We start from the raw sequence: 57,671 nt of genomic DNA, 5'->3' as shown, positions 1-57,671 counted from the left end.
GAGAACCTCGGCGCGGTCGCCGCCGACCTGCTCGGTGAACTCGTCAGCGACGGCGACGTGCTGGGCCTGGCCTGGGGCCGCTCCATCATCACCATGGCCAACGCGCTGGACCGCCTCGCGCCGTGCACCGTCGTGCAGTTGACGGGCGTGTACGACGTCGGCACCGCCGAGCGCGGCTCGGTGGAGGCGGTGCGCACCGCGGCCGCCGTCTCCGGCGGCGAGGCCCACCCGCTGTACGCGCCGATGGTGCTCGCCGACCCGGCCACCGCGTCGGCGCTGCGCGCGCAGAGCCAGATCGCCGCCGCCATGAGCTACTTCGACAAGGTCACCGTCGCCGTGGTGTCCATCGGGTCGTGGGCGGCGGGCATCTCCACCGTTCACGACGCGCTCAGCGACGACGAGCGGGAGCACTACGCGGGGCTGGGCGTGGCCGCCGAGATGTCCTCGCACCTGTTCGACGCGCAGGGCCGGCGGGTCGGGCGCGACCTCGGCGAGCGGTGCATCACCATCGAGGCGGACCGGCTGCGCCGGATTCCCGAGGTGCTGGCCATCGCCGGCGGTATGAAGAAGGCCGGCGCGATCGACGCCGTGCTGCGCTCGGGCCTGGTGACCAGCCTGGTCACCGACACCGCCGCCGCCGACCATCTGCTGCACTCCACCGGGCCCGCACCGCGCCCGGCGCTGGACCGCGCCGACCCCGACGGCTCCTGACACCCGGCCGCCCCGGCCGGCGCGTGCGTGACCCGGCGGCGCGAGGCGTGACCCGACGGGTGGTCAGCGCCAGCGCGGCGGGGGAGCGGCGGGACGGTCGGCCGCACGGGCCCGTGTCGTCCGCCGCTGGACGACGCGGGTGAGGTCGTCCGGGGTCACGATGCCCACCAGGCGGTGCCCGTCGACGACGAGGATGCGCAGCCCGATCTGCGTGCGGATGCCCTCGACCACGTCGTTGAGCAGGTCGTCGGGGCGGGCCACCGTGCACTGCGCGAGCGGTGTCGCCACCTGGCGCAGCCGGACGTCCTCCCGCTGCTCGACCGGCACCATCGCCACGCTCCGCGCCTGCACGATGCCCGTCGGGCTGCCGTTGAGGTCGGTGAGCGGCACGACCGCGTGCCCCGACCGGCCGGCCTCGCCCTCGATGAACCGGTCGACGGTCAGCCAGTCGGACGCGGTCGTCACCGGTGCCGTCATCGCGTCGGCCACCTTCACCCCGCGCAGCGCCGAGGTGATGGCGACGCGTCTGCGCTCCATGCTCGCGGTGAAGGCGATGAACAGGCCGACGACCGCGATCCACAGGCCGCCCGCGTCGCCGCGCAGTATCAGGTACCAGCCGGCCGCCACGATCAGCCCGCCGACGATCTGCCCGCCGCGGTCGGCGGCCAGCTCCGAGCGGTCGCGGTCCTTGACGGCGAGCCAGATCACCGCCTGCAGCACCCGGCCGCCGTCCAGCGGCACCGCCGGCAGCAGGTTGAAGACACCCAGCAGCAGGTTCGCCCAGCCGAGCCAGGCCAGCAGGGCGGCCGGCAGCGCCCAGCTCGGCGCCGAGTGCAGGCCGATCCCCGCGCCGAGCGCGGCGCCGCCGATGACCAGGCTCGCGAGCGGCCCCACGATCGCCACCCACAGCGCCACGCCCGCGGTCCGGGGGCGGCCCATCCGCGTCACGCCGCCCAGAGCCCACAGGGTCACGTCCTCGACGTCGATGCCGCTCCTGCGGGCCGCGGTCGCGTGCGCGGCCTCGTGCAGCAGCAGGCTCACGGCGAGCAGCACCGAGCCGATCACCGCGGTGGCCGCGTAGACCGCGCCCGACCGGTCGGGCACCCAGGCGGGCAGTGTGCCGCGCCCGAGCCCGTAGCCGATCACGATCACCAGCACCGGCACGCTCCAGTGCAGGCGCAGCGGCACCCCGCCGATCCGTCCGATCCTGAACGACCCGGTCATGGGAGCCCTTCTTCCGGCGCCCGGGGCGCCGCGCCGCGCGATGTCCCGCGCGGCCCGGTACCTCCAGCCTCCCTCGCTCGGTGCGGCACGGCCAGGCCCGCGGGGCCGTCCGGGCACCGGGCGCGGTGCGGGCCGCCGGCCGCCGGGCGGGGGCCGGCGGCCGGGCCGATGGCCAGGTCGATGGCCGGACGGATGGTCAGGCCGCGGTCCGCAGCGTCAGCTCGTCGTGCTGCGGTTCGCCGAGGATCACCTTGAGAGCGCCCGTGTCGGCGGCGCGCGCGAAGATGTCGTACGCCTCCTCCATCTGCCCCAGCTCGAAGGTGTGGGTGACCAGGGCGGCGACGGGCAGCCTGCGGTCGGTCAGCATCTGCAGCAGGGTGGCGGTGGACGAGGCGTCCACCAGCCCGGTCGTGATCGTCAGGTTCCTGAACCACGCGTCCTCCAGATGCAGCGTGGCGGGCCCGCCGTGCACCCCGACGTTGGCCAGCCGGCCGCCGGGGCGGACCATGCGGGTGCACTGCTCGAAGCTCTCCGGCAGCCCCACCGCCTCGATCACCACGTCGGCGCCCAGGCCACCGGTCAGGTCCGCGACCAGCGGCTCGGCCTCGGCCGGCGTGGCGATGGCGTCGGCGCCGAGGGCCTTGGCCGCCTCCAGGCGGATCGCCGCGGGGTCCACGGCGACGATCCGGGACGGCGAGAACAGCTGCGCGCCGGCGATCGCGGCCAGCCCGATGGGACCCGCGCCGACCACGACGACCGTGTCCCCGGGGCGCACCCGCCCCTTGAGCACGCCCACCTCGTAGGCGGTCGGGAAGATGTCCGAGAGCAGCACCGCGTCCCTGGCCGGGACGGATTCCGGCAGCGAGTACAGCGACATGTCGGCGAACGGCACCCGCACGAACTCCGCCTGGGTGCCGTCGATGCGGTGCCCGAGGATCCAGCCGCCGCCCTCGGTGCACTGGCCGTAGGCGGCCTCGCGGCAGAACCGGCACCGGCCGCAGCCGCTGATGCAGGAGACCAGCACCCGGTCGCCCGGCCGCACCGCGCGCACCGCGCTGCCCGTCTCGACGACCCGGCCCACGGCCTCGTGCCCCAGGACCGTGCCCGGCGGCACGTCCGGCACGTCGCCCGCCAGGATGTGCAGGTCGGTGCCGCAGATGGTGGTGGCCTCGACCCGGACGATCGCGTCGGCCGGGTCCTGGACCGCCGGGTCCCGGGCGTCCTGCCAGGAGGACCGGCCAGGACCGTTGAAGACGAGTGCTTTCATGGCGTTCCTCCTCGCGCCGCGCGGGTGACCCTCCCTCCAGCCTCCTCGCGGTCGCCCGGCCTCGCACGGGCAGCGGACGGCGGTCACCGGCCCGTCTGGACGAAACGACAGGCGGGCCGCCGCCGGGCTGGGGAAAGGTACAGACATCCGCCGTGTCCGTGCACGAACGCGGATCGTCCACGATGATGGCGTAGGAGCCACAGTTCGGTCTGTCCGGCTTCGGAACTGACTCCCCGCCCGCTGTCTGATGTTTCCGCAGGTGAGAGAGTCGAGATGCGTTTCCTGAATGATGTGCAGCCCGCGTACGACCTGACGTACGACGATGTGTTCATGGTGCCGAGCCGCAGCGCGGTCGGCTCCCGGCAGGCGGTGGACCTCCGGGCCCCCGACGGCACGGGGACCACGATCCCGCTGGTCGTGGCGAACATGACCGCGATCGCGGGGCGCCGGATGGCCGAGACCGTGGCCCGGCGCGGCGGGCTGGTCGTGATCCCGCAGGACATCCCGCTCGACGTGGTCGCCGACGTGATCGCCTACGTCAAGGCGCGCCACCTGGTGCTGGACACGCCCATCACCCTCGCCCCCTCGCAGACCGTCGCCGACGCGCTGGCGCTGCTGCCCAAGCGCGCCCACGGCGCCGGGGTCGTCGTCGAGGACGGCCGGCCGGTCGGCGTCGTCACCGAGTCCGACCTGACGGGCGTGGACCGCTTCACCCAGCTGTCCCAGGTGATGTCCACCGACCTGCTGCTGCTGGACGCCGCGATCGACCCGCGCGAGGCCTTCAACCGCCTGGAGGACGCGCACCGCAAGCTCGCCCCCGCGGTGGACGCGGACGGGCGGCTGGCCGGCATCCTCACCCGCACCGCGGCGCTGCGGGCCACCCTCTACGAACCCGCGGTCGACGACCAGGGCCGGCTGCGGATCGCCGCGGCCGTGGGGATCAACGGCGACGTGGCGGGCAAGGCCAAGCAGCTGCTCGACGCCGGTGCGGACACGCTCGTGGTGGACACCGCGCACGGCCACCAGGAGTCGATGCTGTCCGCGGTGCGCGCCGTGCGCGGCCTGGACCCGCGGGTGCCGATCGTCGCGGGCAACGTGGTCTCCGCCGACGGCGTGCGCGACCTGGTCGCGGCGGGCGCCGACATCATCAAGGTCGGCGTCGGCCCCGGCGCGATGTGCACCACCCGCATGATGACCGGCGTCGGCCGGCCGCAGTTCTCCGCCGTGCTGGAGTGCGCCGCCGAGGCCCGCCGGCACGGCAGGCACGTGTGGGCCGACGGTGGCGTGCGGCACCCGCGGGACGTCGCGATGGCGCTGGCCGCGGGCGCGTCCAACGTCATGATCGGCTCCTGGTTCGCCGGCACCTACGAGTCGCCGGGCGACCTGCAGCAGAGCGCGGACGGCCGCCTCTACAAGGAGTCGTTCGGCATGGCCTCCGCACGGGCGGTGCGCAACCGGACCAGCGAGGAGTCGGCCTACGACCGGGCCCGCAAGGCGCTGTTCGAGGAGGGCATCTCCACCTCGCGGATGTTCCTCGACCCGGTCAGGCCCGGCGTGGAGGACCTGATCGACTCGATCGTGGCCGGCGTCCGCAGCTCCTGCACCTACGCCGGCGCCGGGTCGCTGGCGGAGTTTGCCGACCGGGCCGTGGTCGGCGTGCAGAGCGCCGCCGGGTACGCCGAGGGCAAGCCGCTGCACGCCAGCTGGCAGTAGCCGCCGCGGAGTGCCGCGCGGCGCTCCCGGCCCCGTCGCCGCGGAGTGCCGCGCGGGGCGTCCCGGCCGCCCCGGGACCGGCCCGTGCGACACTCCCGACGTGCCGCTGAACGAACTCGACGAACGCATCGTCCACGCCCTGGCCGCCGACGCGCGCCGCTCCTACGCCGACATCGGGGCCGAGGTCGGCCTGTCGGCGCCCGCCGTCAAGCGCCGGGTCGACCGGCTGCTGGCGGCCGGGGCGATCACCGGTTTCACGGTGCGTGTCGACCCGGCCGCACTCGGCTGGCAGACCGAGGCCCTGGTCGAGCTGTACTGCCGGCACAACACCTCGCCCTCCGACATCCGCCGCGGCCTCGCCCGCTACCCGGAGGTGGCCTCGGCCTCCACCGTCACCGGCGAGGCGGACGCCGTCGTGCAGGTCTTCGCGTCCGACGTGCGCCACTTCGAGCAGGTACTGGAGCGGATCGCCGGCGAGCCCTTCGTGACCCGCACCAAGTCCGTGCTGGTGCTGTCCCCCCTGCTGCGCCGCTACGGGGCCGGCGCCCCCGACTGAGGCTGCCGCCGGGCGTTCCGGCCGGTCCCGCCTCCCCTGGCCGGAAGGCCGGGCACGCCCGCCGGCTCCGGCCCGGACGAGCCGCCTGCTCGCAGTGAAATGTCGTGATTGTGCGTGAGTGCGATGTTTTGTCTACACCATTGGGGTAACGCGCTGGGTGAGGCCGGAGATCGGCCACGGCAGTCCTCAAGGAGGCGGCATGATCACCCGCGAGCAGATATCCCAGGTCGTGGGCCATCCGGTCCACGACTCCACGGGGAAGAAGATCGGCGACGCCAAGCACATGTACCTGGACGACGCCACCGGCGATCCCGAGTGGGTCACCGTGAAGACCGGGTTCTTCGGCAACAACGAGACGTTCGTGCCGACCCGCTCGGCCCAGCTGGTCCAGGACCATCTCGAGATCCCCTACGACAAGGAGAAGATCAAGGGCGCGCCGAACGTGGACGTCGACTCGGGCGGACACCTCTCGGTCGAGGAGGAGCGGCATCTGTACCGCTACTACGGCATCGAGAGCGGCGGTGCCGCGGCAGGCGAGAAGGCCGCGGCGGCGGGGACTGCCGGAGCGGCGGCCGGGATATCCGGCCGGCACGCCAAGCGCGGCGAGGAGTCGGGCGCCGGTACCTCCAAGGGCGCCGGTGGCGGCATGGGTGCCGAGAGCGGCATGGACCGCGGCCCGAAGTCCGGCGCGGCCGCCGGCATGCGCGAGAGCGCGGCCGGCAGCGAGAAGTCCGCGGGCACCGGCATGTCCGGCAGCGAGGCCGGCACCGGGACCGGCTTCGCGGCGGACCGCGCCGCCTCCTCCGGGCGGTCGGCGCCGGCCTCCGGCAAGGGCGCCATGGCCGAGGGGCAGGAGATGATGACCCGCTCCGAGGAGGAGCTGGTGGTCGACGTCCAGCGGCACACCTCGGGCCGTGCCCGCCTGCACAAGTACGTCGAGGTCGAGGAGGTCGAGAAGACGGTGCCGATCCGGCACGAGGAGGTCAGGCTCGAACGCGAGCCGATCACCGACGCGACCCGGAGCGGCATGAACCCGGAGATCTCCGAGGCCGACCAGTACATCACCCTCCACGAGGAGGAGGCGGTCATCGACACCCGGGTGGTCCCCAAGGAGCGCGTGCGGATGCGCGTGGAGGAGCGCACCGAGGAGAAGACCGTCCGCGGCCGGGTGCGCAAGGAGCGCATCGAGTCCGACATGGGGTTCGACGGGACCGGCAAGGGCACCAGGGAGACCGGTCAGGCCGGCAAGGACCAGCGCTTCCAGTGACCGCCCCGCGCTGACCGCGCCCGCGGCCCCTTTCACGGCGGGCGCCCGCACCCCACCCCGGGGCGCGGGCGCCCGCCGCGGCATGCCCGCCTCCGCGTGCCCGCACCGCCGCACCAGGAGTGACGCCGGCCGTGCCGCCGCACCCGGCGCAACGAATCGCCGGTTCCGGGGGAAAAGACGCAACGGATCGCATCACCGGTCGCAATGTTCGCGCCTTCCGCCCGCCCACCCCCGCGACGTACCGTCGAAGGAGTCCCCGCAGACCCCACCTGACCAGGCGAAAGAGGCTCCATGGCGCCGTTGCGCACCGCCCTGCTGCAAGGCCCCGCCGGCGTGCCCGCGACCGTCGCGGACAGCCTGCGGGCCCTGGACGAGGCCGCGGCGCAGGCGGCCGCGCAGGGCGCGCGGCTGCTCGCCACCAGCGAGCTGTTCCTCACCGGCTACGCCCTCGGCGTCCGTGTCGCCGAGCTGGCCGAGCCCGCGGACGGCCCGTCGGCGGCGCGCGTCGACGCGATCGCGGCCCGGCACGGCATCGCGATCGCCTACGGCTTCCCCGAGCGCGTGACCGCGGACGGGGACGCGGTGTTCAACGCGGTCCGCCTGGTCGGCGCCGACGGCGCGGAGCTGGTCGTGTACCGCAAGGCGCACCTGTTCGGCGACTACGAGAGGACCGCGTTCACCCCCGGCGACCGCCCGCTCGCGCAGGCCACCGTGGACGGCGTCCGGGTCGGCCTGCTGATCTGCTACGACGTGGAGTTCCCCGAGGCCGTGCGCGCCCACGCGCTGGCCGGAACCGAACTGCTGCTGGTCCCCACGGCGTTGATGCGCCCCTACGAGTTCGTCCCGCAGGTCCTCGTGCCCGCCCGGGCGTACGAGAACGGCATGCACGTCGCGTACGCCAACCGCTGCGGCCCGGAAGGGGAGTTCGACTTCGCCGGACTGAGCTGCCTGGCGGGGCCCGACGGCACGGTCCGCGCGCGGGCCGGCGCCGGACCCGAACTCCTCGTCGCCTCCGTCGACCCCGAGGCGGTCCGCGCCGCCCGTGCCGAGACGCCCTATCTCGCCGACCGCAGGCCGGAGTTGTACCGCTCGCTGACCTGAGCCGCCGGGCGCACCCGCCCCGGTCCGCACCGGCCCGGAGCCGCACCGCTCCCGCTGCCAGCCCGCCCCGCACCCCGCACCGCCGCCCCCGCGTACGACCAGGAGAGCCGCCCCATGACGTCCGTGCCCACCGCCGTCCACGACGAGCAGCACATCGAGGCGCAGGCACAGCCGGCCATCACGATGTTCGGCCCCGACTTCCCCTACGCCTACGACGACTTCCTCGCCCACCCCGCGGGCCTGGGCTCGGTGCCGGCCACCGAGCACGGCACCGAGGTGGCGGTGATCGGCGGCGGCCTGTCGGGGATCGTCGCCGCGTACGAGCTGATGAAGATGGGCCTGCGCCCCGTGGTCTACGAGGCCGACCGGATCGGCGGCCGGCTGCGCACGGTCGGGTTCGAGGGCTGCGACCCGGGCCTGACCGCGGAGATGGGCGCGATGCGCTTCCCGCCGTCCTCGACCGCCTTCCAGCACTACGTCGACCTGGTGGGTCTGGAGACCCGGCCGTTCCCCAACCCGCTGGCGCCGGACACCCCGTCGACCGTCGTGGACCTCAAGGGCGAGAGCCACTACGCCACCTCGCTGGAGGACCTGCCCGACGTCTACCGCCAGGTGATGCACGCGTGGAACGCCTGCCTGGAGGAGGGCGCCGACTTCTCCGCGATGCAGCACGCCCTGCGCACCCGCGACATACCGAAGATCCGCGAGATCTGGTCCGCGCTGGTGGAGAAGCTGGACAACCAGACCTTCTACGGATTCCTGTGCGACTCCCCGGCGTTCGCGTCGTTCCGGCACCGCGAGATCTTCGGCCAGGTCGGCTTCGGCACCGGCGGGTGGGACACCGACTTCCCCAACTCCATCCTGGAGATCCTGCGGGTCGTCTACACCGGCGCGGACGACGACCACCGCGGCATCGTCGGCGGCAGCCAGCAGCTCCCGCTGCGGCTCTGGGAGCGCGAGCCGGACAAGCTGCTGCACTGGCCGCGCGGCACCTCGCTGCGCTCGCTGCACGGCGGCGACCCGCGGCCCGCGGTCACCGGCCTGCACCGCACGGCCGGCAACCGGATCACCGTCACCGACTCCACCGGCGACATCCGCACCTACCGGGCGGCGATCTTCACCGCGCAGAGCTGGATGCTGCTGTCGAAGATCTCCTGCGACGACTCGCTGTTCCCGATCGACCACTGGACGGCCATCGAGCGCACCCACTACATGGAGTCCAGCAAGCTCTTCGTGCCCGTCGACCGGCCGTTCTGGCTGGACAAGGACCCGCGGACCGGGCGCGACACCATGTCGATGACCCTCACCGACCGGATGACGCGCGGCACCTACCTGCTCGACGACGGCCCGGACCGGCCCGCCGCGATCTGCCTGTCGTACACGTGGTGCGACGACAGCCTGAAGTGGCTGCCGCTGAGTGCGCACGAGCGGATGGAGGTCATGCTCAAGTCGCTCGGCGAGATCTACCCGGGCGTCGACATCAGGCGTCACATCATCGGCAACCCGGTGACCGTCTCCTGGGAGAACGAGCCGTACTTCATGGGCGCGTTCAAGGCCAACCTGCCCGGCCACTACCGCTACCAGCGGCGGCTGTTCACCCACTTCATGCAGGACGCGCTGCCCGCCGACCAGCGCGGGCTGTTCCTGGCCGGCGACGACGTCTCGTGGACGGCGGGCTGGGCCGAGGGCGCGGTGCAGACCGCGCTGAACGCGGTGTGGGGCGTGATGCACCACCTCGGCGGCGGCACCGACCCGCTTAACCCGGGTCCCGGCGACGTCTACGACGACATCGCGCCGGTGACGCTGCCGGAGGACTGAGGCGCCCGCGGACCAGGGGCGCCGGCCGCGGGGCGGCGGGGGCCGGCCGCGGCGCGGGGCAGCGGCAGGGGCGCGAGCAGCAGGCGCCCGGTGAGCGCCACGGTCGCGTCCAGCAGCTCCACGCTCTCCCGGTAGGCGTCGCCGTGCCGCCGCAGCAGCCACAGCAGGCGGGCCGTCGCCCACGCTCCGTCCCGCGCCCTCGCCAGGCTCCACGCCCCGGCCAGATGGGTGAGCGGCTCGGCCGCCTCCAGGGCGTCGGGGCCGGGCATGAGCTGCTCCCGCACCCGGGTCTCGATGACGGCGAGCACCTCGCCGACCCGGTCGAAGTCCGTTCTCAGGCACGCCAGTTCCGTCCCGGCCGCCCGCGCGGTGCCGACCACCGCGAGTGGCAGGTCGTGGCCGACGTGCGCGTTGACGCCGGCCAGGGCGAACTGCAGGGCGTGCAGGCGGCGGTCGGCCCGCCGGTGCAGCAGCGTCCGCCAGCAGTCCGGCGGGCGCCGCCCGCCGCTACCGCCACCGACCGCCGCCAGATAGCGGCCGGCGAACCGTGCGGCGAGCGCGGCCGCGGTCTCCGGTACCGCGAACTCGCCGGCGGTCAGCCGCCGTTCGATCTCCTCGGTGACCGCCAGGTAGACGCCGTTGAAAACCGCTACCCCGTCGTCCGGCGGCAGCGCGGCAGCCAGCGCCCGCATCCGGTCCAGGACGCCCCGCAGGTCCGCGGGCCGCGCGCTCGGTGCCGGACGGCCGGGCCGTGGGGTCATGGCGGGCGTGACGGTCATGGCCCCAGGCTCGGGACCCGAGGGCGCCGACGGGCTGCGGCACGCGCGGCCCCCGTCCCGACGCCACCCGTGCGGGTGCGTCCCGTCCGTGCGGCCGGACCCCGGCCGAGCGGGTGCACCCCGGCTGTGTGGCCGAACCCCGTCCGTGCGGCCGGACCGCGGCCGGCGCGGTCCGGCGAGCTCCGGTGGCCGCGCGCCGTGGGCCGGGCCGGCGGCCGAGAGAGGGCGGGCGCCCGATCCGGGGATCGGCACTCCCTGGATACCGGCCGCCGGCGGCCGCATGCTGGAACCGTGGACAGACCAGAGCTCGCCGACTTCCTGCGCCGCTGCCGTACCCGCCTGGCCCCCGGCGACGTGGGGCTCTCGGAGGGCGCCAGGCGCCGCACGCCGGGCCTGCGCCGGGAGGAGGTGGCGCAGCTGGCCGGGATGTCCGTGGACTACTACACGCGTCTGGAGCAGGCCCGCGGCCCGCACCCGTCGCGCCAGATGCTCACCTCGCTGGGCCGCGCGCTGCGCCTGACCGCCGACGAGCGCGACCACCTGTTCCACCTGGCGGGGGAGGAGCCGCCGCGCGAGACCGGCGGGAGCGGGCACGTGCGGCCCGGGCTGCTGCTGATCCTCGACCGGCTGCACGACACCCCGGCTCAGGTGATCAGCGACATCGGCGACGTGCTCGCCCAGAACCCCATGTCGGCCGCGCTGTCGGGGGACGTCTTCGCCCGGCCGCCGCACCTGCGCAACATCATCCGGCGGATGTTCACCGACCCTGCGGGGTTCGCGCTGTTCCCCGAGGAGGACCACGAGACGCTCGCCCGCGGCCACGTGGCCGGCCTGCGGGCGGTGCTGGCGGCCCGGCCCGACGATCCGCGGCCGGCCGCGCTGGTGGCCGAACTCCGCGCGGCCAGCCCGCGGTTCGCGAGCCTCTGGGCGGAGCACGAGGTGGCCGTGCGGCGGTCCGACACCAAGCGCTTCCTGCACCCGGTGGTCGGCCTGCTGGAGCTGCAGTGCGAGGTGCTGCTGAGTGCCGGGCACGACCAGCGGCTGGTCGTCCACACCGCCCGCCCGGGCTCCGAGTCGTACGAGCGGCTGCAACTGCTGCGCGTCGTGGGCCTGCAGGACCTGACCGTGGGGTGACGCCGGGGGTGCCCGGACGGGCCCCGGCGAGACCCCCGCGTCGCCAACACCCCTACCCCGTAAGGCTGATGGCGGCGCGCCCCCGCCATGGCGTATATGCGCGGCATGAATTGGTGCCTCAGGCGCCCACCAGCCCCGGGCGGGCCGCTACCGTTGAGTCACGGTCCGGCGGGCTCGATTCCCCCGTGCGCGCCCGCCGGACCCCTGACCTCCTGTTGCGTGCCCTCGGCCGCCGGGAGGTCTCCTTTTGCGGCCACTGCCGGCCCTGTCGCGCGCGCGGACTCACGGTGCGTCCAACCTGCTGAACGGACGGCGTCCGGCGGCCCGTCCGTCCCTTCGCCGACTCCCAAGCGCCGTCCCTGGTTGCTGCTGGGTGGCGATTGCCCGCGTCCGGACCATTGCCCGTCGTGCCGGGGAACTCTACGCTCCATCCGGTCGAAGTACTGAACACTGTTCATATCCTTGACTCGATGGGAGCGCGTGATGAGGAGAGGGCTCACCGCACTGCTGGCGGCCTGCGGCACACTGGCCGCGGTGCTGCTGTCGAACTCCCCGGCGGGAGCGGCCGGCGTCGCCGGCCGGCACGACGGCGGGCGCCCGCCGGTCCGCCCCGCCCCGCACACGGTGGTGCTCGACGGGACCCGGCTGCAGCGGGCGAGCGTCGCGCTGCACCGCGGGGACCGTGCGCTGACCGGCGTGCTCGCCCAGCTCACCGCCCAGGCCGACGGCTGGCTCACCCAGGGCCCGTGGACCGTGACGTCCAAGCCGCAGACCCCGCCCGGCGGCGACCGGCACGACTACCTCAGCCAGGCCCCGTACTGGTGGCCCACCCAGCCGAAGACCGCGGACAACCCCTGGGGCTGCCCGTACGTGCAGAAGGACGGGGTGCGCAACCCCGACGTCGACACCATCACCGACCACGACGGCCGCGGCCGGATGTTCAACGCCGTCTACTCCCTCACGCTGGCCTGGTACTACACGGGCCGGGCGGCCTACGCCGAGCACGCCGCCCAGATCCTGCGGACCTGGTTCACCGACCCGGCGACGCGGATGAACCCCAACCTGGACCACGGCCAGATCATCCCCTGCAGGACCGACGGCCGGGCGATCGGCATCATCGACTTCTCCCAGCAGTTCACCGACGTCCTCGACGCGACCGCGATCCTCGACATCGGCGCACCGGGCTGGACCCGTGCCGACCACCGGGGCATGCAGGACTGGTACACGGCCTTCACCACGTGGCTCGGCGGGAGCTTCGCGGCCGGCGAGGCCGACGCCGACAACAACCACGGCACGTTCTTCGACATGCAGCTCGCCGCGCTCCAACTCGCCACCGGCCACCGGGACCTGGCCCGGCAGACCGTCCTGTCCGCGGAGACGCGGCGGATCGACTCCCAGGTGGCCGGGGACGGCGGGCTGCCGCAGGAGCTGGCGCGCACCCGCAGCTTCCACTACTCGACGTTCGACCTGGTGGCGCTGACGCGGCTGGCCCAGATCGGCCGGCACGTAGGCGTGGACGTGTGGAACTACCGCAATCCCGCGGGCGCGACGGTCCTCGACGCCGTCGACTTCCTGCTCCCCGCGGCCACCGGCGCCGCCGCGTGGCCCTATCCGGAGCTGGAGTTCCAGCGCTTCGCGGCCAGTGACGTGGTCAGGGCCGCGGCCGACGCCGGCGACCCCAGGGCCCGGGGCGCGGTCCCGCTGCTCCAGGCGCCGCCCGGCGGGGACCTGTGGCCGCTGCGCCCGGCCACCGAGCAGCTGGACCCCATCTCCGGCTGAACGCCGGCCGCCGGCCGCCCGGTTCGGGAACCCGAGCGGCGTGGCCAGCGTGCTGAACCGGGTCCCGGCTCGGCCTCCCACAACCGAGCCGGGACCCGGGGCCTGTCACTCCACCCGTGCCGCGGGCGCCGCCCCATCGGCCGTGGCACGGCGTCCGCCGCCGCCCCCGCTCTCGGCCGCGACCCGCGAACCCCGCCCGGGTCCGACCACGCCGGCGCCCAGCACCAGCCCCAGTGTCAGCACCGTGACGAGGACGAACGAGACGGTCAGCGAACTCGCCCCGGCGATCGCGCCGATGGCGGCCGGCGCGACCAGACCGGAGGTGTACGTCACGGTCGCCACGCCGGCGATCGCCTGGCTCGGCACCGGGCCGCGCCGCCCCGCGGCAGCGAAGCACAGCGGCACCACCACCGAGATGCCCACGCCCAGCAGCGCGAAGCCGGCGATGGCCGGTGCCGGGCTGCGCGCCAGCACCACCAGGAGACCGCCGGTGGTGGCGATCACGCCGCCCGAACGCAGCGCCGTCACCGCGCCGAGCTGCCGTACCGCGAAGTCGCCGAGCAGCCGCGTGATGGCCATCGTGCAGGAGAACGCCGTGTAGGCCAGGGCCGCTATCGCGGGGGAGGCGTGCGCGATGTCGCGCAGGTAGACCGCGCACCAGTCGGAGCTGCCGCCCTCCGCGAAGACCCCGCAGAACCCGATCGCCCCGATCACCAGGGCCGAGCGCGGTGGCAGCGCGAACCGCGGCGGGGCCTCCTCGTCCGGCGCCGGCCGCACGTCCGGCGCGCGCCCGCCCACCAGCAGCGCGACGGTGGTGAGCACGGCGGCCATCACGCCCAGATGGATCCGGGCGTCCAGGCCCGCGTGCGCGGCGGGCACGCCGATGGCCGCGCCGACGAGCGTGCCCACGCTCCACATCCCGTGCAGGCCCGACATGATCGACTTGCCCTTGCGTTCCTCGACCTCCACGCCCAGCGCGTTCATCACCACGTCCGCGGTGCCCGCGCTGGCGCCGAAGACCAGCAGCGCCACGCACAGCCACGGCAGTCCGGGGGCCAGGGCGGGCAGTGCCAGCGCGGCACACCACAGGCCGAGCAGCAGGCGCAGCGCGGCGCGCGAGCCCAGCTTGTGCATCAGGCGCCCGGCCAGCGGCATCAGCAGTGACGAGCCGACCGCCGGACAGACCAGCGCCAGGCCCAACTCGCCAGCGCTCAGGTGCAGTTGATCCTTGATCCAGGGGATGCGGGTGGCGAACGTGCCGCTCACCGCGCCGTGCACGGCGAAGGCTGTGGCGATCGTGAGATGCGCCCGGCGGACGGCGCCCGGAGCGCGGTCGACGGCGTCGGAGCTCTGCATGCGGGTAAACTATCAGGAAGCCTGCCTGAAAGTTAAGGATTTTGCGGCGGTCCGCGGCGCCGGCAGCGGAACCGGGACGTGAACCCCGGGCAGGGCCGTCTGGAAGGATCGCCCGCATGACCGCCACCCGCGCGCACCCCGGGCGGGGCGCCTCGCCCCGGATCGCCCGTGCCATCAACGACCGGCTGGCGCTGCGCCTGCTCCAGCAGGAAGGGCCGCTCACCGCAGGGCAGTTGAAGGAACTCACGGGCATGTCCCGGCCCAGCGTCGCGGATCTGGTGGAGCGGCTCCAGGACTCCGGGCTGATCGAGGTGGTCGGCGAGAGCGGCGCGGCCAGGCGCGGCCCCAACGCCCGCGTCTACGGCATCGTCGCCGGCCGCGCCCATGTGGCCGGGCTCGACGTCCGCGTGGAGAGCATCGCCGTGGAGATCGCCGACCTGCTCGGCCGTACCGTGGCCCGCGGCGAACTGCCGGTCGCGCCGGACGCCGACCCGGCACGCCTGCTCGAGGACGGCGTCGGCCTGCTCCAGGACACCGCCCGGGCGGCCGGGGTGGACGAGCTGCACACCGTCGCGTTCGGTGCGCCAGGCATGGTCGACCCGGTCACCGGCCGGCTCAGCCCGACCGGCGCCCTGCCGTCCTGGCACGGCGACCTGGTCGACGAGGTGCGCAAGCGGCTCGGCGTCCCGGTGCTGCTGGAGAACGAGGTCAACCTCGCGGCCGTCGCCGAACAGCGCGCCGGTGCCGGCGCGGGACCGGACGGCGACGAGGCCACGTTCGCGCTGCTGTGGCTGGGCAGCGGGGTCGGTGCCGCCCTGATGCTCGACGGGCGGCTGCGCCGCGGCACTTCGGGCGGCGCGGGCGAGGTCGGGTTCCTGCCCCTGTCCGCCACCGGAGGGCTGCCCACCGCCACCGACTGCGACAACGGGTTCCACGGGATGGCCGGCAGCCGCGCGGTGTGCGCGCTGGCCCGCGAGCACGGCGTGCCCGCGGGGGGGCCTCAGGACGCCGCGGGCGCCGCCGGCGCCGTGCGGTCCGCGGTGTCCGCCGTCGCCGCGGTGTCTGCCGTCGCCGCTGACGCCGCCCCCGCGAAGGACGGCGCGGGCGGCACGAGCGGCCCGGCGGTCACCGGGAGCGAGGGTCCGGCGGCCCGGGGCGGCCCGGCCGCCACCGAGCCCCTGCCCGGCGCCGCCGCCGCGTTCCTCGACGCGCTCGCCGCGCGCATCGCCGTCGGGGTCGCGTCGATCTGCGCGGTCGTCGACCCCGGCCGGGTGGTGCTGGCCGGCGAGGTCGGGCTCGCGGGCGGGCGGGTCCTGGCCGACCGGGTCGCCGAGCGCCTCGCCCGCCTCTCCCCGCTGCGGACGACCGTCCACCCCACCGCGGTCGGCGCCGCGCCCATCCTGCGCGGCGCGGTCATCACGGCGATGGACGCCGCCCAGGACACCCTGTTCACGCCGCCCGCCTGACCGCCGCCCGGGACGGCCGGCCGCCGGTGTGAGCCAGTAGGCACGGGAGGGGGCTGGAGTGCCGGGTCCGGACCGTGGCAGACTTGACGGCAGAAGTGACGTTCGCGCACTCCGGGGTCGGTGTAATTCCGAACCGGCGGTTATAGTCCGCGACCCGGCCGCAGCCAGCGGCCGGTTGACCAGGTGGAATTCCTGGACCGACGGTGAAAGTCCGGATGGGAGGCAGTGCGCGGCGGGCGTTCACTCAGGTGGTGCCGCCGTTCGGCCGGTCCCGATCCCGGGACCTCGGGCGTCGTGGCGCCCTCGGAGCGGACGGCTTTCCCGCTGAGTCCCACGCCCCGGAGTCCGTGCCCGATGAGGCAGGAGGACCCGGTGGCCACCACCACGGAAACCGACGCGATGCGTCGTGCTGTCGCGCTGTCGGCGCGCGCGCTGGGCGCGACCGCTCCCAACCCCGTCGTCGGGGCCGTGATCCTCGACGCTGCCGGTGCCGTCGCCGGCGAGGGCTGGCACCAGCGGGCCGGCTGCCCGCACGCCGAAGTGCACGCGCTGCGCGCCGCGGGCGACCGCGCCAGGGGCGGGACCGCCGTGGTCACCCTGGAACCCTGCAACCACACCGGCCGGACCGGCCCCTGCGCCCAGGCGCTCATCGAGGCCGGCGTGGCCCGGGTGGTCTTCGCGGTCGCCGACCCCAGCCCCCACGCGTCGGGCGGCGGCGCCACGCTGCGCGCGGCCGGCATCGACGTGGAGAGCGGCCTGCTCGCCGACGAGGCCGAGGCGGTCAACATCGCCTGGCTGACCTCGGTGCGCCGCAACCGTCCCTTCGTGCGCTGGAAGTACGCCGCCACCCTCGACGGCCGGATCGCCGCGGCCGACGGCACCAGCCGCTGGATCAGCTCCGCGGAGTCCCGCGCCGACGTGCACCGGCTGCGCGCCGAGGCGGACGCCGTGGTCGTCGGCTCCGGCACGCTCGTCGCGGACGACCCGCACCTGGCGGTCCGCGGCATCGAGGGCGCCGTCCAGCCGCTGCGGGTGGTCGTCGACACCCGCGCCCGGATCACCCCGGCCGCCCCCGTCCTGGACGAGGCCGCGCCCACCCTGGTCGCGGTCGGCAAGGACGCCGACACCGCCCACCTGCCCGGCGTCGACGTGGTGCGCCTGCCGTACGCCGGGCCCGCGGGCTCCGCCGGCCTCGACATCGACGCGTTGCTCGCCGAGCTCCACGCTCGCGGGGTGCGCTCGGTGCTGCTGGAGGGCGGGCCGACGCTCGCCGGGGCCTTCGTGGCCGCCGGGGCCGTCGACTCCGTCGTCGCCTACCTCGCCCCCGCCCTGCTCGGCGCCGGCCCGCACGCCCTCGCCGACGCAGGAATCACCACCATCGCGCAGGCGTTGCGGCTCGACGTGACCGAGGTCGAGCGCTTCGGACCCGACCTCCGCGTCACCGCCGTCCCCACCGCACCGCAGGAGAGCTGATCGTGTTCACCGGAATCGTCGAAGAGCTGGGCGAGATCACCGCGGTCGAGGACCTCGGCGACGCCTCCCGTTTCACCGTCCGCGGCCCCGTCGTGACCGACGGCGCCAAGCACGGCGACTCCATCGCCGTGAACGGGGTGTGCCTGACCGTCGTGGAGTTCGGCGACGGCGTGTTCACCGCCGACGTGATGGCCGAGACCCTCAAGCGCTCGAGCCTCGGCGCGCTGGCGGCCGGCTCCCGCGTCAACCTGGAGCGCCCGATGGCGCTCGGCGGCCGGCTCGGCGGCCACCTCGTGCAGGGGCACGTGGACGGCACCGGCACCGTGCTGGAGCGCACGCCCGCCGAGCACTGGGAGATCGTGAAGGTCTCGCTGCCCGCCGAACTCGCCCGCTACGTCGTGGAGAAGGGCTCCGTGACCGTCGACGGGATCAGCCTCACCGTCGTCGAGGTGGGCGACGACTGGTTCACCGTCAGCCTGATCCCCACCACCCTCGCACTGACCACGCTCGGCCTCAAGCAGCCCGGCGACCCGGTCAACCTCGAGGTCGACGTCATCGCCAAGTACGTCGAGCGGATGCTCGGCGACCGCGGCACCGCACCGGGGGAGGACATCGGATGAGCGCGCTGCACTGGCTGAACGGCGAGGCGTTCACCGCCTTCGGCCAGCACGTGATGTGGTCCGACATGATCGGCAACCTGCTGGGCCTTGCCGCGCTCGCCCTGGGCTGGCGCCGGGCGATGCTCACCTGGCCGGTGCAGGTGCTGTCCGGCGCGGTGCTGGTCGCCGCGTTCTGGAGCGCGCACCTGGGCGGCGGGGTCGGCAAGCAGTTCGTGGTCATCACCGTCGCCGGCTGGGGCTGGTTCCAGTGGCAGCGCGGACGGGCCGGCGGCGGCAAGGTCGCCATCCGGTTCGCGACCTGGCGGGAGCGGGCGGTGCTGGTCGCCGCCACCGGCCTCGGCACCGTCGCCGTCGCCTCGCTGTTCCTGGCCTACCCGACGCTGTCGTGGAACCCCTGGCCGGACGCCTACATCTTCACCGGCACCCTGGCCGCGATGGTCGCCCAGGCGCGCGGCTGGGTCGAGTTCTGGTTCGCCTGGCTCGCCGTCGACCTGGTCGGCGTGCCGCTCAACTTCGACAGCGGCCTGCCCTTCTCCGGGCTGGTCTACATCGTCTACTTCGTCCTGGTCATCGCCGGGATGTACGCCTGGTGGCAGCAGACGCGCACTCCCGCGGCCGGCGGCCGCGGATCCACCCCGAGCACCACCACCGTCGCGGAAGGAGTGACGGCATGAGCGCCGTGACCGCACTGCAGGACGACTGGTACGACGAGACCGTGCTCGTGCTCGACCCCGTCGAGCGGGCCATCGCCGACATCGCGGCCGGCCGGCCCGTAGTGGTCGTCGACGACGAGAACCGCGAGAACGAGGGCGACATCATCGTCGCCGCCGAGAAGATCACCCCCGAGATCGTCGCGTTCATGATGAACGAGTGCCGCGGCCTGATCTGCGTGCCGATGGAGGGCCACGACCTCGACCGGCTGGACCTGCCGCAGATGGTCGAGGCCAACACCGAGTCGATGCGCACCGCGTTCACCGTCTCGGTCGACGCGAGCGCCGAGCACGGCGTGACCACCGGCATCTCCGCCGCCGACCGGGCCAGGACCATCCGCATGCTCGCCGAACCGGCCTCCGCGGCAGGGGACTTCGTGCGCCCCGGCCACGTCTTCCCGCTGCGGGCCCGGGCCGGCGGCGTGCTGGTCCGCCCCGGTCACACCGAGGCCGGTGTCGACCTGGCCCGGCTGGCCGGACTGCGGCCCGCCGCGGCCATCGTGGAGATCGCGCTCGAGGACGGCACGATGGCCCGGCTCCCCGAGCTGGTGCCGTTCGCCCGCAAGCACGGCCTGGCGATCATCTCCATCGAGGACCTGATCGCCTACCGCCGGTCCGCCGAGCCGACCGTGCGCCGCGAGGCCGACACCGCGCTGCCCACCGCCTTCGGCGACTTCCACGCCTACGGCTACCGCAGCACCGCCGACGGCGTGGAGCACATCGCCCTGGTCGCCGGCGAGATCGGGGACGGCCAGGACGTCCTGGTCCGCGTCCACTCCGAGTGCCTGACCGGCGACGTCTTCGCCTCCCAGCGCTGCGACTGCGGCCCCCAGTTGCAGGCCGCGCTGCGCCGGGTCGCCGAGACCGGCCGGGGCGTGGTGCTCTACCTGCGCGGCCACGAGGGCCGCGGCATCGGGCTGATGTCCAAGCTGCGCGCGTACGAACTGCAGGAGCGCGGCCGCGACACGCTCGACGCCAACCTGGAGCTCGGCCTGCCGGCCGACGCCCGGGACTACGGCGCGGCCGCGGACATCCTGGCCGACCTGGGGGTCCGGTCGCTGCGGCTGATGACCAACAATCCCGACAAGACCGGCGCGCTGGTCCGGCACGGCCTGGACGTCCTCGGACGCGAGCCGATGCCGGTCGCCGCTGGCGAGCACAATCTGCGGTACCTGCGCACCAAGCGCGACCGGATGGGCCACGACCTGCCGTGGCTGGACGCGGCCCATCACTGAGCCGTCACCGAGTCGACACGGCGACACGTCGACAAGGCAGCGCGACGGCACAGCAGCACAGCCACACAACAGAACAGCCATACGGCAGAACAGCGACACAGCCACACGTCACCACCGGGCCGGGCGGTCGGCACACCGACCGCACCGGCCCACCCGAACGAGGAACCGAGGAGAGAAGTGAGCGGTAAGGGCGCCCCCGAGCTGACCGTGAAGAACTGCGAGGACCTGCGGGTCGCGGTCATCGCGGCACAGTGGCACACCGAGGTCATGGACGGCCTCGTCGACGGGGCCGTGCGCGCCCTGCACGACCTCGGCATCGACGAGCCGACCCTGCTGCGGGTGCCGGGCAGCTTCGAACTCCCGGTGGTCGCCAAGGTGCTGGCCGGCCGCGGGTACGACGCGATCGTCGCGCTCGGGGTGATCATCCGCGGCGGCACCCCGCACTTCGAGTACGTCTCGCAGGGCGTCACCGCCGGCCTGACGCAGGTCTCCGTCGAGACCGGCGTCCCCGTCGGCTTCGGTGTGCTCACCTGCGACACCGAGGAGCAGGCGCTGGACCGGGCCGGCCTGCCCGGCTCGACGGAGGACAAGGGCCACGAGGCGGTCACCGCGGCGGTGGCCACCGCGACCATCCTGCGTTCAGTATCCGAACCGTGGCGGTGAGCGGGGCCCCGTTCCCCGTACGCTAGGACCACCATGGCGAACAAGACATTCGAGGAGCTCTTCACCGAGCTCCAGCACAAGGCCGCCACCGGCGACCCCAGCACGTCCCGGACCGCGGAGCTCGTCGGCAAGGGCGTGCACGCGATCGGCAAGAAGGTGGTCGAGGAGGCCGCCGAGGTCTGGATGGCCGCCGAGTACGAGGGCGCCGACGCCACGGCCGAGGAGATCTCCCAGCTCCTGTACCACGTGCAGGTGATGATGGTCGCCCGGGGAATCTCCCTGGACGACGTCTACGCCCACCTCTGACACCGCCCCGCGGCAGCCCGCCTGCCGCACCCCGGCCGGCCGCCCACCGGCGGCCGGCCGGACCGCACGACCACCGGACCCCGCACCGGATCCGCGTCACGACCGAAGGAAAAGGAACCCGCCCCCATGCTGCGCATCGCCGTCCCGAACAAGGGCTCGCTCTCCGCCCCCGCGTCGGCCATGCTCCATGAGGCCGGATACCGCCAGCGCAAGGAGTCCAAGGAACTCGTCCTCGTCGACAGCACCAACGACGTGGAGTTCTTCTATCTGCGCCCGCGCGACATCGCGATCTACGTCAGCTCCGGCCGGCTCGACATCGGCATCACCGGCCGCGACCTGCTGCTGGACTCCGGCGCCAGCGCCGAGGAGATCCTGCAGCTCGGCTTCGCCCGGTCCACGTTCCGCTACGCCGCGCGGCCCGGCACCGCCACCGCCGTCGAGGAGCTGGGCGGCATGACCGTCGCGACCTCCTACGAGGGCGTGGTGGCCAAGCACCTGGCCGACCACGGCGTGGACGCCGCGGTCGTGCACCTGGACGGCGCCGTGGAGACCGCGATCCAGCTGGGTGTCGCGCAGGTCATCGCCGACGTGGTGGAGACCGGCACCTCGCTGCGCAACGCGGGCCTGGAGACGTTCGGCGAGCCGCTGATGGAGTCCGAGGCCGTCGTCATCCGCCGCGTCGGCGCCGACGCCGACGACCACAAGGTCCGGCAGTTCCTGCGCCGGCTGCAGGGCGTCCTGGTCGCCCGCCGCTACGTGATGATGGACTACGACATCCGGGTCGAGCAGGTCGAGAAGGCCGTCGCGCTCACCCCCGGACTGGAGTCGCCCACCGTCTCCCCGCTGCACCACGAGGGCTGGGTGGCCGTCCGCGCCATGGTCCCCACCGCCGACGCGCAGCGCATCATGGACGAGCTGTACGAGCTCGGCGCCCGCGCCATCCTCACCACCGGCATCCACGCAGCACGCCTGTGAACGACCCCGAACCCGGCCGCGGTGCGGCCGCCGGTTCCGGCGGCCGCGCGGCGGACCGACTGCCGCTGACCTTCCGTCCGGTGGTCACCCGGATCCTGCTGCTGACCCTCGGGCTGGCGCTGGTCGCCGTGCTGACCACCGTCGCGGTGCTGATGCCCCACGACGGGGCCTCGCCGTGGACCACCGGCGACCGGATCACCGTCGTGGTCACCGGACTGCTCTTCTGCTCGGTGCTGGTGCTGCTCAGCCGGCCCAAGGCCGTGGCCGACGCGGACGGCCTGACCGTGATCAACCTCACCGTCAAACGCCGCCTCGCCTGGCCCGAGGTCGTCGGGGTGAACCTGCGGCCCGGCGACGCCTGGGTCCACCTGGACCTGGCGGACGGCACGACCCTCGCCGTGATGGGCATCCAGCCGGGAATCGCCAGGCAGCAGGCCCTGCGGGACGCCCGCCGGCTGCGCGACCTGGTGCGGGAACTCGGCGAGGCCCGAGGTGCGGAGAACGCCGGGCCGCGCTGACCACCGGGCCGGCTCGCCCCGTCCGGCCGATCCGGTGCCCGCCGTCCTTCGCGGGTCCGGCCGCAATGACTACTCTGGAGCGAGCGGTCTTCGCCGCGCCCGCCCCGCACCCGTCCACCCGCACCACCCGCGGGGCCCACGACCAGCCAAGGAGTGACACTCACACCCCGATGGACGCACCGTCCGGTAGTACCAGCGCCGCCCCTCCCCCCAGACACGCGGGAGCGGCGGCCTCATGAGCACCTCCGTGCTGCTGCTCGCAGCGGCCCTCGTCCTGATCCTCGCCAACGGCTTCTTCGTCGCCGCCGAGTTCGGCCTGGTGACCGTGGAGCGCCCGGCAGCGGAGCGCGCCGCCGCCGGAGGCGACCGCCGCGCCCGCAGTGTGGTGGCGGCCCTGCAGAAGCTCTCCTTCCAGCTCTCCGGCACCCAGCTCGGCATCACCATCACCTCCCTGGTGGTCGGCATGCTCGCCGAGCCGGCCCTGGCCGACCTGCTCACCGGCCCGCTCGACTCGCTCGGACTGCCGGACGGCGCCACTCCGGGCGTCGCCGTCGTGCTGGGCATGATGGTCGCCTCCGCGGTGCAGATGGTCGTCGGCGAACTCGTCCCGAAGAACTGGGCGGTCTCCCGGCCGCTGGCCGTCGCCCGGATCGTGGCCGGCCCGCAGCGCGGCTTCTCACGGGCCTTCCGCCCGGTCATCGAGCTGCTCAACCGGGCCGCCAACCGGCTGGTGCGGATGCTCGGCGTCGAGCCGGCCGACGAGCTGGCCTCCGCCCGGACGCCCACCGAGCTGGTGTCCCTCGCCCGGCACTCCGCCCTGGCGGGCGTGATCGAGCAGGACACCGCAGACCTGTTCGTGCGCACCATGTCGCTGGGCGATCTCACCGCCGAGAACGTGATGACGCCGCGGGTGCGGGTCAGCGCGCTGGAGGACACCGCGACCGCCGCGGACGTGCTCAACCTGACCCGGGCCACCGGCCTGTCGCGGTTCCCCGTCTACCACGAGCGGCTGGACGACATCACCGGCATGGTGCACCTCAAGGACGCCCTCGCGGTGACCTCGGAGGAGCGCGGCCGCACCCCTGTGGGCCGCATAGCGGTCGCCCCGCTGCTGGTCCCCGAGACACTCCCCGGCCAGCAGCTGCTGGAGCTGCTGCGCAGCCAGCAGCCGATCGCCGTCGTCGTCGACGAGTACGGCGGCACGGCGGGCGTCGTCACCCTCGAGGACATCGTCGAGGAGCTGGTCGGCGAGGTCCGCGACGAGCACGACGCCGCCGACCTGCCGGAACTCGCCCCGGCCCCGGACGAGTCCGGCCACCCCGCCTGGGACGCGGCCGGCGGCCTGCGGCTCGACACGCTGGCCCGGATCGGCCTGTTCGCACCCGAGGGACCGTACGAGACGGTGGCCGGCCTGGTCGCCGGCCTGCTCGCCCGCATCCCCGAGGCCGGCGACACCGCGGAGCTGCCCGGCTGGCTGCTGCGCGTGGAGGAGGTCGGGCACCACCGGGCCGAGCGGGTGCGCGTCGTGCGCACCGCCGCCGCGTCCGAGCAGGGGGACGAGCAGCGATGAGCGCACTCCAACTCCTGTTCGCCGCCCTGCTGGTGCTGGGCAACGGCTTCTTCGTCGGCGCCGAGTTCGCGCTGGTGTCGGTACGCCGCAGCCAGATCGAACCGCTCGCCGCCGAACAGCGCAGCGCCCGGACCGTGCTGTACGGCCTGGAGCACCTGCCGCAGATGATGGCGGCCGCGCAGTTCGGCATCACCATCTGCTCGCTGACCCTCGGCGCGGTCGCCGAACCCACCGTCGCCCACCTGGTGGAGCCGGTGTTCTCCGCCGCGCACCTGCCCGACGATCTGGTGCACCCCATCGGGTACGTGCTGGCGCTCGCCCTGGTGGTGTTCCTGCACCTGGTGATCGGCGAGATGGTGCCGAAGAACCTGGCGATGGCCGCGCCGGAGAAGACCGCGCTGCGGCTCAGCCCCGGACTCGTCGGCTTCGCCCGGGTGTTCCGCCCGGTCATCGCGGTGCTCGGCGCGTGCGCGCGGCTGATCCTGCGGGCGTTCCGGGTCGAGCCCAAGGACGAGGTCGACGCGGTCTTCACCAGCGAGGAGCTGAGCGTCCTGATCGAGGACGCCGGGCAGGCCGGCCTGCTCGACCCCGACGAGCAGGAACGCCTCGCCGACGCGCTGGAGCTGGGCAGCCGTCCGGTCACGGAGGTGCTGCTGACCCCGGGCGAGCTGGTGACGCTCCCGCCGACGGCGACCCCGCGCGAGGTCGAGGAGCTGACGGTGCGCACCGGCTACTCCCGCTTCCCGGTGGCCGATCCCGCCGCGGACGGCCCCGGCTACCTCGGCTACCTGCACGTCAAGGACGTGCTGGACGTCGAGCAGCGCGACGAGCCGGTGCCGCAGCGGCTGTGGCGGCCGATCGCCACGCTGCGCGCCGACCTGCCGCTGGACGACGCGCTGACGGCGATGCGCCGCGCCGCCTCCCACCTGGCGGCGGTCGCCGATCCGGCGGGCCCTGTGCTCGGACTCGTCGCCCTGGAGGACGTGCTGGAGATGCTGGTCGGCGAGGTCAGGGACCCAGCCCACGACACGGCGGCGGCCACCGCCGCGGTGGCCGCGGCCGTCCTGCCCGGCCCCACCTCCAGCGAGCTGGTGCGCTGACGCGCGGCGGGCCGCGGCCGTCCGGCCGCGGCCCGCCGCGCGATCAGGCTCAGTCGGCCGGGTCCGGCGGGGGAGTCCCCGGGCCGCGCCCGGACAGCACCTCGCCGTACGCCTGCATCAGGTCGGGCAGGCGCAGCGTGGCGAGGTCGTCCCGGGACGGCGCGACCGGATACTCCGACAGGCGCAGGTCGCGGTAGGCGCAGCTCTTCTCGTACAGGGTGCGCAGCAGCCGGCCGTTGCCCAGCTCGTCGACCCAGCCCTGGTCCACGACGTGGCCGCTGATGGCCCGCAGCTCCTCCAGCGCCTCCTCGTCCCAGTGGTCGCCGTTCTCCGCGGCCAGCACCTCGCCGATCCTGGTCAGTTCCAGCGGCCGGTAGCTCGGGAAGTCCACGCGGGTGGTGAAGCGGGAGCTGAGCCCGGGGTTCGCGCCGAGCAGCCGGTCCATGCCCTCGGGGTAGCCGGCGAGGATCACCACCAGCCGGTCCCGGTTGTCCTCGGCCCGCTTCAGCAGCACCTGGAGGGCCTCGTCGCCGTACGCGTCGCCCTTGCTGTAGCCGGAGTTGGACAGCGCGTACGCCTCGTCGACGAAGAGCACGCCGCCCAGTGCCGAGTCGATCAGCTCGTTGGCCTTCACCGCGGTCTGTCCCAGGTACTCGCCGACCAGGTCGGAGCGCTGTGCCTCCACCAGGTGGTCGCCGCCGAGCAGCCCGAGCGCGTAGAAGACGCGGCCGAGGATGCGGGCGACCGTGGTCTTGCCGGTGCCGGAGGGGCCGGAGAAGACGAAGTGGCGTTTCGGCGGCTGCACCGGAAGGCCCTGCCCGGCCCGCAGCCGGGCCATCCGCAACTGCGCGGACAGTGCCTTGACCTGCCGCTTGACCGGTTCGAGGCCGACCATGCGGTCGAGTTCGGCCAGTGCCTGGGAGAGCAGCAGCGGGTCGGAGCCGCCCATCGGGACCTGCGGCGCCTCGGGGACGCCCGCGTCGTACGGCGGCGCCGAGCGGTCGCGCAGCCCGTCGTCGTAGGGACCGCCGGCCAGCAGCGCGTCGTCCAGCTCCGGTCCCGGCACGGCCGCTCCGGGCACGTCGGCGAGCAGCGGCCCGTCCAGGTCCGCGGCGCCCTCGGGTACCGCGGAGCCGGCGCCGGCCAGCGAGACCGCGGCCAGTCCGGCGCCCTCGTCGAGGCCGTCGTCGGTCTCGTGGATCGCCGCCAGCCGCGCCGCGGTGTCCATGAACGCGGGGTCGACGCGGTGCACCGCCCGGTACAGCGGCACGGCCGCCGCCGAGCGGCCGGTGCCCTCGTAGGCGCGGGCGAGCCAGTAGCGCAGCTCCTTGCGCTGCGGCTGCTCGCTGCGGCACCGCATCAGGGCGGCTGCCAGCAGCGGTTCGGCCTGCGCGCACATCTCCAGCCGGACCCGGGCCATGCCGCCGAACAGCCCGGCCTCGATGCCCAGCACCGGGTCGCCGAGCAGCGGTTCGGTGTGCCGCACCAGGTGCTCCCAGTCCTTGACCAGGTAGGCGCGGCAGGCGTGCAGGAAGCGGACCTGCGGGTCGGTGTCGACCGGCGGGCAGCCGGCCAGCGCCTGGTCCAGCTCGGCGACATGGCGGCCGTCCAGCCAGTGCGAGGCGTGCGCCAGCAGCAGGTCCCGGCTGGTCTCCAGCACCGGCTGCACCCACCAGCCCAGCCAGTACCAGGAGTTGAGGGTGCGGCGGTGGGCGGCGCGCTGCTCGCCGAAGCGGTCGCGGTGGCGGAACATCTGGAGCAGCGCGGTGGAGGTGTCGGCGCGCAGCGCGTGCAGGCCCAGCCAGGCGTCTGCCATGCCCGCGTCCATCCGGACCGCGGCCCTGAACTCCTCCTCGGCCTGGGCGTAGGCGCCCATGGTGTACGCGTCGACACCGCGCAGCCAGGCGAGATCGGCCGGTGATCCCGGGCGGTCGGTGCCGAATCCCATCAAGTCCCCACCCATCCGTCCCCCGCCGCGCCGACACACCCTCGGTTCCCAACCCTAGGTCTGCGGGCCGGAGTTGAGCAGGCGGCGGCACTCCCCAGGGCGCCGCCCGCATCCGTTTCGCATCGTACCCGCGAAGCTTGCGGGGTCGAAGGGTGCGACGGCAAGCAGGGGTGCTACGGGGGCTGTCGGCCCGGCCGGCGGGTGCAGGGCGTCACGCTGCACACACGGACGCCGGAGGGTGACGGTGCGTGAGCATCCGGAGTCGCGGATCGCTCGTTCAGGTCGCCGGACAGGACGAAGCCCCCGGTCACGGGGGAACAACCGGGGGCTCCGTGTCTGTCGAAACGGCCGCTCGCGGCCGCTTGTTGAAAACGTAATTGCTGGATACCCGACGGGTCAAGCGGTGTTGGAGCACCGAAGCGCGAGGGGCGCACCCCGGCGCACCCCGCCGCCGGACCGTTACTGGCGGTCACCGTACGGCCCCGGCGCGCGCCGGGCGCCGGGGCCCGGATCGGCCGTGTAACCGGCATGGCCGGCGTGGCCGTCGCCGGTCTGACGGACCAGCAGATCGGCGAACGGCCGGGAGGGGTCCGCCGCGAAGTGCGCGTCCTCCTCCCGCGTCCAGCCGGTCCAGAAGTGCGCGAGCTCCGGCCCGTCGCGCAGCAGGCCGCGCCGCCGGGCGGTGTCCTGGTCGACCTCCAGCCACAGCAGCAGCGCCAGCAGCGGGCGCACCGCCGCGCGCCCGGTGCCCACGCCCTCCAGGAGCACCACGGGCGCCGGCGGCACCTCGCGCGAACCCGCGAAGCGCCGCGCGGTCCAGTCGTACACCTCGTGGTGCGCCGTCTCGCCCCGGCTCAGCGGGCCCAGCACCTGCGCGGCCAGCCGCTCGGTCCAGGCGAACGGCTCCTCGTGGGTGGCCAGGTCGTCGGTGTGCACGACGGGCGCGCCGCCCAGCCGCTCCGCGAGGCGGGCGGTCAGCGTCGTCTTGCCCGCGCCCGCGTGCCCGTCCACCGCGACCAGCCGGACCGGTCCGCAGGACGGCGCGAGCCCGGGGACCAGGGCGGCGAGCCGGGGCAGGGTGAGATCGTTCATGCCTCCCGAGCCTAGGGCCGGTGCCGCGGCGCTGCGGCGCAACCACGGCGGCGGCGTCTACGGTGGGAGCCGTGACCGACGCGAACGCGGCTGACCCCGCACCCACCCAGGACTCGGCCGGCTCCGCCCCCACCCAGGGCGTCGCCGGCACCCCGGACGCCTCGCTGTTCCCCGCGACGCGCCTGGAGGCCGCCCGCAGGGCCGCGCAGGACGCCGGTCTCGACGCCCTGCTCATCGCGCCCGGCGCCGACCTGCGCTACCTGACCGGCTACCAGGCGCTGCCGCTGGAGCGGCTGACGTGCCTGGTGGTGCCGGCCGCGGGGGACCCCTTCCTGGTGGTGCCCGAGCTGGAGAGGGCCGCGGCGCAGGCCTCGCCGGCCGGCCGGCTGGGCATCGGGATCAGCGGGTTCGGCGAGACCGACGACGCGTACGCGATGATCGCCCGGCGGCTGCCCGCCAACACCCGGCTGTTCGCGGTGGACAACCACATGTGGGCGGAGAAGCTGCTCGCCTTCCAGGCCGCGCTGCCCACCGCGCAGGCGGGCCTGGCCGGTGACGTGCTGTCGGTGCTGCGGATGCGCAAGACCCCGGCGGAGATCGAGGCGCTGCGCCGGGCCGGTGCGGCGATCGACCGGGTGCACCGCCGGATGGGCGAGTGGCTGAAGGCCGGCCGCACCGAACGCGAGGTCGCCAAGGACATCGCCGACGCGATCATCGACGCCGGTCACGCGACCGTCGACTTCGTCATCGTCGGCTCCGGGCCGAACGGCGCCAGCCCGCACCACGAGGTGTCCGACCGGGTGATCCGGGCCGGCGACCCGGTGGTGGTCGACATCGGCGGCACCACCGCCGAGGGCTACTGCTCGGACTCCACCCGCGTCTACACCGTCGGCGAGCCGCCGGCCGCCTTCCGGGAGATGTACGACGTGCTGCTGCGCGCGCAGACCGCGCAGACCGGCGCGGTGCGGCCGGGCATCACCGCGGAGGAACTCGACGCGGTCGGGCGGGACATCATCGCCGCGGCCGGCCACGGCGAGCACTTCATCCACCGCACCGGCCACGGCATCGGCCTGGAGACCCACGAGGAGCCGTACATCGTGGCCGGCAGCCGGCGCGCGCTGGAGGCCGGCATGGCGTTCTCGGTCGAGCCCGGGATCTACCTGCCCGGCATGTACGGGGCCCGGATCGAGGACATCGCGGTCTGCACCGAAGACGGCGGCGAGCGGCTGAACCTGACGGGACGTGACCTGGTGGTTCTCCCCGCGTGACCGCCAGTGGTCCACACCAATATTGGTCGTTGAGCCCACCTGCAAACACTGGTGGAGCACGAGGTGAACGACCATAGTGGTCCGCACCCGGCACGCCCTCCGCAGCCGGGGGAATTCCCGATTCACGTCGAGGGAAACCGAGGGGAACCATGACCCGAAACGCGCCCCGGCGTGCCGTACTGACCGCCGCGCTCGCGGCGGCGGCGGCCGCCGCGACCGCGCAGTCCGCCGGCGCCGCCACCGCGAGCGCCGCGAGCGGCGCCGCTCCTCGCACCGCGCCCGCTCCCGCCGGGCGCCCGGCCGCCGTGCCGGACGACGCGCCGGTCGACTACCACGGCTGGACGTCGTACCCGGACTGGCTGTTCGGCGAGCACCGGGGCACGGCGCCGGTGCCGGGGAAGCGGCCGGGGCTGCGCATCGCCCGCGCGACCGGCACGTTCGACTACACCGACCCGCACACCGGCACCACCGCCACGTGGGAGTCCGCGTCATGGACCTCGCCGGCGCACACCGTCCCGCACCCGGCCAGCGAGCTGATCTCGTCCTGGAACGCCGACACCCCGGCCGGCACCTGGATCCAGGTCGAACTGCTCGGCACGTACACCGACGGCACGGCCACTCCCGCCTACATCATGGGGCGCTGGACGGCCGGTGACGGGCCGGACGACATCCGCCGCACCTCGGTGGACGACCAGACGGACAACAAGAGCAGCATCTGGACCGACACCTTCTCCATCGACGACACGACGGTGGGGCCGCTGCTCGCCTCGTACCGGCTGCGGCTGACGATGTTCCGCAAGCCCGGCAGCACCCTGTCCCCGACGGTGTGGCGCCTGGGCGCGATGGCCTCGAACATCCCCGACCGCTTCACCGTTCCGGCGTCGGTGCCGGGTGTCGGCGCCGGGATCGAACTGCCCGTGCCGCGCTACTCGCAGAACATCCACAAGGGCCAGTACCCCCAGTACGACAACGGCGGCGAGGCGTGGTGCAGCCCCACCTCGTCCACCATGGTCATCGAGTACTGGGGTCGCGGCCCGACCGCCGCGCAGGTGGCGTGGGTCGACCCCACCTACGCCGACCCGCAGGTCGACCAGGGCGCCCGCTACACGTACGACTACCAGTACGAGGGCTGCGGCAACTGGCCGTTCAACGCGGCCTACGCGGCGACCTACACCGACCTGCAGGGCGTCATCACCCGGCTGCACTCGCTCAACGACGTCGAGGTGCTGATCAAGGCCGGCATCCCGGTGATAACGTCCCAGTCCTTCCTGGCCTCCGAGCTGGACGGCGCGGGGTACGGCACCTCGGGCCACCTGATGTGCATCGCGGGCTTCACGCCCGAGGGTGACGTCGTGGCCAACGACCCGGCCAGTTCCAGCGACGACGCGGTCCGCAACATCTACAAGCGGTCCCAGTTCGAGACGATCTGGCTGCGCACCAAGCGCATCACCGCGTCGGGCGGCACGGGCAGCGGCACCGGTGGTGTCTGCTACCTCTACTTCCCGGCCAAGCCGAGCCCGGCCCAGCGTCGCGCCCTGGCCTCCGTCGGCATCGCCTGATCCGGCGCCACCAGGGGCCGCTCTCCCCTTCGGGGGAGGGCGGCCCTTCGCGCTGCCCACGGGGGCGGCAATCCGCACGCAAACGGGCAAGTGGTTCAGACCACTTGGTGCATTGGTCTAAAGGTCTGGACCAAACCATTGACGGGTTCGCGTCAGGGCAGGATTCTGCTGCCACGTTCCCCCCACAGGAGGTCCGACGTGAACCGACTCAAAGCCTTCGGCTCGGGCGTGGCCGCAGCGGCCCTCGCCTTCGCCGGACTCGGCGCGGCCGCCGTCCTGGGCGCCGGCCAGGCCGACGGCGCCACCGCCTCGGCCAGCGCGCTCAGCAGCCAGTGGTACGCCGCGGCGCCGTACCTCATGCCGCTCGACAACAACCCGCCGAGCGCGACCGCCATCATGGACGCCAGCGGCCTCAAGGCGTTCCAGCTCGCGTTCATCCTCGCCCCCAACGGCGGCGGCTGCAGCCCGACATGGGACGGCACGGCCGCGGTGTCGTCCGACACCGCGGTGGCCGACGTGATCTCGGCCATCCGCGCCAAGGGCGGCGACGTCTCGGTGTCCATCGGCGGGTACAACGGCACCAAGCTGGGCCAGGCCTGCTCCGACGCCGCGTCGACGGCCGCCGCCTACCAGCAGGTCATCACCAAGTACGGCCTCAAGGCGATCGACTTCGACCTGGAGGAGCCGGAGTACGAGAACACCGCCGCGGTCGCGCACGAGATCGGCGCCGCCAAGATCCTCCAGCAGAACAACCCCGGCCTGTACGTCTCGGTGACCACGGCCGGAACGGCGGCCGGCACCGGCTGGTTCGGGCAGCAGATGCTCAACGAGGCCAAGTCGCAGGGCTTCACGCCGAACAACTTCTCCATCATGCCCTTCGACGGCGGGTTCAGCGGCGCCGCCTCCCAGACCAGTGCGCTCACCGCGTTCAACGGGCTGCTGCAGAGCACCTTCGGCTGGGACGCCGCCACCGCCTACGCCCACGAGGGCTTCTCCGGCATGAACGGCCGCAGCGACTCGGGCGAGTACTTCTACCAGGCGGACTTCCAGACCGTGCTCGACTACGCCACGAGCCACGGTATGGGCCGCTTCACGTTCTGGTCGCTCAACCGTGACCGACAGTGTTCGCCGCCGGACAACAACGGCACCACGTCCGGCACGTGCAGCAGCGTCCCGCAGGCTGACTGGGACTTCGCGAAGTACTCGGTGAAATTCGCGGGTGCAACGCCCCCGGTGACCACGCCGCCCACCACGCCGCCGACCACGCCGCCCGGCGGCGGCTGCGCCGGCGTGACCGCCTGGACGGCGTCCGCGGTGTACGTCGGCGGCAACGAGGTCCAGCACAACGGCCACAAGTGGAAGGCCAAGTGGTGGACCACCAACGAGGAGCCCGGCACCACCGGCGAGTGGGGCGTCTGGCAGGACGAAGGCGCCTGCTGACACGCTGCTGACCGGTACTGACGCCCCGCGGTCGGACCGCGGGGCGTCAGCGCGTCCGGAGCCGGCGGTACCTTAGGGCGGACCCGGGAGCGGTGGCGCCGCCAGGCGCCGTACCGCCTTGCGTGTCCTCGCAGGTGCGCGTTTTCGCATGTGTACATGAGGTGCGAGTCGGTCAAACCGGGCCTGGCATCTCAAGGTTCTGTGTTTCACTCCGAACAGGTGATCAGTAGCCTCGTGCTGAGCACCCGCAAACCCGGCCGCCACCGGAGCATACGGCGAACACCCGCCGACGACGCGTACGTTGAGCCCCACGAGCTGGAGACACCAACCGTGACCGACCGTCCATCCTGGGCCCCTCAGGGCATCGACCTGACCGTCCCCAGCGTCTCGCGCGTGTACGACTACTTCCTCGGCGGCTCCCACAACTTCGAGGTGGACCGGGAAGCGGCCCGGGTGGCCCTCAAGGCGTTCCCCGGCATCCCGAAGATCGGCCAGGCCAACCGCGCCGTCATGCGGCGCGCGGTGCAGTTCGCGGTGGACCGGGGTATCCGCCAGTTCCTCGACATCGGCTCCGGCATACCGACGTTCGGCAACGTGCACGAGGTGGCCCAGGCCGCCGCGCCCGGCGCGCGCGTGATGTACGTCGACAACGACCCCGTCGCCGTCGCGCACAGCAAGGCCGTGCTGGCCGACAACCCCGACGCCGCCATCGCGGCCGCCGATCTGCGCGACCCGCGGTCGATCCTCGAACACCCCGAGACCCGGCGGCTGCTGGACCTCGACCAGCCGATCGCCCTGATGCTGGTCGCGGTGGTGCACTTCCTGCCGGACGCGGACCGGCCGGCCGAGATCATCGCCACGCTGCGCGACGCGCTGGCGCCCGGCAGCGTCATGGTCATCACCCACGCCACCCTCCTCGGGCCCACCCCGCAGGCGCAACGCGGCGTGCAGGAGGCGTACCAGCGCACCACCACGCCGCTGCTGATGCGCACCGCCGCCGAACTGGAGCCGTTCTTCGACGGTTTCGACCTGGTCGAACCCGGGATCGTCCCGCTGCCCCACTGGCGGCCCGACAGCCCGGTCACCGAGGACGACGACACCGCGGCCCTGCACGGTCTCGCCGGTGTGGGGCTGAAGGCGTGACCGCCGGGCCGGCCGCGGCCGACGGCGGGGGGGACCACGGGCCGGATCACGACGCGTACAGCAACCTCCGGCGGTTCGTGACCATCTGGTGCCGCGCCATCTACTCGGTCACCGCGACCTCCATGACCCGCGGGGAGTTCGAGGCGCACCTGATACCCCAGGCCGCGGTCCTGCGCGAGGCGCTGCGCGCCGAACGCTTCGACCCGCGGCCCGCGGTCGGGGTGGGCGCGGCCCTGGTCGACGCGCACTGCACCGACCCCGAGGCGCTGCCGAGCATCCTCGGCGTCATCGACGCCTACCTGGTGCTCTACTGCTCGCCCGGCGACGACCTGCCGGCCGACCAGGCCAGGATCCGCTGCTCCCGGCTGCAGCACGCGGTCGCCGTCGGATTCTCCCAGGCGCTGCGCGAACGCACCCTGGCCGAGCAGGAGTCCCTCTCCCGTGCCGCGCTCGGCGCGCAGGCCGAGGCCGAACGGGCCCTGGCGGCGAGCGAGGCGAAGTTCCGTGCGGTCTTCGAGGGCGCCGCCGTCGGCATCGGCATCGCCGACATGGACGGCAACGTCGTCGAGATCAACCAGGCCGCGGCCCGGATGTTCGGCGGCGAGGCGCACATCAGACGGCGCAACGTCAGGGACTGGGTCCACCCCGAGAACGACCCCGCGATCCGGGGCCTCAACGGCGAGTTGATGCGCGGTGAGCGTGACGGCTACCACATCGAGAAGGCGTACATGCGGGCCGACGGGTCGGTGCTGTGGGCCAACCTCCAGGTGACGCTGCTGGCCGAGGCCGCCGGACCGCCCCAGTACCAGCTGGCGTTGCTGGAGGACATCACCGAACGCCGGGGCCTGCTGCAGCGGTTGCGCCACCAGGCCACCCACGACGCGCTCACCGGCCTGCCCAACCGGGCCCTGTTCTTCGAACGCCTCGACCAGGCACTGGACCCCGACGGGACCGTCACCCGCATCGGCCTGTGCTACCTGGACCTCGACGGATTCAAGACGGTCAACGACAGCCTCGGGCACGCGGTCGGCGACCGGCTCCTGGTCGACGTCGCCGAGCGGCTGCGGGAGTGCCTCACCTCCCCCGACCAGCTGGTCGCCAGGATCGGCGGCGACGAGTTCGTCGCCCTCTACACCGACCCGCCGGGCCTGACCGCGGTCACCGACCTCGCCACCCGCATCCTCGACGCGCTGGCCCGCCCGGTCACCCTGGACGGCCGCGACCTGCGGGTCCACGGCAGCATCGGCATCGTCTACGGGCCGGTCGGTTCCCGCGGCGCCGCGGACGTGCTGCGCAGCGCCGACATCACCATGTACCGGGCCAAGGAACTGGGCGGCAACCGCTACGAGGTCGCCGATCCCGACGCGGACGCCCGCGCCATCACCCGGCACGGCCTGACCAACCGGCTGCCCGAGGCGCTGGAGCGCGGCGAGTTCTTCGTCGAGTACCAGCCGCTGATCGGCCTGGAGAACGGCGCGGTGCTCGGCGCGGAGGCGCTGGTGCGCTGGGGCCACCCGGTGCACGGGGTGCTCGGCCCCGACCAGTTCATCCCGCTCGCCGAGAGCACCGGCCAGATCGTGCCGCTCGGGCGCTGGGTGCTGGAGCAGGCGGCCCGGCAGGCCCGCACGTGGCAGAGCGAGCACCCCGGTGCCGGCCGCCCGCCGCGGGTCAACGTCAACCTCTCGCCGATCCAGCTGCACCACCGCGACCTGGTCGCCGAGGTCGCGGGCGTCCTCGACGAGACCGGCCTGCCGCCCGGCTCGCTGTGCCTGGAGGTCACCGAGAGCGCGCTGATCGGCGCCGACGAGGACGCGCTCAAGCCGCTGCGGCGGATCGCCGACCTCGGCGTGGCCATCGCGCTGGACGACTTCGGTACCGGCTACTCGAACCTGTCCTCGCTGCGCTGGCTGCCGGTCAGCGTGCTCAAGCTGGACCGCGCCTTCACGCGCGGCATGCGGCGGCACCCCGCCGACCCGGTGGACCTCAAGATCGTCGAGGGCATCGTGTCGCTCGCGCACAGCCTCGACCTGACGGTCACCGTGGAGGGCGTCGAGACCCGGGCCCAGGCCGAGCACCTGCGGGCGCTCGGCTGCGACCACGGCCAGGGCTGGTACTACGCCCGGCCCGGTCCGCCCGAGGCGCTGCACCGGCTCAGCCTGGCCGACGCGGGCTGACCGCGGGCCCGAGCCCGCCGGGCGGGGCCGAGGAGTACGGCTCCGGTACGGCCGCTCAGGCGCGCCCGGGAGGCCCCCGTACGCCCTCGTACGCCCCCGTAAGCCCCCCGTTCGGCGTGTCCGGCCCCCGGCCGTCGGCCCCCCCGTCCCGCGCCCGGCCGCCGGGCCCCCGAAACCGCCCTGGCGCGGCCGCTTCGCACTGGTGACGAGGCGGCGCCAATCGGGCATACTCCAACCGCCGGACCTGTTGATCACGGCGCGCCGCAACCCGGCGCGCGATCATGGGTCCGGGTACTGATCCCTCACCGGACGGCTCCGCCCCACCCACGGCGGCCGCCGCCGTCGCGCCCGAAAAGGGAGGATGCGCCACCATGCCGCACCCCGCGCCGCACCGCCACCTGCCCACCGAAGAAGCCCGCGACCTGCTCGCGCTCGCCCGGGACATCGCGCAGCGCGAGATCGCCCCCCGGGCGGCGGCCGAGGAGGACGCCGGCCGCTTTCCCCGCGAGACCTTCGCGCTGATCGGCGAGGCGGGCCTGCTGGGACTGCCGTACGCGGAGGAGCACGGCGGCGGCGGTCAGCCCTACGAGGTGTACCTCCAGGTCCTGGAGGAGCTCGCGGCGGCCCGCCTGACCGTGGGCCTGGGCGTCAGCGTCCACACGCTGGCCTGCCACGCGCTCGCCTCCTTCGGCAGCAAGCAGCAGCGCGCCGACCACCTCCCCGACATGCTCGGCGGCGGCCTGCTGGGCGCCTACTGCCTGTCCGAGCCCACCTCGGGGTCCGACGCGGCCAGCCTGCGCACCAAGGCCGTGCGGGACGGCGAGCACTGGACCATCGACGGCACCAAGGCGTGGATCACCCACGGCGGCGTGGCGGACTTCTACACGGTGCTGGCCCGCAGCGGCGGCGAGGGCGCGCACGGCATCTCCGCGTACCTCGTCCCGGGCGACGCGCCGGGGCTGTCGGCGGGCGCGCCCGAGAAGAAGATGGGCATGAAGGGCTCGCCCACCGCCCAGGTGCACTTCGACGGGGTGCGCGTGCCGGACTCCCGGAGGGTCGGCGAGGAGGGGCAGGGCTTCGCCATAGCGCTGGCCGCCCTGGACTCCGGCCGCCTCGGCATCGCCGCGTGCGCCGTCGGCGTCGCGCAGGCCGCCCTGGACGCGGCGCTGACGTACATGGGGGAGCGACGGCAGTTCGACCGCCCGATCGCCGACTTCCAGGGCCTGCGCTTCATGATCGCCGACATGGCGACGAAGATCGAGGCCGGCCGCGCCCTGTACCTGTCCGCCGCGCGGATGCGGGACGCGGGCGAGCCGTTCTCCCCCCAGGCGGCGATGGCCAAGCTGTTCTGCACCGACGCGGCGATGCAGGTCACCACCGACGCGGTCCAGCTGCTGGGCGGGTACGGCTACACCGCGGACTTCCCGGTCGAGCGGTACATGCGCGAGGCCAAGGTGCTGCAGATCGTCGAGGGCACCAACCAGATCCAGCGGATGGTGGTGGCCCGGCACCTCGCCGGCCCGGAGTCCCGCGCCTGAGCGGTCCTCCGGGGCGGTGACCCCTCGGACGCGGCCCTGGGGACCACGCCCCAGGGCCCCAGGGCCCCAGGCCGTCAGGTGCGTCACCGCGGAGCCGCGCCCGGAGCCGTGCACGGCGGGCGCGCCCGCACGGTGGAGGTGCGGGCGCGGCGCGCGGGGCCGGCGGCGGCTCAGGCCGCGAGGGCGGGCACGACCAGCCGCACCGGGCGCGAGCCCGGGCCGCCGACGTGCGAGAACGGCTGGGTGCGCCAGTCCAGTCCGGCCGGCAGCGCGAGCAGCACGGCGAACTCGGGCGCGTCGCCGGCCGCGCCGTCCAGCGGCCGGCCCTCGTCCAGTGGCAGGCCCTCGGCCACCGGGCGGCCGGAGCCGCCGCACACCGTCAGGCCGAACGGGTTCCACGGCGTGGGGCACACCGCGTGCTCCGGCAGCCGGTCCTCGTCGTCCAGGACCGCGATCGGCTGGCTGCAGTCCGGGCAGAACAGCCGTGCCACGTCGAGGAGTTCGTCCTCGAAGAGGTCCTCGGCGAGCACGTCGTCGCGGTCCGCGGTGTCGAGCTCGACGGCGGCCGGGGCGAAGAGCGGGAGTCCGGCCTCACGGGTGGCGCCGGACGGGGAGTCCGAACGTTCGCCGCGGTTGCCGCGCACCTGATTACGCATGCTGCGTTCCCCCTTGGGTGAGGCCCGTGTTCGGGCCGGCCGGGCTGCGCGCTCTCGGCCATAGCGAGCACTTCCCGCCGCGCTACGCGGGTAATCACGCCACCGGGAGCCCTCCCCGTGCGCGGAGTGTGGCCTTCGTCACACTCCCCGTCGTGACCGGAACGTGCGCCCCCGCCATGCGCCCACGCACCGCCGAATGCTCCCCGGCCCTGCGCGCGCCGCCTTGCCGTGACGCCTTGTAAGGTGCCATCGGGCGAGGCCAGGGCGGGTTCGCCGACTGGTGGAGACGGCGGACGATGCGAACCAACTGGGCGGGCAACCTCACTTTCTCCGCGCGCCGGGTGCACCGCCCGGCCACCCTCGAGGAGCTGCGCCGCATCGTCGCGGGCGCCGACCGCGTCAAGGCACTCGGCAGCGGCCACTCCTTCAACGACGTCGCCGACACCGACGGCGACCTCGTCGACGTGCGCGGCCTGCCCGCCGGGATCGACCTCGACAGCGCGGCCGGCACGGTGCGCGTGGCGGCCGGTGTGCGGTACGCGGAACTCGCCGCGGAGCTGCACGCGCACGGCCGCGCGCTGCCCAACACTGCCTCGCTGCCGCACATCTCGGTGGCCGGCTCGGTGGCCACCGGCACCCACGGCTCGGGCGACGGGAACGGCGGCCTGGCCACCTCGGTCCGCGCCCTGGACCTGGTCACCGCCGGCGGCGAGACGGCCGCGTTCAGCCGGGACACGGACGGCGACCGGTTCGACGGCACCGTCGTCTCGCTCGGCGCGCTCGGCGTCGTCACCCACCTCACCCTGGACACCGTGCCCGCCTACGAGGTCCGCCAGCGCGTCCTGACCGGCCTCCGACTCGCGGACGCCACCGCCCACTTCGACGCGATCACCGGCGCCGCGTACAGCGTCAGCCTGTTCACCGACTGGAAGGCGCCGCGCTTCACCCAGGTGTGGCTCAAGCAACTCGCCCAGGACGACGGCCACGCCCACGACCCCGGCGCCGATCTGCCGTGGGCGGTGCCCGCCGAGGGCCCCGTGCACCCCGTCCCCGGCATGGATCCCGCGTACTGCACCCCGCAGGACGGCACGCCCGGCCCCTGGCACGAGCGGCTGCCGCACTTCCGCCCCGAGTTCGTGCCCAGCAGCGGCGAGGAACTGCAGTCGGAGTACCTGCTGCCGCGCGCGCACGCCACGGCCGCCCTGGACGCGCTGGCCGTCCTCGCGCCCGTGATCGCCCCCGTCCTGCAGATCTGCGAGGTCCGCACGGTCGCCGCGGACCGGCTGTGGCTGAGCCCCGCGTACGGCCGGGACACCGTCGCCCTCCACTTCACCTGGATCAAGGACCCCGCGGCCGTGCTGCCGGTGCTGGGCCGCATCGAGTCCGCCCTGGCCCCGCTGGAGCCCCGCCCGCACTGGGGGAAGCTGTCCACCGTGCCCGCCGGGCAGGTGCGCGCCGCCTACCCGAGGATGGCCGCGTTCGCGGCGCTGGCCGCCGAGACCGACCCCGCGGGCACCTTCCGCAACGCCTTCCTGAACCGGCTGCTGGACGCCTGACCGTCATCCGGCCGCCGTCCCCATGACGCGACGTCCTCCGGTGCCGGTAAGGTCGCCGCTGTGGAGGAGCTTGACCGGCACATCGTGGAACTGCTCGTCGCTGACGGGCGCATGAGCTACACCGACCTGGGCAAGGCCACCGGCCTGTCCACCTCGGCGGTGCACCAGCGCGTGCGCCGCCTGGAGCAACGCGGGGTGATCCGCGGCTATGCGGCGATCATCGACCCCGAGGCGGTCGGGCTGTCCCTCACCGCGTTCATCTCCGTCAAGCCGTTCGACCCCAGCGCGCCCGACGACATCGCCGACCGGCTCGCCGAGGTCCCCGAGATCGAGGCCTGCCACAGCGTCGCCGGCGACGAGAACTACATCCTCAAGGTGCGCGTCGCCACCCCCATCGAGCTGGAGCACCTGCTCGGCCGCATCCGCAGCCTGGCCGGCGTCTCCACCCGCACCACCGTGGTGCTCTCCACCGCGTACGAGTCCAGGCCCCCGCGCGTGTGACGCCGCCGCCGGGCGAGAGGATGGGGCCATGCACCGCACCTCCCCGCACCCCCAGCCCCCGGCGGCCCCCGACCCCGCGCCCGGCACCGTCCTGCTGCGCGGCGGCTTCGTCTACAGCCCCGCCGACCCCTTCGCCACCGCGATGGTCGTCGACGGCGGAACGGTCGCCTGGGTCGGCTCGGAAGGGGCCGCGGACTCCTTCGCCGACGGCGTCGACCGCGTCGTCCAGCTCGACGGCGCGCTGGTCACCCCGGCGTTCACCGACGCGCACGTGCACACCACCGCCACCGGGCTGGCCCTCACCGGCCTCGACCTGAGCGGCACCGCGTCCCTGGCCGAGGCGCTGGCCCGCACCGCCGAGCACGCCGCCGCGCACCCCGGCGACCGGGTCCTGCTCGGCCACGGCTGGGACGAGACGCGCTGGCCCGAGCGGCGCCCGCCCACCCGCGCCGAGCTCGACGAGGCGGCGGGCGGCCGGGCCGTCTATCTCACCCGCGCCGACGTCCACTCCGCGGCCGCCAGCACCGCGCTCCTCGACCTCGTCCCCGGTGTCACCGGCCAGGCCGGCTACGACGCGCAGGCGCCGCTGACCCGCGACGCGCACCACGCGGTCCGCCGCGCCGCGTTCGCCGCCGTCACCCCGCAGCAGCGGGCCGCCGCGCAGCGCGCGGCGCTCGCGCACGCCGCCGCGCAGGGCATCGGCGCGCTCCACGAGTGCGCGGGCCCCGACATCTCCTCCGAGGACGACCTCGCCGCCCTGCTCGCCCTGTCCGCAGAGGAGCCCCTGCCGCGGGTCTTCGGCTACTGGGCGGAGGCGGCGCGGAGCGCCGCGGACCTCGACCGGATCCGCGAGCTGGGCGCGGTCGGTGCGGGCGGCGACCTGTTCGTGGACGGCTCCATCGGCTCGCACACCGCGTGCCTGCACGCGCCGTACGCCGATGCCGCCCACACCGGCGTCGCCTACCTCGACGCCGAGACCGTCGCCCGCCACCTCACGCTGTGCACCGAGGCCGGCGTGCAGGCCGGCTTCCACGCGATCGGCGACGCCGCGATCGGCACGGTCGTGGACGGCGTGCGCGCCGCGGCCGCGCACGCGGGCCTGGACCGGGTGCGGGCGCTGCGGCACCGGGTGGAACACGCGGAGCTGATGACCGAGGAGACCATCGCCGCGTTCGCCGAGTTCGGCCTCGTCGCGTCCGTGCAGCCCGCGTTCGACGCCGCGTGGGGCGGCGAGGACGGCATGTACGCCCGGCGGCTGGGCGCCGAGCGTGCCGCCGCGCTCAACCCGTTCGCGGCGATGACCCGCGCCGGCGTCCCCCTCGTCCTCGGCTCCGACAGCCCCGTCACGCCGCTCGACCCCTGGGGCGCGGTCCGCGCCGCCGCGTTCCACCGCACGCCCGGGCACCGGATCTCGGCCCGCGCCGCGTTCAACGCCCACACGCGCGGCGGGTGGCGGGCCGTCGGCCGCGACGACGCGGGCGTGCTCGTTCCCGGCGCCCCCGCGGACTACGCCGTTTGGAGTACGGGCGACCTCGTCGTCCAGGCCCCCGACGAGCGGGTCGCCAACTGGTCCACCGACCCGCGCTCCGGCACTCCCGGCCTGCCGGATCTCACCCCCGGCAACCCGCTGCCGACCGCTCTGACCACCGTCGTCGCAGGCCGGGAGATCCACCCGCGGCCGACCGGGTGAACGCCGTCGGCGGCGATGCGGCCGAACGGTGCGGCCTGGTGTCACGGCGGCGTGTCGTGCTCCCGGCGCCCGCTCGTCACTGACCTGCTGATTTGATGAAAGCCCGCAGGTCACAGGGGTGTTGACAGTGGCTGGTCGGAGGCGAGTAGGTTCGGCCAAGTCCACCACAGGACGTCGGACCGGGGGATCTCCGCGGTTGCGTCGAAACACCGCTGGGCCATGGGGCGTCGCGCCGGACGGGCACGTCGCCACTGGCAGCCAGGTCCAGCGGCCACGACGCGGAACGCGGCCCGCCAAGGGGCCACTCCGCCCGCCAGGGTACGGAGCCGGAGCGCCGCCCGATCGGCAGGTGTGACCCGGGAAGGGCCTGGACGCCCAGTAGACAACGACCCCGGCGCGGCCCGCAGCCAGCGGACCCCGGGTCGGCCCGAAGGGCGTCCGGGCCCGTTCCGTTGTGGTGGGCGGGGTGGTGTGGGTGCGGTTCGCAGCTGGGGGTGCCCCCGGACGGAGTCTGGGGGAGGACCCCGGGTCGGCCCGAAGGGCGTCCGGGCCCGTTCCGTTGTGGTGGGCCGGGTGGCCGCGGCGTGGCCTGGCGGGGGGTGCGGGGCGTCACGGCCGGGTGGCCGTGGAGCGCCGGTGGCGGCGTGGGGATCGTCGCCGGACCTTTGCCGTCCCGCGACTCAAGGGGGTGTCGTCACGGGGTACGGTCACCCTCACCACCTCTCCACCTGCAGGAAGGCCGCGACCGTGCGCCTGCGTCCCGACACCGCCCCCGTGGCGCCCCCGGACTCCGGGGTCACCGCCTCGCCGGCGCCCCCGGCCGAGGCCGGCGCCGCCCCCGGCGGCACCGTCCCCGAGCGGGCGACGCGACGTGCCCGCCTCGCGGCGACCGCCCGCCGGGCCGCGCCGAGCAGTGCCGTCGCCGCCCTGCTCGGCCTGGGGATGGCCGCCGCCTTCCCGCCGTACGGCGTGTGGCCGCTGTCGGTCGTCGCCGTCGCCGGCTTCGCGCTCGTGCTGCGCGGCCGCACGGTCCGGCAGGGCGCCTGGCTCGGGTTCGCCTTCGGGTTCCCCTTCTTCCTGTGGCTGCTGGTGTGGCTGCGCTCGGTCACCTGGCTCGCGGTGGGCGTGCTGTCCGGCGTCGAGGCCTGCTACCTCGTGCTGATGGCCGGCCTGATGGTGCTCGCGCAGCGCCTGCGCCTGTGGCCGCTGTGGTGCGCCTGCCTGTGGGTGGCGCAGGAACTCGTCCGCGACCGGCTGCCGTTCGGCGGCTTCTCGTGGGGCCGGCTCGCGTTCGCCAACACCGGTTCGCCCTTCACGCCGCTCGCCGCGCTCGGCGGAGCGCCGCTGGTGAGCTTCGCCGTGGCCCTCAGCGGCACCCTGCTGGCCGCGGCGGCCCTCGCCGGGTACCGGACGTGGCGGGCGCCCCGCCGGAGCCTGAGAGGGGCGCTGCCGGGCACGGCGGCCCTCGTGCTGTCCGCGGCCGTGTTCTGCGGCGGACTGCTCGTCCCCGTGCACACGAACGCCGACGGCCACGTCCGCATCGCGATCGTGCAGGGCAACGTGCAGCAGCCGGGCATGCACTTCCTCGGCCGGCCGATGCAGATCCTCGACAACCACGTGCAGGCGACCCTGCAACTGGCCGCCGACATCAGGGCCGGCCGGGTCCAGAAGCCGGACATCGTGCTGTGGCCGGAGAACTCCTCCGACCTGGACCCGTTCTCCAACCCGGTCGCGTACGACCGGATCACCGAGGCGGTGCAGGCGGTCGGCTTGCCGGTGCTCGTCGGCGCCCTGGTCGACGGCCCGGACAAGGACCACGTCCAGAACGAGGGCATCGTCTGGGACCCCGTCACCGGCCCCGGGGCGCACTACACCAAGCAGCACCCCGTGCCGTTCGGCGAGTACGTGCCGTTCCGCAAGGAGCTCACCAAGGTCGTCAGCCAGCTCAACGAGATCCCGCGCGACTTCTACCCCGGCAAGGGCACCGGCGTGATGCGGATCGGCCCGGCCCGGCTGGGCGACGTGATCTGCTTCGAGGTCGCCTACGACGGCATCGTCCGCGACACCGTGAACGCCGGCGCCCGCGCCATCGTCGTGCAGACCAACAACGCCACCTACGGCCGCACCGGGCAGCCCGAGCAGCAGCTCGCGATGTCCAGGCTGCGGGCGGTCGAGCACGGCCGGGCCGTCGTCACCGCGGCCACCAGCGGCATCAGCGCGGTCGTCGCGCCCGACGGCAGGATCGAGCAGCGCAGCAAGGAGTTCACCCGCCAGGTGCTCACCGCGGACCTCCCTCTGCGTGACGAGAAGACCGTCGCCGACCGCGTCGGCGCGGTACCCGAGTGGGTTCTCGCTATGGTGGGGCTCCTGTCCTGCGCGGCCGCAGTCGCCATCGGCAGGCGCGACCGCACACGCAAGGCGAAAGGGCAGCAACCGCAGTGACCGCAGTGAACGACGAGCAGCGCACCTTCGGCCCGCTCGGCAGGGTTTTGGTCATCATCCCGACCTACAACGAGGCCGAGAACGTCAAGCCGATCGTGCAGCGGGTCCGCGCCGCGGTGCCGGACGCCCACGTGCTCGTCGCCGACGACAACAGCCCTGACGGGACCGGCAAGCTGGCCGACGAGCTGGCCGCCGAGGACTCCCAGGTCCACGTGCTGCACCGCAAGGGCAAGGAGGGCCTGGGCGCCGCCTATCTGGCCGGCTTCCGCTGGGGCATCGACGAGGGCTACGGCGTCCTGGTCGAGATGGACGCCGACGGCTCCCACCAGCCCGAGGAGCTGCCCCGGCTGCTCACCGCGCTCAAGAGCGCCGACCTGGTGCTCGGCTCCCGCTGGATCCCCGGCGGCCGGGTGGTGAACTGGCCGAAGTCCCGCGAGTACCTGTCCCGCGGCGGCAGCACCTACTCGCGGCTGCTGCTGGACGTGCCGATCCATGACGTGACCGGCGGCTACCGGGCGTTCCGCAAGGAGACGCTGGAGGGCCTGGGCATGTCCGAGGTCGCGTCGGCCGGCTACTGCTTCCAGGTCGACCTGGCCTGGCGCGCGGTGAAGGCCGGCTTCCACGTGGTGGAGGTACCGATCACCTTCGTGGAGCGCGAGCGCGGCGACAGCAAGATGAGCCGCAACATCGTCGCCGAGGCGCTGTGGCGGGTCACTGCCTGGGGCGTCAGCTCGCGGGCGTCCAAGATCGTCGGCCGCAAGCCGTAGCCGGGCCGTTCCCGGGGCCCGTGACGGGCCCCGCGCGGGATCCGGGCCGTCAGCCGAGGATGTTGACGGCCCGCGCCACCACCAGCACGACGGTCAGCAGCGACACCGCGGACTGCCCCATCATGAGCGCCTTCGCCCACAGCGAGGACGGCATCACATCGGTCGGGCTGAACGCCGTGGAATTGGTGAACGACAGGTACAGGTAGTCGAAGAACACCGGCTCCCAGTGCGGGGGCGCGAGGTCCGGCGACTGCATCTGCACGAACAGGAAGTCGGGCACGTCGCGCTCGCCGGCCGCACGGGCCGCCGGGCCGCCGCGGTCCAGCTCCCAGTACGCGAGGGCGAAGATCACGACGTTGATCAGCCAGATCGCCCCGCCCCGCAGCAGCAGCGGCCCGGCCGCCGAGCCCTCCGTGCCGCGCACCAGCCCGTCCACCAGCCGCACCGCCGAATAGCCGTTGGACCCGCCGATCACCACGATCAGCGCCAGGCCCAGCGAGCGCAGCAGCCGCGAACCCCGCTCGATGCGGCGCGGGTTGCCCGCGACCAGCGCGACCAGCAGCGCCGACTCCACGGCCGGCATCAGCCACCGGGGCTGGACCACCAGCCGGGCGGGCAGCACCAGCAGCTGGATCGCCACCACCGCGAGGATCGCGGCCGCCGAGGCCCAGCGCTCCTCGCCCTGGGTGACCCGGCGCCAGGCCGGCTCGACACGGTGCTCCGCCGCGGCGAGATCGCCGTGGGCCGGCGTCAGCCGGGCCTCGATGCGGTCCAGGCGGGCGTTGAGGGCGTCGAAGTGGGCGTGGGCGGCACCGTGCGCGGCGGCGTCGGGGGAGGGCGGTTCGGGGGAGCGGGACTCGGGGGAGTGAGGCTCGGGGGTGCTGTCGGTCACCCGGGACATCGTGGCGTCGGCGCCGCCGTGCGTCCACCGGGATCGGCCCGCCGCCTCGGGCCTTTACCTGGCCTTTGGTGTCGTGGGTCTCTTTGGCACACTTGAGCTATGACGACGAGTTCACGGCCTCCCGTCCACCCGCACGGGGCGTCGCAGCAAGCGCAGCAGCCGCCCCCACGGCGGCGCTCCCGGCTGCGACTGCTGCCCCTGGCCATCGCGGCCTGGGCGGTGCTGGAGATCTGGCTGCTCATCGTGGTCGCCGACGCGACCAGCGGATTCTTCGTGTTCCTGTGCATCCTGGCGGGCTTCGTGCTGGGTGCCGTCGCGGTCAAGCGCGCCGGGCGCAGCGCCTGGCGGAACCTGACGGCGTCCGTGCAGGAGGCGCAGCGGGCCAAGCAGGGCGGGCCCGCCGAGGTCCAGGAGCGCGCGCCCGGCGGGGGACGCACGGGCCTGCACATGCTCGGCGGCATCCTGCTGATCATCCCGGGCTTCCTGTCCGACGCGGTGGCCCTGGTGCTGCTCTTCCCGCCCACCCGCAAGCTCGTCGGCGCGGGCCTGGAGCGGGTGGCGGAGCGTGCGCTGCGCCGCCAGTCCGCGCACCCCGCGGAGCCCGGTTCGCTGGGCGACCTGTTCCAGCAGGCGCGGGACGCCGGCGAGCAGGCCAAGATGCACCGGCCCGACGGCAAGGTCATTCAGGGCGAGGTCGTCGACCACCACGACTGAGCCCCGTCCCACGGTCCGCGGTCACCCGGGAGCCCTTCCCGGGTGACCGTCGCGTACGGGACCGGGCGCGGGGGCCGCGGGACCCGCGGCCGCGCCATGGCCGCGGCGCAACGGCCCCGGACATGCGTGCGGCGCGGAGCGTGAGCTCCGCGCCGGGGCACGGGGTTGCGGGCCTGCGGCATTGCAGGCCCGTGGCCTGAGGGTCAGGCGGACTTACGGTTGTCGCGCGGATGCACGGCGATGTTCATCGCACCGGATCGCAGGACGGCCAGCCTTTCGGCCAGCACCTCCTCGAGTTCCTCCAGCGTGCGCCGCTCCATGAGCATGTCCCAGTGCGTTCGCGCGGGCTTGATGCTCTTCTCCTCGGGGCCTTCGCCATCCACGAGCAGAGCGGTCTGGCCGCAGGCGCGGCACTCCCACTCCGGCGGGATCTCGGCCTCTACCGAGAACGGCATCTCAAATCGATGGCCGTTCCGGCATGCGTACTCAACGGTCTGGCGCGGGGCCAGATCGATACCGCGGTCGGTCTCGTAGCTGGTGGCCCCGAGTCGCGTGCCGCGGAGAGCTCGCTCACTCATGAATCGTGCCTCCCGGGCTTGGTCGCCCACAGGACAGGTGTCGCTGTCGTCGTCATCCGGTCAACGTCCGGTCGGCGGTGAAGATTCCCGTTGCGGGATATGCGTCGCCCGTCGTGTCGCCCCTGTTTGTACCCGCCGATGCCCGGTTTGTCACATCTGAGGTGATAATGTCACCCGATGTCGGTGGATCTTTTGCGTGCAGTAACGGTCAAGCCATGGGGCCAACCGCGTACACTACCGGCCCGCACCGCCCAGGACTAAATCGTGTCCACTGCCGCGGCTTCCGGCGTATGACCCCGAACCGGAGCAGAACCGGCCTCGCGGCCCGTCACCGCCCGCTCCGCTCCTTCTGCCCCGGACGCGGGCAGCGCGAACCGCTTCAGGAAGAACTGGGCCAGCGGGCCGATGGCCAGGGCGTAGACGACCGTGCCGACGCCCACCCCGCCGCCGAGCACGAAGCCGGCGGCCAGCACGCTCAGCTCGATGCCGGTCCGGATCAGCCGCAGCGAGCGGCCGGTCCTGCGGTGCAGACCCGTCATCAGGCCGTCGCGCGGCCCCGGGCCGAAGCGCGCGGTGATGTAGAGGCCGGTGGCTGCTCCGTTCAGCACCACGGCCGCGGCCATCAGCGGGACGCGCACCGCCAGCGCCTCGTACTGCGGCACGACCGCCATCGTCAGGTCGATGAACGTGCCGACCAGCACCACGTTCGACACGGTGCCCAGGCCCGGGCGCTGGCGGATCGGCCACCACAGCAGCAGCACGGCGGCGCCGACGACGACGGAGACGGCCCCGATGCTCAGCCCGGTGTGGCGCGACAGGCCCTGGTGGAAGACGTCCCAGGGGTCGAGGCCGACGTGGGCGCGGATCAGCAGCGCGTCGCTGGAGCCGTAGAGGGCCAGGCCCGCGTAGAGCCGGACCAGCCGCCGCCCGGTGGCGCCGGATGGTCCGGCTCCGGAGGGTTGGAAGGCCGCTCGGCGCGGCAGACGGAACGCACGGGACGACGGCACGGGTACCCCCCTGGCGGTGAACGAGACGCTGCGGCCATCGTGTGGCCTGCGCGTACCATGGATCCATGGCCAATCTTCAAAAGGTGGACTGATTTCGATGGCCCAGTGGACCGCGTCGGTCAGTGCGGCGCATCTTGCCCGGCTTCTCGAACCGCGCCCGCAGGCGCGGGCCGCCGTCCGGCCCGGCGCCCGCAAGCTGCCGGCCTACCGCGGCCTGGCCGACGGGGTGCGGCTGCTCATCCTGGAGGGCCGGCTGCAGGTCGCCGCCCGCCTGCCCGCCGAACGTGAACTCGCCCTCGCCCTGGGCGTCAGCCGCACCACCGTCGCGGCCGCCTACGAGGCGCTGCGCGCCGAGGGGTTCGCCAGGTCCCGCCGCGGCGCGGGGAGCTGGACCGCGATCCCGGACGGCCACGTGCTGCCGAGCCGCAGCCTCGAGCCGCTGCCGCCGGACGCGGCGGGCACCGTCATCGACCTCGGGTGCGCCTCGCTGCCCGCGACCGAGCCGTGGCTGACCGAGGCCATGCAGGGCGCGCTCGCCGACCTGCCCGCCTACGCCGCCACGCACGGCGACTTCCCCGCGGGGCTGCCGGTCCTGCGGGAGGCCATCGCCGACCGCTACACCGCCCGCGGCGTGCCCACGATGCCCGAGCAGATCATGGTCACCACCGGCGCGATGGGCGCGATCGGCGCCGCCACCCGGCGCCTGGTCGGTTTCGGCGAGCGGGTCGCCGTGGAGTCCCCGAGCTACGCCAACGTGCTGGAGCTGTTCCGCGAGACGGGCACCCGCGTCGTCCCCGTGGCGCTGCGCGCCGGGCTCGGCGGCTGGGACATGGACGCCTGGCGCCGGGTGCTGCGCGACGCCGCACCGCAGATGGCGTACGTGATGCCCGACTACCACAACCCCACCGGCACGCTGGTCGGCGACGACCAGCGGCGCGAGTTCGTGGAGGCCGCGCGGGCCGCCGGGACGGTGGTCGTCGCCGACGAGACGATGGCCGAACTCACCCTGGACGGAGGGGAGCCGGGCGTGCGGCCGATGGCCGCGTTCGACCGCGGCGGCACCGTGATGACGGTCGGCTCGGCCAGCAAGGCGGTGTGGGCCGGACTGCGCATCGGCTGGGTGCGCACCACCCCCGACGTCGTCCGGCGGCTGGTGTCCGCCCGCGCCTACCTCGACCTGGCCTCACCGGTCGTCGACCAGCTCGCGGTGGCCTGGCTGCTGCGCGGCGGCGGCTGGGACCAGGCGCTCGCCGAACGCAGGACGCGGGCCCGCGAGTGCCGCGACGACCTGGTGGCGGCGCTGCGCGCGCACACCCCCGACTGGGAGTTCGAGGTGCCGCGCGGCGGCATGACGATGTGGGTGCGCACCGGCGAGGTCTCCGGTTCACGGCTGGCGGTGGCCGGCGAGCGGCTGGGCGTGCGGGTCCCGTCGGGCCCGCGGTTCGGCGTCGACGGCGCCTTCGAGTCGTTCGTCCGCATCCCGTTCACCGTCAGCGGCCCGGTCGCCGCGGAGGCCGGTGCCCGGCTGGCGCAGGCGGCGGACCTGGTGCGGTCCGGCGCCGGCGCCGAGGGCGAGGGCACCAGCCTCTTCGTGGCCTGACCCGCCCCACGCGGGTTGCCGTGGGCGCCCTCGGCCCGTGGGCGCTCCGGCTGCGCGGGCTGCTTCGGCCGCCCCGGCCGGTGGGGGCGGCGGGTGCCTCGGCTGGGGCGGCCCGGCACGGTCAGCCGAGTTCGAGGTCGGCGACGCTGCGCACGACCGCGTCCTTGCGCAGCACCACCGGCTCCGGGGACTCCTGCTCCTGTGCGGGAGCCGTCGCCAGGTCCGGCTCGGTGCCGGACTCGCCGGACAGCCCGGCCCCGAGGATCGGCTCCGGCTCCGGGGTGCCCGGGGCCTGGGCGAGCACGGCGACGCGCTCGGACTCGGGTGCGTCCTCGTCGAACGGGTCGGGCGTGGCCGGGACCTGGAGCCGCAGCACCGGGCCGGTGCCGAGCCGCGCGTAGCCCCGACCCGCGGGCACGTGCGCGGCGGGCGTGGTGCGCGGCGGCGCGCCCAGCACCGCGGCCACGTGCTCGGGGGCGAGCGGGCCGAGCACCACACGGGCCCTGGTCTGGGCGATCACCACCGGCGCCAGTGTCTCGGTCGCGTCGAGCTGGTCCACCACCGCCACCGACACGTTCGCGGTCCGCCCGTGCCGCAGCGGCACGTCCAGCAGGAGCTGCGGGTCGGGCCGGCCCTCGGCCGCGGCCAGCTGGGTCAGCGCGGTCGGCCGGTCGACCAGGATCCACAGCGGGCGCCGGACGTCGTCGGCGACCGGATTCCCGGACTGGCGCGCCCGGTTGACGGCGATCAGCCGCCGCTCGGTCTCGTGCGCCGCCCACTCCAGCGTCGCGGAGGCCCCGAGCAGGCCGTCCTCGACCGCCAGCACGCCCGGACGGCCGGACAGGAACGCGTACTCGCCCGCGCCGCCGCCGTCGACCACCACGATGTCGCCGTGCACCAGCGCCTGCAGCGCGATCGAGCGCAGCAGGCTCGTCGTGCCGGTGCCGGGCTGGCCCAGCGCCAGCAGGTGCGGCTCGGTCGAACGCGCCCCGCCGCGCCACACCACGGGAGGCACGTCCCGGGTCTCGGCCCCGGCCGTCACCGGGACCGTGCGCTGCACCGAGTCGGCGTCGGTGAAGCCGAGCACCGTCTCGCCGGGCGAGGTGACGAACCGCTGCGCGGCGATGTCCGTCGCCAGCGGCGGGAGCGCGACGAAGGTGAGGTGGTTCTCCTCCTCGTTCCAGTCGAACCGGTACTCCCGGCCGCGACCGGCCTTGGCGTGCAGCAGCTGCTCGACACGGGCGCGCGAGTCCGCCTCGCCGTCGGTGAAGTAGGCCGGGTAGCGCAGGTGCAGGTGGGTGAGCCGGCCGTCCTGGAACTCGTAGGAGCTGAACGCCTTCTGCCAGGCGCCGTCATGGGCGTACAGGGGCGCCGGGTCACCGGCCGCCGACAGGTACGGCACCAGCGCCTCGTACATCGACTGGAGCCGCGCGGTCTCGGCGTCGGCCTGAGCGCCGGCCGCGGCCGGCGCGGACCGGTCCCGGCCCATCCAGGCCGCTGAGGCCATCAGTGCCACGGCCCCGAGGATCGGCCCGTACGGCATCATCACGACGATCACCACGGCGGCGGCCGCGAGGAGCAGCGCGGGCGCGCGGCGGTCCTTGGGGGTGCGGCCCCACCAGCCGCCCGCCCAGGCGGCCTGGCGGCGCATGCCGCGGGCGATGGTGATCACGGGGTGCAGCACGTCGGTCGCGCCGTCGGCGGCGGTGCGGGCGATGTCGCGGCCGCGGGCGAGGGAGGGGCGGCTGCTCAGGATGCTGGGAAGGGGACGCCTGGCCACGGGTGCTCCATGGATGGTTCGGGGTGCGGGGGGTGCCGCGGGGACGCGGCGGGGCGCGCGGGGACGGGCGCGCGGGAGGCCGGCGGACCGGCGGGAGGCGGGGGCGAGCACGTACGGGCCCGGAGCGGGGGACCGCCGCCGGGCCCGTACCCGTCGTGGCAGGAGTGGCCGCAGCGGGCGACCGCTAGATCTTGAGTCCGCCGATCAGACCGGCCAGGCTGGCCCCGCCCGCCTTGATGCTCGGGGCGATCGCGGTGCCCGCGAGGTAGAACCCGAACAGGGTGCAGACGACGCCGTGGGACACCTTCAGGCCGTCCTTGCGGAAGAACAGGAAGCAGATGACGCCGAGCAGGACGACGCCGGAGATGGACAGGATCATTTGGGCTCTTCTCCTGGGTGATGGGGACGGTCACCTTGAGTTCTTCCAGGCTCACAAGAAGTAATAGATCTTGCTCGGCGGCATTTGAGTGATTTGTAGATGATTTCCACCAGGTGGGTGAGCTCCGGGGAGCCGTGAAACCACCGTCGGCGCGATCATTGCCCGGCCGTGCCGCGCCGGACGGCCGCTCGCGCGACCGACCCGCGAGTGGAGCAGCGGCTTCCCCCAGCCGGGTGACGGGGGGTCGCGGTGTTCGCCCCCGGTGTTCGACGGCAGGATGGGGACGTGCAGCTGAACCCGATCACCTGGCCGAAGCTGGCGGAGGCGCTGGCCGAGCGGATCGCCGGCCAGGACCCGCCGGGGCCGTGGTGGCGGGTCGCGGTCGACGGCGCCCCCGCGGCGGGCACCGCGGACCTCGCCGACGCCCTCGCGGCCGCGCTGCCGCCGCTGGGGCGGCGGGCGCTGCGGGTCAGTGCCCCCGCGTTCTGGCGGCCCGCCTCGCTGCGCCTGGAGTACGGGCACGAGGACGCCGACGCCTACTACCAGCTGTGGCTGGACACCGGGGCGCTGCGCCGCGAGGTGCTCGAGCCGCTCGGCCCCGGCGGCACCGGCCGGGCGCTGCCGTCGCTGCGCGACCCCGTCACCGACCGCTCCACCCGCGCCGGCTACGTCACGCTGCCGCCGGGCGGGGTCCTGGTGCTGGACGGCCCGCTGCTGCTCGGTCAGGGGCTCCCGATCGATCTGGCCGTCCACCTCAGCCTGACCCCGGCCGCTCTGGCGCGGCGCACCGAGCCGGCGCAGCGGTGGACGCTGCCCGCTTACGACCGGTACGCCCGCGAGGCGCTGCCGGAAGAGACCGCGGATGTCCTGGTTCGCGCCGACGACCCCCGCCACCCGGCCTGGACCGGCTGAACTCCCCGGCGCCGGGAAGCCGTTGGCCGACGGCCCGGCAGCTCCGCGGTCCCGCCTTGCCGCGGGGCCGCGCGCCCCGCTAGCGTCCGACCACCATGACTGTCGCCATCGCGCCGCTGACCGCCGAGCACATACCCCTGGCCGTGCAGCGGTACGACCGCTGGTTCGCCCGTGCCCGCCGCCCCCCGTCGCAGCGCGCCTGGCTGGCCGACGGACCGGTGCGCGGCGAGGAACTGCTCGGCAAGCTGCAGGCCGCCCCCGGCCTCGAGGCGTGCCGTGCCCTGGACGCCGACGGCCAGCTCATCGCGCACCTCGCCGCCATCCCGCTGGACCTCGCCCCCGACAACGCCTCCGCGCTGCGCAGCCACCCGCACTCCGCGCTGGTCCCGCACGGCGGCCACTCGCTGCCGTCGGGCCGGGAGAGCGAGGTGCTGCGCGCGATGTACGCCCGGGTCTCCGAACGCCTCGTCGCCGAGCGGCGGCTGGTCCACTACGTCGACGTCCCGGCCGGCGACACCGCCACCGCGCCGTGGGCGGACCTGGGATTCGGCCGCGAGCTCGTGCACGGCCTGATGGCGGTGCGGGCCCGCGGGCGGCAGCCGCGCGGGGTCGGCGGCCTCGGCATCCGGCGGGCGGGCCCCAGCGACCTGCCGCAGGTGGGCCGGATGGCCGCCGAGTCCTCCCGCGGACAGCGCGGCCCCGGGATGTTCCAGCCGCAGCCCGAGGCGGGGCTCGCCGCGCTCCGGCTGCGCTACGCCGACGCGCTCGCCGACCCGCGCTGCGGCGCCTGGATCGCCTCCCGCCGCGGTGAGGAGATCGGCATGGTCCTGCTGGTGCCCGCCGCGCCGGGCCCGGTCGTCCCCGACACCTGCGTGGAGCTCATGGAGGCGTTCGTCGAGCCGGCCGCCCGCGGTGAGGGCATCTCCCGGGTGCTGCTCGCCACGGCCCTCGCCTGGGCCTACGACAACGGGCACCGCTACATGTCGGCCCGCTGGCACTCGGCCAGCCCGCTGGCGGCCGGGCACTGGCCCAGGATCGGCTTCCGCCCCGTGGCCTACCGCCTCAGCCGCACGCTCGACAGCCGGATCGGCGGCCCGCCCGGGACGTTCTGACCCCGATCCGCGACCAAGCGGACGGATCGCCAACTATGCGATCAAATCGGGCATTTCATGGTGACCTGGATCACTCCTCATGTCCCTCGTGACGGGCATCACCCGGGCAATACGCACCGATGTCCTGAGACCACCCGCTGTTTCCGTTCCGGGCGATTTGTCACCCGGAACGGCGCGGCCGTGTACCGACGGTGAAGCGGACGGACACGCAGCGGTACGGCCGGTGTGACGAGGAGTCACCGGCTCCCGCGCCGGGCGCGGGTGGGCCGGCGAAGATGTTTGCCCGGCGCCGAACGGGTCATTTAGCTTCGCTCTCCAGCGGGTCAGTTCCCGCGCCAACCTCCGCGGGCGGATCGCCGAATCCTGCCACCGCCCGGATCCGGAACCCTCGAGCACCCATACGGCAGGAGCGGGGGACCCACGGTAAGCCGCCGTCCGCGCACGACCCGGACGGCTCGGGGTGAAGTCACGCACGTGTGTGACCGGGCATCTCCTGCCCGAACCCGACAGCTCACCTCGCAGGCGGAGGAGAAGGAACTCCCGCATGCCCGCCAAGGGACAGCACCGCAAGCCCCGTCTGAACCGCCTCACCCGTGTCTGCATCGCCGCCGGCGCGGGCAGCGCCGTCATCGCGCTGCCGCTGATCGCCGCGACCGGCGCCTCCGCCGCCGAGCCGGTCAAGGCCCCGGCCGCCGCCACCGCCTCGACCTACACCGTGGCCCCCGGCGACACCCTCGCGAAGATCGCCACCACCCACCACGTCAAGGGCGGCTGGCACCAGCTGTACAAGGACAACGAGAAGGTCATCGGCAGCAACCCGAACCTGATCCGTCCCGGCACGCACCTGACGCTCGACGGCCGGCCGGCCGTCAAGCCCGCGGCCAAGCCCGCCGCCAAGGCCGCTCCGGCCACGGCCACCGCGGTGCAGTCCAGCGTCAAGACCGTGCAGAAGGCCGCCGCGAGCACCGGCACCGGCTACACCAAGCCGGTCGGCGACGCGGCCATCGGCACCCCGTACCACCAGGCCGGCTCCAACTGGTCCAGCGGCTACCACACCGGCGTCGACTTCCTGGTCTGGTCCGGCACCCCGGTCCACTCGGTCGCCGCCGGCACCGTCGTCCAGGCCGGCGCGGACGGCGCGTACGGCAACGACGTGATCATCAAGCACGCCGACGGCAAGTACACCCTGTACGGCCACCTGACCCAGCCGCTGGTCTCCGCCGGCCAGACCGTCACCGAGGGCCAGGAGATCGGCATCTCCGGCGCCACCGGCAACGTCACCGGCCCGCACCTGCACTTCGAGGTGCGCACCACCCCGTACTACGGCTCGGACATCGACCCGGTCGCGTACCTGGCGTCGCACGGCGTCACCATCTGACGCCGACGCCCTGCCGCCGCGACGAGCGGCGTCCGCACGTGCCCGCCCGGTCGCCACGACCGGGCGGGCACACCGCTGTTCACGGCCCGTCGACGTCGGTGAAGCGCGCGCGGCCCCCAACAGGCGTGTTCCGCCCGCAGGGTGCCGTGCACGAGCGGCGGACCGCCGGGCACGCCCGCATTCGGGGCCTCGGACTACGCGAACATCGCGGTCAGTTCACCGCGCGAGATCACGCCGAGTTTCGGATACGCCTTGTACAGGTGGTAGCCGACGGTCCGGGGGCTGAGGAACAGCTGCGCGGCGATGTCCTTGTTCGACAGCCCCCGCGCGGCCAGCCGCACGATCTGCGACTCCTGCGGGGTCAGGCCCGCCTCGTCGGCCACCGAGCGGACCCGCGGGGCCACCGCCACCACGGCCCCGGCCGCGCCGAGTTCGGCCCGCGCCCGGTCCGCCCACGGCCGGGTGCCGAGCCGTTCGAACACGTCCAGCGCGTCCCGCAGCGGCCCGCGCGCCTCGCTCTTGCGGCGCGCCCGCCGCAGCCACTCGCCGTACAGCAGCGCGGTGCGCGCCCACTCCATCGCCCGGCGCTGCGGATCGTGCCCGGCCAGTGCCCGGGTGTACGCCTCCTCGGCGCCGCCGTCCTGCGCCCGCAGGGCCCGGCACCGGGCCACCAGCGCCGCCGCCCAGGGCTGCCGGGACCGCGCCGCCCAGTGCGCGAACCGGGCGAACGCCTCGTCCGCCCGATCCGGCACCCCGAGCCGGACCGCCGCCTCCACCAGGTCGGGGACACTGCGGGTGGCGCAGATCTGGTGCCGCACCGCCGGACCGGTGAGCAGCAGCAGCCGGTCCAGGGCGGACTGGGCGCGGCCCAGACCGAGATCGAGCAGCCCCTGCGACCAGTACGTCCAGGGCGCGCCCGGCGCGACGCCCGATCCGGAACCCGCCGCCAGGGCCTCGTCGACCCGCGCCCGGCACTCCGCCTCGTCGCCGCGCAGCGCCGCGACGTGCGCCAGCGTCGAGCTCAACTGGCTGACCCACTGGCCCTGTCCGGTGTCGCGGGAGATCCGCAGGCCCTCGCTCGCCGTGCGGTGGGCGTCGTCCAGGCGTGACTGGAAGATCTCCGCCTCGGCACGGAAGAACAGCAGGGTGCCGATCCGGCCGATCCCGCCGCTCTCCCGGCTCTCCGCGGTCAGCACCGTGGTCAGGGCGTGCGCCTCGGCGTCCTGGCCCAGCGTCAGCCCGACGCCGCACAGCATGACCAGGTCCCGGGGGTCGACCCGGCCGCCGCGCGCCGCGCGCGCCTGAGCGGCGGCCGCGTCCACCGCGGGCGGCGGACCCTCGCCCGCGCCCCGGCCCAGTGCCCCGACGACGAACCCCGCCACCGGGCGGATCGGCGCGTCGGCCGGCAACTCCACGGCCGCCAGCCGCTGCACCGTGTCGTCGACCTCCGCCGAACCGAGGTACCAGGCGGTGTGCGCCGCCTGCACCAGCATCCGTGCCGCGCCGGCCGGATCCGCGGCCGCGGCGAGCCCGGCCGCCTCCGTCAGCACCCGGTGCGCGGCGGGGAAGTCCCCCTGCCAGAAGTCCGCGAGCCCCAGCACGTGCAGCAGCCGTGCCCGCAGCACAGCCGCACGGCCGGCGTCGCCGCCCGCCTCTCCGGAAGGGGTGGCCGCCTGTGCGTCCTCGGCCGGGCGGGCGTCGGCGCCGGCCGTGGGTGGCGCGGAGCCGGTGGGCGGCGGAAGTGCCGTGCCGGCCGGCCGAGCCGGCGGGGAACCCGCAGCGCCGGCGGGCGCGCCGGACGTGCCGTGCGCGGTGGCGGAGGGGGCCGCGGCGCGGTCGGCCTGGTGGGCGAAGTCGCGGGCGCGGTCGATCTCGCCGGCCTCGGACGCCGATTCCGCGGCGAGGACGAGGCGTTCGGCGCGAGCCACCGGGTCGGTGCTCAGGCGCGCGGCGCGCTCGTAGGCGGCGGCCGCCGCCGCGTGGCCGCTGCGCTCGCGGGCCCGGCCGGCCGTCTCCTGCAGCGCCGCCGCGACCTCCTCGTCCGGGCCGGTCGCCGCGGCGGCGAGATGCCAGGCGCGGTGGTCGGGGTCAAGCACCGGGTCGCAGGCCTGGGCCAGTGCCCGGTGGGCGGCCAACCGCTCAGGGAGCGCGGCCCGTTGGTGGACCGCCGCGCGTACCAGCGGGTGCCGGAACCG

General features: G+C 74.4%; 48 protein-coding genes and 2 riboswitches (2 of these 50 running past the window's edge). Of the genes, 35 read left to right on the top strand and 13 right to left on the bottom strand.

What is annotated here, in order from left to right; all coding sequences use genetic code 11:
• Window positions 1-711: the 3' portion of a sugar-binding transcriptional regulator gene (locus BMW99_RS13550; protein ID WP_245791448.1), read on the top strand. The gene continues 276 nt to the left of window position 1, outside the view; only the last 711 of its 987 coding nucleotides appear in the window; its start codon lies beyond the left edge, outside the window; the stop codon is at window positions 709-711.
• A gap of 63 nt (window positions 712-774) precedes the next feature.
• Here the strand turns inward: BMW99_RS13550 and BMW99_RS13545 are convergent, their stop codons facing one another.
• Window positions 775-1,935, bottom strand: a complete 1,161-nt coding sequence (locus BMW99_RS13545) for a site-2 protease family protein (RefSeq protein WP_069466171.1) — start codon at window positions 1,933-1,935, stop codon at window positions 775-777.
• Between the two features lie 196 nt (window positions 1,936-2,131).
• Complete coding sequence (locus BMW99_RS13540) at window positions 2,132-3,202, bottom strand: alcohol dehydrogenase catalytic domain-containing protein (protein WP_069466172.1); 1,071 nt, start codon at window positions 3,200-3,202, stop codon at window positions 2,132-2,134.
• Window positions 3,203-3,475: 273 nt separating this feature from the next.
• Between BMW99_RS13540 and BMW99_RS13535 the strand changes: the two genes are divergently transcribed.
• The 5 genes from BMW99_RS13535 to BMW99_RS13515 all read left to right on the top strand — a co-directional run bounded on the left by BMW99_RS13535 (window position 3,476) and on the right by BMW99_RS13515 (window position 9,657).
• On the top strand, window positions 3,476-4,915 hold the full coding sequence (locus BMW99_RS13535) for a GuaB1 family IMP dehydrogenase-related protein (RefSeq protein ID WP_069466173.1): 1,440 nt from the start codon (window positions 3,476-3,478) through the stop codon (window positions 4,913-4,915).
• A gap of 100 nt (window positions 4,916-5,015) precedes the next feature.
• Window positions 5,016-5,471: an Lrp/AsnC family transcriptional regulator gene (locus tag BMW99_RS13530; RefSeq protein WP_069466174.1), complete on the top strand. Its 456-nt coding sequence runs from the start codon at window positions 5,016-5,018 to the stop codon at window positions 5,469-5,471.
• A 199-nt stretch (window positions 5,472-5,670) separates the two neighbouring features.
• Window positions 5,671-6,738 carry a PRC and DUF2382 domain-containing protein gene (locus BMW99_RS13525; protein WP_075016866.1) on the top strand — a complete coding sequence of 356 codons (1,068 nt, stop codon included), beginning with the start codon at window positions 5,671-5,673 and terminating at the stop codon, window positions 6,736-6,738.
• Window positions 6,739-7,029: 291 nt separating this feature from the next.
• A complete protein-coding gene (locus BMW99_RS13520) occupies window positions 7,030-7,839 on the top strand; it encodes a carbon-nitrogen hydrolase family protein (protein WP_075016865.1) in 810 nt (269 codons plus the stop codon).
• A 114-nt stretch (window positions 7,840-7,953) separates the two neighbouring features.
• The gene (locus BMW99_RS13515; RefSeq protein ID WP_075016864.1) at window positions 7,954-9,657 is read left to right on the top strand and encodes a flavin monoamine oxidase family protein; all 1,704 of its coding nucleotides are present in this window, start codon (window positions 7,954-7,956) and stop codon (window positions 9,655-9,657) included.
• Here the strand turns inward: BMW99_RS13515 and BMW99_RS13510 are convergent.
• Entirely contained in the window at window positions 9,618-10,436 is an 819-nt protein-coding gene (locus BMW99_RS13510; RefSeq protein ID WP_075016863.1) for a DUF5995 family protein, read from the bottom strand. The two genes, BMW99_RS13515 and BMW99_RS13510, sit on opposite strands and share 40 nt — an antisense overlap.
• A 291-nt stretch (window positions 10,437-10,727) precedes the next feature.
• Between BMW99_RS13510 and BMW99_RS13505 the strand changes: the two genes are divergently transcribed.
• Window positions 10,728-11,570, top strand: coding sequence for a helix-turn-helix transcriptional regulator (locus BMW99_RS13505; RefSeq protein ID WP_069466291.1), 843 nt, complete (start codon window positions 10,728-10,730; stop codon window positions 11,568-11,570).
• 483 nt (window positions 11,571-12,053) lie between these two features.
• The gene (locus BMW99_RS13500; RefSeq protein WP_069466292.1) at window positions 12,054-13,349 is read left to right on the top strand and encodes an alginate lyase family protein; all 1,296 of its coding nucleotides are present in this window, start codon (window positions 12,054-12,056) and stop codon (window positions 13,347-13,349) included.
• A gap of 105 nt (window positions 13,350-13,454) precedes the next feature.
• Here the strand turns inward: BMW99_RS13500 and BMW99_RS13495 are convergent, their stop codons facing one another.
• Window positions 13,455-14,705 carry an MFS transporter gene (locus BMW99_RS13495; RefSeq protein ID WP_069466293.1) on the bottom strand — a complete coding sequence of 417 codons (1,251 nt, stop codon included), beginning with the start codon at window positions 14,703-14,705 and terminating at the stop codon, window positions 13,455-13,457.
• Window positions 14,706-14,821: 116 nt separating this feature from the next.
• Here BMW99_RS13495 and BMW99_RS13490 point away from each other — a divergent pair, with 116 nt between their 5' ends.
• The 11 genes from BMW99_RS13490 (at window position 14,822) to BMW99_RS13440 (ending at window position 25,341) form a co-directional block, all read left to right on the top strand.
• Window positions 14,822-16,171 carry an ROK family transcriptional regulator gene (locus BMW99_RS13490; RefSeq protein WP_075016862.1) on the top strand — a complete coding sequence of 450 codons (1,350 nt, stop codon included), beginning with the start codon at window positions 14,822-14,824 and terminating at the stop codon, window positions 16,169-16,171.
• Between the two features lie 102 nt (window positions 16,172-16,273).
• Window positions 16,274-16,404, top strand: a riboswitch (FMN riboswitch).
• Between the two features lie 139 nt (window positions 16,405-16,543).
• Complete coding sequence (ribD, locus tag BMW99_RS13485) at window positions 16,544-17,644, top strand: bifunctional diaminohydroxyphosphoribosylaminopyrimidine deaminase/5-amino-6-(5-phosphoribosylamino)uracil reductase RibD (RefSeq protein ID WP_245791427.1); 1,101 nt, start codon at window positions 16,544-16,546, stop codon at window positions 17,642-17,644.
• Window positions 17,645-17,646: 2 nt separating this feature from the next.
• A complete protein-coding gene (locus BMW99_RS13480) occupies window positions 17,647-18,264 on the top strand; it encodes a riboflavin synthase (protein ID WP_069466340.1) in 618 nt (205 codons plus the stop codon).
• Window positions 18,261-18,938, top strand: a complete 678-nt coding sequence (locus BMW99_RS13475; protein ID WP_069466339.1) for a nicotinamide mononucleotide transporter family protein — start codon at window positions 18,261-18,263, stop codon at window positions 18,936-18,938. Before BMW99_RS13480 ends, BMW99_RS13475 begins: the two co-directional genes overlap by 4 nt.
• Entirely contained in the window at window positions 18,935-20,209 is a 1,275-nt protein-coding gene (locus BMW99_RS13470; RefSeq protein ID WP_075016860.1) for a bifunctional 3,4-dihydroxy-2-butanone-4-phosphate synthase/GTP cyclohydrolase II, read from the top strand. The genes BMW99_RS13475 and BMW99_RS13470 overlap by 4 nt, the downstream gene beginning before the upstream one ends.
• A gap of 177 nt (window positions 20,210-20,386) precedes the next feature.
• Window positions 20,387-20,872, top strand: a complete 486-nt coding sequence (gene ribH / locus BMW99_RS13465; RefSeq protein ID WP_069466268.1) for a 6,7-dimethyl-8-ribityllumazine synthase — start codon at window positions 20,387-20,389, stop codon at window positions 20,870-20,872.
• A gap of 33 nt (window positions 20,873-20,905) precedes the next feature.
• Entirely contained in the window at window positions 20,906-21,178 is a 273-nt protein-coding gene (locus BMW99_RS13460; protein ID WP_069466267.1) for a phosphoribosyl-ATP diphosphatase, read from the top strand.
• Window positions 21,179-21,304: 126 nt separating this feature from the next.
• On the top strand, window positions 21,305-22,153 hold the full coding sequence (gene hisG, locus BMW99_RS13455) for an ATP phosphoribosyltransferase (protein WP_069466266.1): 849 nt from the start codon (window positions 21,305-21,307) through the stop codon (window positions 22,151-22,153).
• Between the two features lie 59 nt (window positions 22,154-22,212).
• On the top strand, window positions 22,213-22,671 hold the full coding sequence (locus BMW99_RS13450) for a PH domain-containing protein (RefSeq protein WP_069466269.1): 459 nt from the start codon (window positions 22,213-22,215) through the stop codon (window positions 22,669-22,671).
• Window positions 22,672-22,906: 235 nt separating this feature from the next.
• Window positions 22,907-24,241 (top strand): hemolysin family protein, encoded by a 1,335-nt coding sequence (locus BMW99_RS13445; protein ID WP_069466265.1) that lies wholly within the window; start codon window positions 22,907-22,909, stop codon window positions 24,239-24,241.
• Complete coding sequence (locus tag BMW99_RS13440; RefSeq protein ID WP_075016859.1) at window positions 24,238-25,341, top strand: hemolysin family protein; 1,104 nt, start codon at window positions 24,238-24,240, stop codon at window positions 25,339-25,341. The genes BMW99_RS13445 and BMW99_RS13440 overlap by 4 nt, the downstream gene beginning before the upstream one ends.
• 49 nt (window positions 25,342-25,390) lie before the next feature.
• Here BMW99_RS13440 and BMW99_RS13435 read toward each other — a convergent pair whose 3' ends face one another.
• Together BMW99_RS13435 and BMW99_RS13430 are read right to left on the bottom strand one after the other, a co-directional pair.
• Window positions 25,391-27,289: an AAA family ATPase gene (locus BMW99_RS13435; protein WP_069466785.1), complete on the bottom strand. Its 1,899-nt coding sequence runs from the start codon at window positions 27,287-27,289 to the stop codon at window positions 25,391-25,393.
• Window positions 27,290-27,748: 459 nt separating this feature from the next.
• Complete coding sequence (locus BMW99_RS13430) at window positions 27,749-28,381, bottom strand: uridine kinase family protein (RefSeq protein WP_075016858.1); 633 nt, start codon at window positions 28,379-28,381, stop codon at window positions 27,749-27,751.
• Window positions 28,382-28,545: 164 nt separating this feature from the next.
• Here BMW99_RS13430 and BMW99_RS13425 point away from each other — a divergent pair, with 164 nt between their 5' ends.
• From BMW99_RS13425 to BMW99_RS13400, 6 genes are all read left to right on the top strand, one after another.
• Entirely contained in the window at window positions 28,546-29,649 is a 1,104-nt protein-coding gene (locus BMW99_RS13425; protein WP_075016879.1) for a M24 family metallopeptidase, read from the top strand.
• 149 nt (window positions 29,650-29,798) lie between these two features.
• Window positions 29,799-31,208, top strand: a complete 1,410-nt coding sequence (locus BMW99_RS13420; protein ID WP_069467304.1) for a peptidase C39 family protein — start codon at window positions 29,799-29,801, stop codon at window positions 31,206-31,208.
• Window positions 31,209-31,406: 198 nt separating this feature from the next.
• Window positions 31,407-32,648, top strand: a complete 1,242-nt coding sequence (locus tag BMW99_RS13415) for a carbohydrate-binding protein (protein ID WP_245791426.1) — start codon at window positions 31,407-31,409, stop codon at window positions 32,646-32,648.
• Between the two features lie 330 nt (window positions 32,649-32,978).
• Window positions 32,979-33,791: an SAM-dependent methyltransferase gene (locus BMW99_RS13410; protein ID WP_069467305.1), complete on the top strand. Its 813-nt coding sequence runs from the start codon at window positions 32,979-32,981 to the stop codon at window positions 33,789-33,791.
• A complete protein-coding gene (locus BMW99_RS13405) occupies window positions 33,788-35,965 on the top strand; it encodes a putative bifunctional diguanylate cyclase/phosphodiesterase (protein WP_075016857.1) in 2,178 nt (725 codons plus the stop codon). Before BMW99_RS13410 ends, BMW99_RS13405 begins: the two co-directional genes overlap by 4 nt.
• Window positions 35,966-36,336: 371 nt before the next feature.
• Complete coding sequence (locus BMW99_RS13400; RefSeq protein ID WP_069467000.1) at window positions 36,337-37,503, top strand: acyl-CoA dehydrogenase family protein; 1,167 nt, start codon at window positions 36,337-36,339, stop codon at window positions 37,501-37,503.
• A gap of 170 nt (window positions 37,504-37,673) precedes the next feature.
• Here BMW99_RS13400 and BMW99_RS13395 read toward each other — a convergent pair whose 3' ends face one another.
• Window positions 37,674-38,159, bottom strand: a complete 486-nt coding sequence (locus BMW99_RS13395; RefSeq protein ID WP_069466998.1) for a hypothetical protein — start codon at window positions 38,157-38,159, stop codon at window positions 37,674-37,676.
• 296 nt (window positions 38,160-38,455) lie between these two features.
• Between BMW99_RS13395 and BMW99_RS13390 the strand changes: the two genes are divergently transcribed.
• From BMW99_RS13390 to BMW99_RS13370, 5 genes are all read left to right on the top strand, one after another.
• Window positions 38,456-39,715, top strand: coding sequence for an FAD-binding protein (locus BMW99_RS13390; protein WP_075016856.1), 1,260 nt, complete (start codon window positions 38,456-38,458; stop codon window positions 39,713-39,715).
• A 60-nt stretch (window positions 39,716-39,775) separates the two neighbouring features.
• Window positions 39,776-40,216: an Lrp/AsnC family transcriptional regulator gene (locus BMW99_RS13385; RefSeq protein ID WP_075016855.1), complete on the top strand. Its 441-nt coding sequence runs from the start codon at window positions 39,776-39,778 to the stop codon at window positions 40,214-40,216.
• A gap of 28 nt (window positions 40,217-40,244) precedes the next feature.
• Window positions 40,245-41,906: an amidohydrolase gene (locus tag BMW99_RS13380; protein WP_075016854.1), complete on the top strand. Its 1,662-nt coding sequence runs from the start codon at window positions 40,245-40,247 to the stop codon at window positions 41,904-41,906.
• A gap of 747 nt (window positions 41,907-42,653) precedes the next feature.
• Window positions 42,654-44,348, top strand: coding sequence for an apolipoprotein N-acyltransferase (lnt, locus tag BMW99_RS13375; protein ID WP_079138784.1), 1,695 nt, complete (start codon window positions 42,654-42,656; stop codon window positions 44,346-44,348).
• A gap of 5 nt (window positions 44,349-44,353) precedes the next feature.
• A complete protein-coding gene (locus BMW99_RS13370; RefSeq protein WP_069465787.1) occupies window positions 44,354-45,115 on the top strand; it encodes a polyprenol monophosphomannose synthase in 762 nt (253 codons plus the stop codon).
• Between the two features lie 49 nt (window positions 45,116-45,164).
• On the opposite strand, the gene BMW99_RS13365 is transcribed toward BMW99_RS13370, so the two are convergent.
• Window positions 45,165-46,007, bottom strand: coding sequence for a hypothetical protein (locus BMW99_RS13365; RefSeq protein ID WP_245791424.1), 843 nt, complete (start codon window positions 46,005-46,007; stop codon window positions 45,165-45,167).
• A gap of 108 nt (window positions 46,008-46,115) precedes the next feature.
• Here BMW99_RS13365 and fxsA point away from each other — a divergent pair, with 108 nt between their 5' ends.
• Entirely contained in the window at window positions 46,116-46,730 is a 615-nt protein-coding gene (gene fxsA / locus BMW99_RS13360) for an FxsA family membrane protein (RefSeq protein WP_075016853.1), read from the top strand.
• Window positions 46,731-46,933: 203 nt separating this feature from the next.
• Here fxsA and BMW99_RS13355 read toward each other — a convergent pair whose 3' ends face one another.
• Both BMW99_RS13355 and yczE read right to left on the bottom strand, forming a co-directional pair.
• Entirely contained in the window at window positions 46,934-47,308 is a 375-nt protein-coding gene (locus BMW99_RS13355) for an RNA polymerase-binding protein RbpA (RefSeq protein WP_069463663.1), read from the bottom strand.
• A gap of 257 nt (window positions 47,309-47,565) precedes the next feature.
• On the bottom strand, window positions 47,566-48,291 hold the full coding sequence (gene yczE, locus BMW99_RS13350; RefSeq protein WP_245791442.1) for a membrane protein YczE: 726 nt from the start codon (window positions 48,289-48,291) through the stop codon (window positions 47,566-47,568).
• Between the two features lie 121 nt (window positions 48,292-48,412).
• Between yczE and yczR the strand changes: the two genes are divergently transcribed.
• The gene (gene yczR / locus BMW99_RS13345; protein ID WP_075016852.1) at window positions 48,413-49,915 is read left to right on the top strand and encodes a MocR-like transcription factor YczR; all 1,503 of its coding nucleotides are present in this window, start codon (window positions 48,413-48,415) and stop codon (window positions 49,913-49,915) included.
• A gap of 121 nt (window positions 49,916-50,036) precedes the next feature.
• Here the strand turns inward: yczR and BMW99_RS13340 are convergent, their stop codons facing one another.
• Complete coding sequence (locus BMW99_RS13340) at window positions 50,037-51,695, bottom strand: hypothetical protein (RefSeq protein ID WP_075016851.1); 1,659 nt, start codon at window positions 51,693-51,695, stop codon at window positions 50,037-50,039.
• Between the two features lie 184 nt (window positions 51,696-51,879).
• Window positions 51,880-52,074, bottom strand: coding sequence for a hypothetical protein (locus BMW99_RS13335; protein ID WP_069465384.1), 195 nt, complete (start codon window positions 52,072-52,074; stop codon window positions 51,880-51,882).
• Between the two features lie 285 nt (window positions 52,075-52,359).
• Between BMW99_RS13335 and BMW99_RS13330 the strand changes: the two genes are divergently transcribed.
• From BMW99_RS13330 to BMW99_RS13320, 3 genes are all read left to right on the top strand, one after another.
• The gene (locus BMW99_RS13330) at window positions 52,360-52,986 is read left to right on the top strand and encodes a nucleoside/nucleotide kinase family protein (protein ID WP_069465385.1); all 627 of its coding nucleotides are present in this window, start codon (window positions 52,360-52,362) and stop codon (window positions 52,984-52,986) included.
• 95 nt (window positions 52,987-53,081) lie between these two features.
• Window positions 53,082-54,098: a GNAT family N-acetyltransferase gene (locus tag BMW99_RS13325; protein ID WP_069465386.1), complete on the top strand. Its 1,017-nt coding sequence runs from the start codon at window positions 53,082-53,084 to the stop codon at window positions 54,096-54,098.
• A gap of 383 nt (window positions 54,099-54,481) precedes the next feature.
• Window positions 54,482-54,638, top strand: a riboswitch (cyclic di-AMP (ydaO/yuaA leader).
• Between the two features lie 4 nt (window positions 54,639-54,642).
• Window positions 54,643-55,476 (top strand): M23 family metallopeptidase, encoded by an 834-nt coding sequence (locus BMW99_RS13320; protein WP_075016850.1) that lies wholly within the window; start codon window positions 54,643-54,645, stop codon window positions 55,474-55,476.
• Window positions 55,477-55,670: 194 nt separating this feature from the next.
• On the opposite strand, the gene BMW99_RS42650 is transcribed toward BMW99_RS13320, so the two are convergent.
• A protein-coding gene (locus tag BMW99_RS42650; protein ID WP_075016877.1) for a helix-turn-helix transcriptional regulator crosses the window boundary here: on the bottom strand, window positions 55,671-57,671 show its 3' portion. It continues 924 nt past the right edge of the window; the window shows 2,001 of its 2,925 coding nt (coding positions 925-2,925); its start codon lies off the right edge, out of view — the gene reads right to left on this strand; it ends in the stop codon at window positions 55,671-55,673.

Source organism: Actinacidiphila rubida (genome assembly GCF_900110255.1).
Lineage (GTDB): Bacteria > Actinomycetota > Actinomycetes > Streptomycetales > Streptomycetaceae > Actinacidiphila > Actinacidiphila rubida.
Note: the sequence above shows the minus strand (reverse complement) of the source record. Positions and strands in the feature narration are given on the sequence as shown.

Excerpts from the sequence above, each read along its gene's own strand:
- BMW99_RS13545 (WP_069466171.1), bottom strand. The coding sequence starts at position 1,935 with ATGACCGGGTCGTTCAGGATCGGACGGATCGGCGGGGTGCCGCTGCGC.
- BMW99_RS13540 (WP_069466172.1), bottom strand. The coding sequence starts at position 3,202 with ATGAAAGCACTCGTCTTCAACGGTCCTGGCCGGTCCTCCTGGCAGGAC.
- BMW99_RS13535 (WP_069466173.1), top strand. The coding sequence starts at position 3,476 with ATGCGTTTCCTGAATGATGTGCAGCCCGCGTACGACCTGACGTACGAC.
- BMW99_RS13525 (WP_075016866.1), top strand. The coding sequence starts at position 5,671 with ATGATCACCCGCGAGCAGATATCCCAGGTCGTGGGCCATCCGGTCCAC.
- BMW99_RS13520 (WP_075016865.1), top strand. The coding sequence starts at position 7,030 with ATGGCGCCGTTGCGCACCGCCCTGCTGCAAGGCCCCGCCGGCGTGCCC.
- BMW99_RS13515 (WP_075016864.1), top strand. The coding sequence starts at position 7,954 with ATGACGTCCGTGCCCACCGCCGTCCACGACGAGCAGCACATCGAGGCG.
- BMW99_RS13510 (WP_075016863.1), bottom strand. The coding sequence starts at position 10,436 with ATGACCGTCACGCCCGCCATGACCCCACGGCCCGGCCGTCCGGCACCG.
- BMW99_RS13500 (WP_069466292.1), top strand. The coding sequence starts at position 12,054 with ATGAGGAGAGGGCTCACCGCACTGCTGGCGGCCTGCGGCACACTGGCC.
- BMW99_RS13495 (WP_069466293.1), bottom strand. The coding sequence starts at position 14,705 with ATGCAGAGCTCCGACGCCGTCGACCGCGCTCCGGGCGCCGTCCGCCGG.
- BMW99_RS13490 (WP_075016862.1), top strand. The coding sequence starts at position 14,822 with ATGACCGCCACCCGCGCGCACCCCGGGCGGGGCGCCTCGCCCCGGATC.
- BMW99_RS13475 (WP_069466339.1), top strand. The coding sequence starts at position 18,261 with ATGAGCGCGCTGCACTGGCTGAACGGCGAGGCGTTCACCGCCTTCGGC.
- BMW99_RS13470 (WP_075016860.1), top strand. The coding sequence starts at position 18,935 with ATGAGCGCCGTGACCGCACTGCAGGACGACTGGTACGACGAGACCGTG.
- BMW99_RS13460 (WP_069466267.1), top strand. The coding sequence starts at position 20,906 with ATGGCGAACAAGACATTCGAGGAGCTCTTCACCGAGCTCCAGCACAAG.
- hisG (WP_069466266.1), top strand. The coding sequence starts at position 21,305 with ATGCTGCGCATCGCCGTCCCGAACAAGGGCTCGCTCTCCGCCCCCGCG.
- BMW99_RS13445 (WP_069466265.1), top strand. The coding sequence starts at position 22,907 with ATGAGCACCTCCGTGCTGCTGCTCGCAGCGGCCCTCGTCCTGATCCTC.
- BMW99_RS13440 (WP_075016859.1), top strand. The coding sequence starts at position 24,238 with ATGAGCGCACTCCAACTCCTGTTCGCCGCCCTGCTGGTGCTGGGCAAC.
- BMW99_RS13435 (WP_069466785.1), bottom strand. The coding sequence starts at position 27,289 with ATGGGATTCGGCACCGACCGCCCGGGATCACCGGCCGATCTCGCCTGG.
- BMW99_RS13430 (WP_075016858.1), bottom strand. The coding sequence starts at position 28,381 with ATGAACGATCTCACCCTGCCCCGGCTCGCCGCCCTGGTCCCCGGGCTC.
- BMW99_RS13420 (WP_069467304.1), top strand. The coding sequence starts at position 29,799 with ATGACCCGAAACGCGCCCCGGCGTGCCGTACTGACCGCCGCGCTCGCG.
- BMW99_RS13400 (WP_069467000.1), top strand. The coding sequence starts at position 36,337 with ATGCCGCACCCCGCGCCGCACCGCCACCTGCCCACCGAAGAAGCCCGC.
- BMW99_RS13395 (WP_069466998.1), bottom strand. The coding sequence starts at position 38,159 with ATGCGTAATCAGGTGCGCGGCAACCGCGGCGAACGTTCGGACTCCCCG.
- BMW99_RS13390 (WP_075016856.1), top strand. The coding sequence starts at position 38,456 with ATGCGAACCAACTGGGCGGGCAACCTCACTTTCTCCGCGCGCCGGGTG.
- BMW99_RS13380 (WP_075016854.1), top strand. The coding sequence starts at position 40,245 with ATGCACCGCACCTCCCCGCACCCCCAGCCCCCGGCGGCCCCCGACCCC.
- fxsA (WP_075016853.1), top strand. The coding sequence starts at position 46,116 with ATGACGACGAGTTCACGGCCTCCCGTCCACCCGCACGGGGCGTCGCAG.
- BMW99_RS13355 (WP_069463663.1), bottom strand. The coding sequence starts at position 47,308 with ATGAGTGAGCGAGCTCTCCGCGGCACGCGACTCGGGGCCACCAGCTAC.
- yczR (WP_075016852.1), top strand. The coding sequence starts at position 48,413 with ATGGCCCAGTGGACCGCGTCGGTCAGTGCGGCGCATCTTGCCCGGCTT.
- BMW99_RS13335 (WP_069465384.1), bottom strand. The coding sequence starts at position 52,074 with ATGATCCTGTCCATCTCCGGCGTCGTCCTGCTCGGCGTCATCTGCTTC.
- BMW99_RS13325 (WP_069465386.1), top strand. The coding sequence starts at position 53,082 with ATGACTGTCGCCATCGCGCCGCTGACCGCCGAGCACATACCCCTGGCC.
- BMW99_RS13320 (WP_075016850.1), top strand. The coding sequence starts at position 54,643 with ATGCCCGCCAAGGGACAGCACCGCAAGCCCCGTCTGAACCGCCTCACC.